Below are 41,412 nucleotides of genomic sequence, written 5' to 3' on the forward strand. Positions count from 1 at the left end.
GAGCCGGACAGCCTGGAACGGCTGGTGATGATCCTGCTGGACAACGCGGTGAAATACGCCGGGGAAGCGGGAAGGGTGGACGTGGACCTCTCCCGCCGGCAGGAGCGGGCGGTCCTCTCGGTGCGGAACACCGGCGAGCCCATCCCCCCGGAACACCTGGAGCACCTGTTTGAGCGGTTCTACCGGGTGGACGGCTCCCGCAGCCGGAAGGAGGGGGGCTACGGTCTGGGGCTGGCCATCGCCCACACCATCGCCCAGTCCCACCGGGGGCAGATCGAGGTCCGCAGCAGCCGGGAGGAGGGCACCGTCTTTACCGTCACCCTCCCCCACGGCCGGACGGAGGGCAAATTCCCTGTCTTTTAAATCCGCTTGAAACGCACAGGCCCCGCCCCACAGCGCGTCTCCGCGCGTGAGGCGGGGCCTCATTTTATTTTCAGTGTTTCAATGGATGGGTCATTTTCCCCGCTGCCGCACCAGCTCGATGGCCTCCTTGCCGGACAGGTGCTCCACTGTCATCTCCAGCATGCACAGGGGCGCCCACTCCCGGTCGATGGCCCCGTCCCGGTTCTCCCTGCTGCCGGCGGGGGCGTACTTCACCGCCAGCTTCTCGATGGCGGCGCGCTTCTCCCCGTCCTCCTCCAAAATTCGGACGGTGCCGAAGGCGATGACGCTGCGGAAGTAGGTGGTGTACTCCTCCGGGACAATGTGATCCTGGTCGATGACACAGAAGGAGGCCCTGGGGCAGCTCCGAATGGCGTCCACCTTGTGGCCCGATTTGGCGGAGTGGAAGTAGAGCTTCCCGTCCGCGTACACATAGCTGAGGGGGACGGCGTAGGGCCAGCCTCCGTCGCCGGTCAGGGCCAGCACCCCGGAGGTCCCCCGCTCCAGAACCGCCCGGCACTCCTCCGGGGACAGGGCCTGCTTGAAGCGGCGCATGGGACGAAACATAGAGATCGCTCCTCTCATCTCCCCGCTCCTGCCGGAGGCGGGGCGCTGGTTTCAAAATCACAGCGGACCGGCCGGGGGCCGGGGTCCGCCAAGGAAAGTGGGCGGCCGGAGCAGTTCCAGCCGCCCAGCTTTTTATGCTGCCGGGGCAAATTCACCCATTCACCTGAATCTGTCCCAGAATCTCCCCGATGGGTCCGGTGAGCACCAGATCGGCCCTCCGGTCATAGGGGGTGGGGGTCTTGTTGATGAGGACCAGCCGGTCCCCCCGGTAGTAGTTGATGAGCCCGGCGGCGGGGTAGACCACCAGGGAGGTCCCCCCGATGATGAGCAGGTCGGCCTGCCGCAGGTCGGCCACCGCCCCCTCCAGCACATGGGCGTCCAGGCTCTCCTCATAGAGGACCACCTCCGGCTTTACGATCCCGCCGCAGGCACACCGGGGCACCCCCTCACACTCCGCCAGGAACCGGGTGGGATAGGGCTTTCCGCACCTCATGCACCGGTTGCGCAGCACCGAGCCGTGGAGCTCCCACACCCGCCGGGACCCCGCCTCCTGGTGGAGGCCGTCGATGTTCTGGGTGATGACGCTGCGCAGCTTTCCCGCCGCCTCCAGCTCGGCCAGCTTCTTATGGGCGGCGTTGGGCTTGGCCCCGGGGTTGAGCATCTTGTCCCGGTAGAAACGGAAAAACTCCTCTGGGTGGGCGTCAAAGAAGCTGCGGCTGAGCATGGTCTCCGGGGGGAATTTGTAGTGCTGATTGTAGAGACCGTCGGGGCTCCGGAAATCCTTAATTCCTGATTCGGTGCTCACTCCCGCACCGCCGAAAAAGACAATGTTATGGCTCTGGTCAATCCAGCTCTGAAGGGTCTCCAGCTCGCTCATACGGGGACCGCCTCCCCTGTCTCCGCTTCGCTCTGGAGCTGTGCCCGGCTCTGGGCGGTGAGCAGGCGCTCCCGCTCCCAGTCCAGCTGTCCCTGTTTCTCCTCCAGATTCTCCCGCTCGTCCCGCAGGCGGACAATGAGCCGCTCCACCCGCTGGGTCACCGCCTCCACCTGCTCCTGGGCCTCCCGGATGCGGCTCTGAACAAACAGGTCGGCAAACAGACCGTCAAAGAAGTAGTCGGCAAAGACGGCAAAGTCCCCCAGTTCCACATCGGGCACCTGCTCCGAGGACACATCGGCCAGCTCCGTGCGGAAGCGGCTCAGGGCCCGGCGTGCCTCATATGCGGCGTCCTGGGCGTCGTCCAGGCAGCCGTGCTTGGCAAAGGTGGCCATGATGCCGCCCCCCACCATATCCCAGACGCCCCAATTTTCCGCGCCGCTCAGGTCGCCGCTCATCTCCTCCAGGGCCCGCTGGGCGGCCAGACCGGCCTGGATGGCCTCCTGGATCTCCCGCAGCTCCCCGGCGGTGCGCTCCTGCTCCTGGGCCAGCTGGCCCAGCCGTTGGGACTGGGCGCCCCCCTGGCTGCGCAGCACCGCCTCCTTTTCATCCAGCAGGGCCTGGTACTGTTTCTCCAGTCCCTGCAGGCTCTCCTTCTCCTGCGCAAAGTCCCGGAGCCGCCGGTCCAGATCCTCCAGGTCCCACTTGGCCGCGTCGTACCGGGCCTTGGCCATGGCGGCCTCCCGGCGCTCCTCCGCCTTCCGGCTCTCCAGATCCCCCTGGATTCTGGCCAGGAAGGACACCAGGGACATGCGCTCCAGCTCCTCCACGTCCCCCTGCTCCTTCTCCAGGACCGCCCGGGCCTCCTCCTCCGCCTGACGGCGGCGGACACTCTGCTCCTTCAGGTCCTGGAGAATCACATCCAGCTTCCGGGACCGCTCCATCTTCTGCCGGGCGCGCTCCAGCTCCCGGTCAATCTCCTGTATGCTCCGCATGTATTTTACCGCTCCTCTCACGTCTCTCTCCTGCTGATCTCGTGCCGTTTCCAGCGCTTTTCCATTTCTCCGCCCTTCATTATACCATCCGCTTTGTCTTTTTTCCACAAAAATTCTGCCCCAGCGGCATATTTTTCGCGGAGCGGGCCATACTGGTCCTATCGGTTTGGGAGGAGGTACGCCCATGAGCACAAAAAAGATCGGGCGGCAGACGGCGGCGCTGGCCGCGCCGCCCTCCATCCTCTGCGCCGCCAATGTGGTGGGGCGCATGGAGGGAGAGGGCCCTCTGGCCGCCTGCTTTGACGATATCGACCAGGACGACACCTTTGGGGAGGCCACCTGGGAGCAGTCCGAGCGGGCCATGCAGCAGAAGGCCCTGGCCCTTGCACTCCAAAAAGGGGGGCTCACCGCCCAGCAGCTGGACTATCTGTTCGCCGGCGACCTGCTCAACCAGTGCGTCAGCTCCTCCTACGCGGCCCGGGAGCAGAAAATCCCCTTCTTCGGTCTGTACGGGGCCTGCTCTACCTTCGGGGAGGGACTGATTTTGGCGGCCATGGCCCTGGACGGAGGCTTTGCTGAGCGGGCGGGGGTGGTGGTCTCCTCCCACTTCTGCACGGCGGAGCGCCAGTACCGCACCCCCCTGGAGTACGGCTGCCAGCGCACCCCCACCGCCCAGTGGACGGTGACGGGGGCGGGGGCGGTCATTCTCCAGCGGGGGGGAGACGGCCCCTGTATCACCCATGTCACGCCGGGAAAGATCGTGGACAAGGGGGTCACCGACACCAACAACATGGGGGCGGCTATGGCCCCCGCTGCCTATGACACCCTGTGCGCCCACTTTCAGGACACCGGCCGGGGGCCGGATTTCTACGACTGCATCGTCACCGGCGACCTGGGGGAGCTGGGGGGTGAGCTGCTGTGCGAGCTGTTCCGCCGGGATGGGGTGGACCTTTCCCCCAGCTACACCGACTGCGGCAGGCTGATATTCGACAGCCGGCGCCAGGACGTCCACTGCGGGGGCTCCGGCTGCGGCTGTTCCGCCGCGGTGTTCACCGGCTATCTCCTTCGGGAGCTGCGGGCGGGGCGGATCAAGCACCTGCTGTTCTGCCCCACCGGGGCCCTCCACTCCCCCACCACCGCCTTTCAGGGGGAGAGCATCCCCGGCATCTGCCACGCCGTGGCTGTCTCCGCCCGGCGGGACTCCTGACGGTCTGGGAAAGAAGGTTTTTGTATGGAGTATCTCAACGCCTTTCTCTGCGGCGGCGCGCTGTGCGCTCTGGGCCAGCTGCTCATTGACAAGACCAAGCTCACCCCCGCCAAGATTCTGGTGTGCTATGTCACCGCCGGGGTGATTCTGAGCGCGCTGGGGATCTACCAGTACGTGGCTGACTGGGGCGGGGCCGGGGCCGCCGTCCCCCTCACCGGCTTCGGCAACACTCTGGCCAAGGGGGTGCGGGAGGCTGTGGCCCAGCAGGGACTTTTGGGCGCCCTCACCGGGGGCATCACCGCCACCGCCGGCGGGATCGCCGCCGCCATCTTCTTCGGCTTTCTGGTGGCCCTGATTTTCAAGGCCAAGCCGAAGCGCTGACATAAAAATGCCGTTACTTTTGCGCCGCACAACGGCGCAAAAGTCCGCGCTTCGCTTGCCGGAATCCTTGCACAGCAAGGCTTCCGGGGCATTTGATTCCATTCGAGGCGGGCGGCTGCCCCCTCGAGCTCCCCCGCCAGCACTCGGGCGGATTCGTCTGAACAGAGGTTTTTCGACAAGCTGACGTGCGGGCGGTTTCCACCCGCCCGCACGTCTATCGCTCCGGCCAGCGTCCCTCCAGCCGCTTGGTCTGGAGGGCCAGCGCGTGGACCCGCTCTCTGGACAGTCCGGTCCAGCGGGCGATCTGCGCTGAGGGAATCAAGGTCTCTTTCAGCATTCGGACCGCGATCTCCTCCCGGACCCGCGTATCTTCTTCCATACACATATACATCTCTCCTTTATCTAACCGCTCTGCCTATTATTGGTGCATTCTTTTCCTATATTCCCTCTTCATCCCCGCTCTGCCGGTATTAAAGCATGTATAACTATCATAACTCATCTGCGTGTATTGCACAATATTTTTAAGTGCATTAAACACTGTTTTTGAAACTGACCATCTCTTATGCTGAGTGCATCAAACGCAGGAGGGTATGGGCATGCGACAGACCTATAAGCCAAGCAACGTGGAAATCGGCGCCCGAATCCGCGTCGCCCGGGAGGCCGCCGCTTTGACCAGGGAGCGCTTTGCCGAGCTGACGGGCATTTCCGCCCAATTTGCGGCAGACCTGGAGCGCGGGCGTACCGGGGCCTCTCTGGAGACCATCAGCCGAATCTGTCTGGCGCTGGGCGTCTCTGCGGACCAGCTCCTGCTGGGCGCGCTTCCCGGGCCCGGGGACGAGGCCCGTCAGATCCAGGCCATGCTGGAGGAGGTCGATCCCAAATACCGCCCCTATCTGATCTCCTCCCTCCGCAGCCAGATCGAGCTGATCCAGGCGCTGAAACAGCCGGACTGATGGGAGGTGTCCTTGATGGCGCGCACTTACACCCAGATGAATCGGGAATTGGGCTCCCGCATTCGAGCCAGACGGGAGGCCCTTGGGATCAGCCGGGAGGCGCTGGCGGAACGGTTGGACGTAACGCCCCACTATCTGGGCGAGGTGGAGCGTGGGAGTACCGGCCTGGCCCTGCCCACCTATAAGCGGGTATGCGAGGTGCTGGGCGTTCAGGACAGTTTCCTTCTGTTTGGAGAGCAGGTCCCCGCCCAGGCATCTGCGGAGGAGATTCGAAACTTTCTCTCCGGCGTCTCCCCCTGCCTCTATCCCCGCCTGATGGCCTCCCTCCGCAGTCAGATCGAGCTGATTGAAGCGGCGGAGCGCCTGGGCACAGAATCAGTATAATCCGCTCCCCCGTCGAAAACAGGCGAAACGCCGTCCCGGACTGCCGGGACGGCGTTTTTGGTCTTATCAGCTCCCAAAATGGCTGCAAACTTCCCCAAACTGTGCCGGGGGGTTGCCAAACCGGCCATTCTCAGCTATAATAGAAGTGCGTGGAAGGCATCAAAGGAGTTGTTATTTTGTTTTCCCTCATAAAGCCGAAGAAATGTGCCCTGGCCCTGCTGGGCAGCGCCATTCTTGCCTTCGGCCTGTACAATGTCCATGCCCTGTCCGGTGTGACCGAGGGCGGTGTGCTGGGCATGACCCTGTTCCTGCACCACTGGGTGGGACTCTCCCCGGCGGTAACGGGACTGGTGATGAACGCAATCTGTTATCTCATGGGCTGGAAGCTGCTGGGGAAGGAGTTTATCGCCTACTCCATTGTGGCGGGGGGCGGATTCTCCCTGTTCTATGCCATCGTGGAGCAGTTTGACCCCCTGTGGCCCCAGCTGGCGGACCATCCCCTGCTGGCGGCGGTGCTGGGCGCGCTGTTCGTGGGCTGCGGCGTGGGGTTGAGCGTCCGGGCCGGCGGCGCGCCGGGCGGAGACGACGCTCTGGCCATGAGCATCTCCAAGCTCACCCACTGGGACATCCAGTGGGCCTACCTCATCAGCGACCTGGTGGTGCTGGCCCTGTCCGCCACCTACATCGACCTGAGCCGGCTGGGCTGCTCCCTGCTGACGGTGATTCTGTCTGGTCAGATTATCGGCCTGGTACAGCGAGTGGGGCGACGAGAAGATACTCCAGTGAAGGCGGGAGCCGCCGTTGAAGAACAGCTGTAATTAATATCGCGCGGGGCGTGTAAAAACTTCCACGCCATGCTAGGTCTCGAATTTCCGCTTTGGGCGGACCCCGCGCAGGCAACCAGAAACACGCGGCCCCTTAAGGGGTCCGGAGGGGAGAAACATCCGCTTCGGACGGCCTTAAGGGGCCTTTTTTGATATTCTGTTATACAAACATGGCGGAGGACAGGTACCGGTCCCCGGAGTCGGGCAGGACCACCACGATGGTCTTTCCGGCGTACTCCGATTTCTTCGCCAGCTCGCCCGCTGCCCACAGGGCGGCTCCTGAAGAGATGCCCACCAAGATACCCTCGGTCCGGACGATCTCCCGGCCGGTGGCCAGGGCGTCCTCATCGGTGACCCGGATGACCTGATCGTAGATGGAGCGGTCCAGGGTGCCCGGAATGAAGTTGGCCCCGATGCCCTGGATCTGGTGGGGGCCCGCCTGCCCGCCGGAGAGGAGGGGGGATGCGTCGGGCTCCACCGCCGCTACCTGGAGGGCGGGGTTCTGCTCCTTCAAGTACCGGGCAGTGCCGGAAAGGGTGCCGCCGGTGCCCACCGCGGCCACAAACACATCCACCCTGCCGTCCGTATCCGCCCAGATCTCCGGGCCGGTGGTGCGGTAGTGGGCCTCTGGGTTGGCGGGATTGCCGAACTGATCGGGGATGAAGCTGCCAGGCAGCTCCCGAGCCAGTTCACGGGCCTTGTCCACCGCCCCCTGCATACCCTGGGCACCGGGAGTGAGGACCAGCTCCGCCCCGTAGGCGGCCAGCATGGCCCGGCGCTCGGCGCTCATGGTGTCGGGCATGGTGAGAATCACCCGGTAGCCGCGGGCGGCCGCCACGCTGGCCAGACCGATGCCCGTGTTGCCGGAGGTGGGCTCGATGATGACGCCGCCGGGCTTCAGAAGTCCCTTCTCCTCCGCGTCCAGAATCATGGACAGCCCTACCCGGTCCTTGGCCGAGCCGGCGGGATTCAAATATTCCAGTTTGGCCAGCACCCGGGCCTGGAACTGGTGCTTGGCGCCGTAGCGGCTCAGCTCCAGCAGGGGGGTGTGGCCGATCAGTTCTTCCAGATTGTGCGCAATGGCAGGCATAGCAGATCCCTCCTATGGAATGTCTGAACCGATCATACTACTGAAACAATGGGTTGTCAACGGTTCCCCCTTGCAAAGGCGGCGGGATTTCGTATAATAGTATCATGAAAGATACAGGGCGGTCAGAGGCCGCCTCTGCCAGGAAACAAGCAAGGAGGACCAGAGCATGAAAGTCGGACTGGTGCTGGAGGGCGGCGCCCTCCGAACCATCTTTTCCACCGGCGTCTTTGACGCCCTGCTGGAGAAGAATGTGATGGCAGACTATGTGGTGGGGGTGTCCGCCGGGATCGCCTACGGGGTGAGCTATGTCTCCAAACAGCCCAGGCGGAATCTGGAGATCCTGACCCGGTTTGTGAACGACCGGCGGTACATGGGTCTGAACAACCTGGTGGACCGGCACAACCGCAGCTATTTTGGCCTGGAGTTCTCTTACTGCACCATCCCCAACGAGCTGGTGCCCTTCGACTACCAGACCTTTGAGGCTTTCCCCGGCCACGTGGAGGCCGGAGTCACCAACCTGGAGACCGGTCTGGCCGAATACAAGGAGGTCACCACCGAGGACAAGCACTTTCGCCTCCTCCAGGCCACCTGCGCCATGCCCCTCATGTTCCCGGTGTTCCACCTGGACGGCAAACCCTATCTGGACGGGGGGGCGGCCGACGCGGTGCCCTACCGCCGGGCCTTTGAGCAGGGGTGCGACCGGGTGGTGGTCATCCTCACCAAGCCCCGGAGCTTCGTCCGGAAGCCGGAAAAGCTCCTCCCACTGATTCAGCGCCGCTACCGGGAGTATCCCAACTTCTGCCGCACCATGGAGGAGCGGCCGGAGCGGGACAACCAGAGCCGTGCGGAGCTGTTCCGGCTGGAGAAGGAGGGCAAGGCCCTGGTCATCGCCCCAAACACCCTCCACGGGGTGGGGCGGATCGAGCACAATGTGGACAAGCTGCGCATGCTGTGGGCCGAGGGCTATCAGCAGGGCATGGAGAACATGGAGCAGATCCGCTCCTTCATGGATCGATGACCGGCCCCTCCCCGGGGGCGTCCAGGGCGAAGTCGTCCAGCATCTCCCCCAACAGGGAGAAGAAGGCGGCCATCCGCTCCAGCTCCTCCCGGGAGCGCCCCTGTGCCAGCGCGGCGGCTGCGGCAGCCGCGCCGGAAATCAGTGGGCCGGAGGGCAGAGAAAAGGACATGGCAAACACCTCCCCGTGGAATCTATGCGGACAGGTCTATTCTTGATGCACGGTGCCCCGGCACAGAAAAAGAAATCAGAAATGAGCGGAGGGATATTTATATGGCAAAAATTGTGGTGATCGACGGCCAGGGCGGCCGGCTTGGAAAGCTGCTGGTGGAGGAAGTGAAGGCCCGCCTGCCCCAGGCGGAGCTGCTGGCCGTCGGCACCAACGGCATCGCCTCCTCCGCCATGCAGAAGGCGGGGGCCTCCCAGGTGGCCACGGGAGAAAACCCGGTGGTCCGGGGTGTCATGGATGCGGACGTGGTGCTGGGTCCCCTGGGCATTGTGGTGGCCCACGCCATTCTGGGCGAGGTGACCCCCAAGATGGCCGAGGCGGTGGGGGGCTGCCGGGCCAAGAAGTTTCTCGTCCCCATGAACAGCTGCGGCGTGGTGGTGGCCGGAGTGCAGGAGCTGAGCCTGTCCGCCCACGTGCGCCAGGCGGTAGACCGGGCGGTGGAGTTTTTGGAGGGCGCGTCATAAAAAAGGAAATCCCCTGTGGAATACCACAGGGGATTTAACTTGCCATATACCGATCACACAGCGCGGGTGACCTTACCGGAACGGAGGCATCTGGTGCAGACGTACACGTGAGTGGGAGTTCCCTTCACGATCGCCTTCACGCGCTTCACGTTGGGCTTCCAGGTGCGGTTGGAACGGCGGTGGGAGTGGGAGACCTGGATGCCGAAGGTGACGCCCTTGTCGCAGAATTCGCATTTGGCCATGTTGCTTACCTCCTCGCTATGAGAGTACGCTTTCCAATGAAGCATCGAATGATATATTACCAGATAATTTAGGGAAATGCAAGGATTTTTTTCAAAGGAGCCGAAATTTTTTTGCCGCATCCCGGGAGAAAGAACCGGCAGAAAACGCCGGGAGCCCTTGCGAAATGGAAGGAGATAGGATATACTAAGCAAAAGCGCCAAGTGACGAAGCGAAGGAGGACGATCCAATGGCAGAACATACGAAAAGCGTGAAGCTGGGGGAGATCATCCGGGAATTTGATCTGGAGATCCTCCACAAGGGGCCCGACTATGAGGACACCCCCCTGACCACCCTGGATGTAAACCGGCCCGGCCTGCCCCTGAGCGGTTTTTTTGAGCACTTTGACACCCGGCGGCTGCTGGTCATCGGCCTGACTGAGCACACCTTTCTGAACCAGATGACCCCGGAGGAGCGGCGGACCAGCTTTGACAAGCTGCTGGCCTATCCGGTGCCGGCCCTGATTCTCACCCGGGCTCTGGAGCCCTACCCCGAGTGCATGGAGATGGCCATCAAACACGACCGCACGGTGCTGCGCACGGCGGAGCACACCTCCGCCTTTATGAGCCGCCTCATCGGCAGCCTGTTCAACCACCTGGCCCCCCAGATCACCCGCTCCGGCGTGCTCATGGAGATCTACGGCGAAGGGGTGCTCATCCAGGGGGAGTCCGGCGTGGGCAAGAGCGAGGTGGCCATTGAGCTCATTCAGCGGGGCCACCGGATCATCGCCGACGACGCGGTGGAGATCAAGGTAACCAACCACAACACCCTCATGGGCAATGCTCCGGATCTGATCCGCCACTATATGGAGCTGCGGGGCATCGGCGTGGTGGATGTGCGCAGCCTGTTCGGCATGCGGGTCATCAAAATGGAGCAGGAGATCGACCTGGTGGTCACCCTGGAACCCTGGGACGATCATGCAGTGTACGACCGCTTCGGCCTGGAGGGAGCCACCACTGAGATTCTGGACGTAGAAGTCCCCGCAGTTACCATCCCGGTGAAGCCCGGCCGAAATCTGGCCAGCATCCTGGAGGTGGCAGCCATCAACAACCGCAGCCGGAAGCTGGGCCACAACGCCGCTCTGGAGCTGACGCAGCGGATGGACGAGCACTTCAAAAAGCTCATGGACGAGGAGGGCTGACCGTGTATATTGGAATTGATGTGGGAGGCACCAATCTGGTGGCCGGTCTGGTGGATCAGGAGGGGACTATTCTCCACAAGTCCGCCTGCCCTGTGAATCGGAACTGGTCCGCGGAGGAGCTGGTGTCCCAGCTGGCCCAGCTCTCCGTCCGTGTCGCTCAGGAGGGCGGCGTCTCTCTGGAGGACGTGGAGGGCGCAGGCGCAGGCATCCCCGGTCTGGTGGACAATGAGGCGGGCACCGTGGTGAAAACCCCCAACATGCCCTTTCGGGACACCCCCTTCCGGGAGCTGTTTCAGCGGGAACTGAACATTCCTGTCCACCTGGGCAACGACGCCGACTGCGCCGCCGCAGGGGAATACTGGGCGGGAGCCGCCAAGGGCTGCGACCCGGTGGTCATGGTCACCCTGGGTACCGGCATCGGAACCGGACTGGTGCGGGGCGGAAAGCTCTATACCGGCCTGGGGGGGGCTGGCATGGAGGCCGGTCATCTGATGACGCACCCCAACGGCCTGCCCTGCGGCTGCGGCGGCCTGGGCTGCTGGGAGCAGTACGGCTCGGCCACCGCTCTCATCCGCATGACCCGGTCGGCCATGGAGGCATCCCCCAAGAGCCTTCTCTGGGAGGTGTGCGGCGGCAGTCTGGACCGGGTCGAGGGCCGCACCCCCTTCCAGGCGGCCCGGGCCGGGGATGAGACCGCTCTCCAGGTGCTGGAGGAATATCAAAAGGAGCTCTCCTACGGGCTGATCAGCCTGAGCAATATTCTCTTCCCCGAAGTCATCTGCCTGGGCGGCGGAGTGAGCAGCGCGGACAGCGACCTGCTGCTGGACCCTGTGCGGGAGCTGGTTCATAGGGGCTGCTTCGATAAGGACCGCCTGCCCAAAGTAGTGCGGGCCAGCTTGGGCAATGACGCCGGCGTGGTGGGCGCCGCCATGCTGTGCCGGATGATATAACCTTTCCAAGCAAAACAGGTTCTCCGGCCGGCGGCGCCTTTGCTGGCCCCGGGCGTTTCAATACCGAAGGGGTTCGCCGCCCTTCAGGCAGCGGAATTTAAAACAAAAGGGTCTGTTGCAAAATGCAGTTTTCAGACCCGGAAAGAAAATTTTTGTTTTAAAAAAGTTAGCGACAACCGCCAGCCAGACGGTTCTCGCTAACTTTTTCTTTGGCCTGATTTTTCAAAATTCTATTTTGCAACAGGCCCTTTTGTTTTGGAAGGGACGGTTAAAATCGATATTTTGGATTGACGGGACCATTGCAGAAGAACGGCCCTTCTGAGCCGCGGCGCGAGTGCGCCGCACAAACGTTTTCACCGCAGGTGAAAATCTTGGCACAGGGGCGGCTCCGCCGCCCCGAGCATGGAAAACCCAAAGGGAGGAGCCGCCCTACGGGCGGCGGAACCCAAAATAAAAAGACATCTGCAAAGCAGATGTCCTTTTATTTTGGATGGGCCGGTTAAAATCGATATTTTGAAATCTCGAAAAGGTATAGGAGCACCACACAACCGGCCTTCCGGCCGGCGCCGCTTTTGCGGCGTACAAGCGTTTTCGCCAAAGGCGAAAACCTTGGCGGAGGCGGAATTCATTTCCGCCGAGCATTTGAATCACCGGAGGGTGGAGCGGGCCAACGGCCCGCGGAACCCAAAAAGAAAGACACGACATATGTCATATGTCGTGTCTTTCTTTTTGAAAGGGACGGTTAAAATCGATATTTTGGATTGACGGACCGTTGTAGGAGAATCTCCCGGCGGCCCTTCTGGGCCGCGGCGCGAGTGCGCCGTACAAGCGTTTTTGCCGCAGGCAAAAACCTTGGCGGAAGGGCGGCTCTGCCGCCCTGAGCATTCAAGTATCGAAGGGTGGAGGCCGCCTCCGGCGGCCGGAACCCAAAACAAAAGGCAACTGCGAAAGCAGTTGCCTTTTGTTTTGGTACGGCTGGAGGGATTCGAACCCGCGACCTTTTGGTTCGTAGCCAAACACTCTATCCAACTGAGCTACAGCCGCAACTCATTTCCACAGGAGGCTCTCCCCTGACGGCTTGATTAGTATAGCACAGAAGAGAATCTTTGGCAAGTGTTTTTTTAAAAAATTTTTTGTTTTTTTGAAATGCCGGGGAGAGGGGCCTCCCCGGCGCAAAAATCAGATCTGATCTGCCCAGCGGCACACCGCCTCGCAGAGGAAGCGGGCGCAGCCGGGGACCGTCCGGTCGTAGTAGGCGGTAAAGCGCTCGTCCTGGATGTAGAGCTGGGCCAGCCCCATGTGTTTGGCCGGGTCGCAGGTATTTCCGGTCAAGGTCAGCCAGCGCCTGTGGAGCTGTGTGATCTCCCGGCCCTCCAGGCTGTCGGGCGGGGTCTGGCGCTGAACCGCCTCCTCCAGACGGCGCAGGATCTCGTCCCCCAGGCCGGTCCACTCCCGGTACTGCTCCTGTGTCAGTGCTCGCACGGTATCCTGGGCCGCATCCACCTCCCGGTCTCCATATTTTTCCCGGGCCTCCCGGCCATAGGTCTCCTCGTGCCAGGCCACCGCCCGCTGCTTCAGGGCCTCAAATTTCTCCTGATCGTTCATAAGTTCCTTCCTTTCCTGTGCCGAAATGGTCTTGCGTACCGACCGAATCAGCGCCTCCAGCCGGGCCTGCTCCTGTTCCAGGGCGGTCAGGTGGCCGCGGAGGGCGGCGAGCCGGTCGAAGGAGGGATCGTCCAGGCAGTCCTTGATCTGGGCCAGCTCCACCCCGAGGGCCCGGTAGTACAAGACGTCCTGCAGCCGGTCCACCTGGGCCGGGCCGTAGTAGCGGTAGCCGTTCTCCGCCACCCGGCCCGGCTTGAGCAGACCGATCTGGTCGTACCAGCGCAGAGTGCGGGTGGTCACTCCGGACAGGTCCGCCAGCTCCCGGATCGTGTATTCCATCAAAATCCCTCCTCTGGTCCTATGGTACCAGTTGACGCACCGTCAAGGTCAAGGACTTTTTTCCTTGTTTTTTCCCACGAAAATATTATAATAAAACAGACGCCGGTTTTATATGGATCAATTCCCCAAAAGGAGGCCGCCATGCGGATCATCATTTCCCCCGCCAAGCAGATGCGGGAGGACCGAGACACCCTGCCGCCCCGGGGGCTGCCCGGGTTTCTGCCGGAGACCGGGCGGCTGCTCACCGCCCTGCGGAACCTCTCGCCTGCGGAGCTCCAGAAGCTGTGGAAGTGCAGCGACGCCATCGCCGCCCTCAATGTGGAGCGGCTGCGGACCATGGACCTGGAGCGGGGCCTCACCCCCGCCCTCCTGTCCTATGTGGGCATCCAGTACCAGACCATGGCCGCGCGGGTGTTCGAGACGGCCCAATACGAGTTCCTCCAGGAGCATCTGCGTATCCTGTCCGGCTTTTACGGCCTGCTCCGCCCCTTCGACGGGGTGACCCCCTACCGGCTGGAGATGGGGGCCAGGCTGGCGGTGGACGGCTGCCGGGACCTGTACGCCTTCTGGGGGGAGAAGCTGGCCCGGGCCCTGGCGGGGGAGAGCGGCTGGGTGCTGGACCTGGCCTCCAAGGAGTACAGCCGGGCGGTCCTTCCCCACCTGCCCCCCTCGTTGCGGGTGGTCTCCTGCGTATTCGGGGAACTGCGCCCCGACGGCAAGGTGGTGGAGAAGGGGACCCTGTGCAAAATGGCCCGGGGCGAGATGGTCCGGTGGCTGGCGGAGACGGGGACGGCCCACCCAGACGGCCTGCCCGCCTTTCAGGGGCTGGGGTACCGGTACGATCCGGACCGCTCCACCGGGGCGCGGATGGTTTTTTTGAAAACAGCTCAGTCAAGTGCTGTGTGAGAAGAAAGGACGGTTTCATATGCTGCGTTTTGAATGTGACTACGGCGAGGGGGCCCACCCCAAGATCCTGGAGCGGCTGCTGGAAACGAATTTGGAGCAGACCCCCGGCTATGGGAAGGACGAGCACTGCGAGCGTGCCAAGACCCTGATCCGCCAGGCCTGCGGCCTGCCCCAGTCCACCATTGAGTTTGTATCCGGCGGCACCCAGGCCAACCAGATCGTCATTGCCGCCATTTTAAAGCCCTATCAGGGGGTGGTCTGCGCCAGCACCGGCCATATCAACACCCATGAGACAGGGGCGATTGAGGCCACCGGGCACAAAGTGCTGGCCCTCCCCAGCAAAGACGGGAAGATCACCGCCCAGCAGATCGCCAAGCTGTGCGCCGCCCACTGGACCGACCCCAGCCACGAGCACACGGTCCAGCCCGGCCTGGTCTACCTCTCCCAGCCCACCGAGCTGGGCACCCTGTACACCAAGGCGGAGCTGAAGGCCATCCACCAGGTGTGCTGGCAGCGGCACATTCCCCTGTACATCGACGGGGCCCGGTGCGGCTACGGCCTGGCCGCCCCGGAGAACGACGTGACCCTGGCGGACCTGGCCCAGCTGTCCGACGTGTTCTACATCGGCGGCACCAAGGTGGGGGCCCTGCTGGGGGAGGCGGTGGTCATCCCCAACCTGGCCATCCAGCGGGACTTCCGGTATATGATCAAGCGCATGGGGGGCATGCTGGCCAAGGGACGGCTGCTGGGCATCCAGTTCGAGGTCCTCTTTGAGGACGGCCTCTACTTCCAGCTGGGCCGCCGGGCGGTGGAGCAGGCCCGGCGCATCCGGGACGCCTTCCAGGCCTGCGGGGTGGAGCTGGCCTTTGACTCCCCCACCAACCAGCAGTTCCCCGTCCTCACCCGGGAGCAGCGGGAGGCCCTGGCCCGGAAGTACAGCTTCAACCACTGGGCCGATCTGGAGGATGGGCGGTCTGTCGTCCGCTTCTGCACCAGCTGGGCCACCACGCCCCAGGCGGTGGAGGAGCTGTGCCGGGATATTCACGCCATCTGCGGACAGGCGTAGAAGCAGGCGGGCGGCCCGGTGTGCCGCCCCTGCGGAATGCCATAAGGCGGCGCGTACGGGAGGCCGCGCCCTATATACGTTCCCCCTTCGAAACCTGCCCCCTCATCCGTCTGGCCCTCGGCCAGACACCTTCCCCCTGGGGGGGAAGGCTGAGGACGGCCGCAAGGGCCGTCCCTACGGCGAATCTGGGAGCGGTTTCTTTTTTCGTAGGGGCCGGACACTGGTCGGCCCGCCGAGGAAGTTCTGCCATTCCAGAGCCCACCCTCATCCGCCTCGCTTCGCTCGGCACCTTCCCCCTGGAAGGGGGAAGGCTTTGCGGGAGGGGCAAATCCCTATCCCCTCTGTCTCGCTGCGCTCGACATCTCCCCTTGATAAGGGGAGTCGTCCCCTCCCCTACGGGTTTTAAGGACACCTTCCGAGTTTAGGCAGGGGAGGCCCTTGGGCCAATCCATGGAAATCGGGCGGCCCAGTGTGCCGCCCCTACGGTTTTGCACGGGTACATTCGAAACACTGGGCGGGTGGGTGAGGGCACCCGCCCCTACGGCGAATCCGGAAGCGGTTCCTTCTTTTTCGTAGGGGCCGGACACTGGCTGGCCCGCCGTATCTTGAAATACAATAAATCGAAACAGGGGCGGCCCGATGGGGCCGCCCCTGTTTTGCTTATGTAAAGAAACAATGCCGGCGTCAAATGTGCACGGTCCAGACTAGGCAGAGGCGAAGCGCAGCTTCGCAGGAAATTTCTTTGCCTACTTTCTTTTTCAAAGAAAGTAGGTCAGCCGCCCAGGTAGGCTTTTTTGATCTCGGGGCTCTCGATGAGCTCCTCGCCGGTGCCGGTGGTGACCACGCGGCCGGTCTCCAGCACGTAGCCCCGGTGGGCCACGGACAGGGCCATCTGGGCGTTCTGTTCCACCAGGAGGATGGTGGAGCCGTTCTTGTTCAGGTTCTGGATGATCTCAAAGATCTGTTCCACCAGGATGGGGGCCAGCCCCATGGAGGGCTCGTCCAGCATGAGCAGCTTGGGGTGGGACATGAGGGCCCGGCCCATGGCCAGCATCTGCTGCTCGCCGCCGGAGAGGGTGCCGGCCACCTGGCGGCGGCGCTCCTTCAGCCGGGGGAAGAGCTCGAACACCATCTCCAGGTCGGCGGGGACGCCGGAGGGGGACTGGGTATAGGCCCCCATCTCCAGATTCTCCTCCACCGACATCTGGAGGAACACCCGGCGGCCCTCGGGCACCTGGGCCAGGCCCCGGGCCACCAGCTTGTCCGCGCGCACATTGCTGATGTTCTGCCCCTCAAAGGTGATGCTCCCGGTCTTGGACCGGAGCAGGCCGGAGATGGTCTGTAAGGTGGTGGTCTTGCCCGCGCCGTTGGCGCCGATGAGGGTGACGATCTCCCCCTCATTCACGTGGAAGGAGATGTCCTTGATGGCGTGAATGGCCCCATAGTAGACGTTGATGCCCTCTACGTTCAGAAGTGTCTCCATCGGCCTTACGCCTCCTTTTTCTTGCCCAGGTAGGCCTCAATGACCACCGGGTCGTTTTTGATCTCGTCCGGGGTGCCCTTGGCGATGATCTGGCCGAAGTTCAGGACTGCGATGCCCTCGCAGATGCCCATGACCAGGCTCATGTCGTGCTCAATGAGCAGAATGGCGATGCCGAAGGTGTCCCGGATCTTCACGATGTTCTCCATGAGCTCGGCGGTCTCGGAGGGGTTCATGCCCGCCGCCGGCTCGTCCAGCAGGAGCAGGCTGGGGTTGGTGGCCAGGGCCCGGACGATCTCCAGCTTCCGCTGGGCGCCGTAGGGGAGGGAACCGGCCTTGTACTTGGCCAGATAGCCCATGTCAAAGATGGACAGCAGCTCCATGGCCCGCTCGTGGGCCACCTTCTCCTCCTTCCAGTAGCCGGGCAGGCGGAAGATGCCGCTCCAGAAGCCATAGCCGATGTGGTTGTGAAGGCCCAGCTTCACGTTGTCCTCCACCGTCAGGTTGTTGAACAGACGGATGTTCTGGAAGGTGCGGGCGATGCCCGCCTTGTTCACCTGGACGGTGTTCATGTTGTGTGTGTCCACCCCGTCCAGCAGGATGGTGCCCCGGGTGGGCTGATACACCTTGGTGAGCAGGTTGAAAACGGTGGTCTTGCCCGCGCCGTTGGGGCCGATGAGGCCGGCGATCTCGGTGCGGCCAATGGCCATGTTGAAGTCCTTGACGGCGGACAGGCCGCCGAAGTCGATGCCCAGATGCTGGCACTCCAGGATGGGGCTCTTGTCAATGTCCCGCTCGGGGATCTTGTTGGGGCTGGGGACGGTGACCAGCTTGACGGGCTCCTTGGGAATTCGGCTCATTGTTTGGCACCTTCTTTCTTCTCCTGGCGCTCCTCACGCACACGGGCGATGAAATTCCACAATGTGGGGTTGTTGGTGGCCAGCATGACCAGGATCAGCACGATGGCGTACACCAGCATCCGGTAGTCGGCGAACTGGCGCAGGGCCTCGGGCAGGATGGTCAGGGCGGCGGCGGCGATCACCGAGCCCCACATGTTGCCCAGGCCGCCCAGCACCACAAACACCAGGATCAGAATGGAGGTGTTGAAGTCGAACTTGGTGGCGGTAAAGGTGACCTGTCCGCAGCCGTACAGGGTGCCGGCGGCCCCCGCCAGGACGGCGGAGGTAACAAAGGCGATCATCTTGTACTTGGTGACGCTGATGCCCACGCTCTCGGCGGCGATCCGGTTGTCCCGGGCGGCCATGATGGCCCGGCCGGTGCGGCTGTTCACCAGATTGAAGATCACGAACAGGGCCACCAGCACCAGCACCACGCCGGCGGTAAAGGTGGCGATGCGGGCGGAGTTGGTGACGCCCACGGGGCCCCGGATGAGCTCCACACCGGTCTCGGAGAGATTGGTGTTGTCGCTCAGGAAGCTGAAGTGCAGGCCGTTCTCATCCACGCCCAGATAGACGTTGGTGACCAGACTCTTGATGATCTCGCCGAAGGCCAGGGTGACGATGGCCAGATAGTCGCCGTTGAGGCGGAGGACCGGCACGCCGATGAGAAAGCCGAAGATGCCGGCGATCACGCCGCCCAGCACCATGGCCAGGGCCAGACGGAGGGGCTCCATCTCCACGCTGTTCTGCAGGGCGGCGGCCACCGAGCAGCCGGCAAAGGCGCCGATGCTCATAAAGCCCGCGTGGCCCAGGGACAGCTCGCCGGAGACGCCCACCACCAGGTTGAGGGCCAGGGCCATGGTCACATAGGCGCAGATGGGGACCAGCTGCCCCTCCAGCACCGAGCCCACGCCGCCCTCCCGGAAGGAGCGCAGCAGCTGAATGATCAGGTAGGCCCCGATGACCAGTCCGTAGGTAAACAGGCTGGAGCGGGTGGATTTTTTCATTTGCAGAATTCGATTCATACTCTCCGCCCCCTTTACACTTTCTCCTGGACCATCTTGCCCAGCAGACCGGCGGGCTTCACCAGCAGCACCACGATGAGCACCGCGAAGACGATGGCGTTCTGGAGCTGGGTGGAGATGTAAGCGCCGGCGAAAATCTCGATCACGCCCAGCAGCAGGCCGCCCAGCATGGCCCCGGGAATGGAGCCGATGCCCCCGAACACAGCGGCGGTGAAGGCTTTGATGCCGGGCATGGAGCCGGTGGTGGGGGTCAGAGTGGGGTAGGCGGACATGTACAGCACCCCGGCGATGGCCGCCAGGGCGGAGCCGATGGCGAAGGTGAGAGAGATGGTGGCGTTCACGTTGATGCCCATGAGCTGGGCCGCCCCCTTGTCCTCAGACACGGCCCGCATGGCCTTGCCCAGCTTGGTGCGGCTGGTGAAGGCGGTGAGGACCACCATGATGATGATACAGGCCGCAATGGTGAGCAGCGTCACATAGCTGATGGACAGCGCTCCCACCTGCAGGCTGCCCCGGCCGGTGACCGGGGTGAACACCTTGGGGTTGGAGGACCACAGCAGCAGCGCCGCATTTTGTAAAAAGTAACTCACGCCGATGGCGGTGATGAGCACCGCCAGAGACGGTGCCTGCCGCAGCGGCTTATAGGCCAGCCGCTCGATGACAACGCCCAGCACGGTGCACACCGCCATGGCCAGCAGGGTCCCCGCCACGGCGGGCACCACGGTGGCGGCCACAGAGCCCTCGGCGAAGTTGCCGGACAGCCCGCTCATGGCGAAGAAGCAGACATAGCCGCCCACCATGATCACGTCGCCGTGGGCAAAGTTCAGCATCTTGGCGATGCCGTAGACCATGGTGTAGCCCAGGGCGATGATGGCGTACACGCTGCCCAGGCTCAATCCACGGATCAGATAATTCAGGATAATGGTAATATCCATATTGATTCCCCTTTTTTCCGGGGCGCACCGGAAAACAGCCGGAGCACAGCTTGTCGAAACGGTTGTTTCGACAAGCTGTGCAGCACTTTTCAGAATGTTAGAACATTCTGAAAAGTAGCCTGATTGCACGTGAAAGACAACCCTGACGGTTTCTCTTCGCACTAAGTGCCGCCGCTTTGCGGCGGTTGTGCTTCGATGCGCTCTGCGGAGCAGTCTTTCACACTATCTTTCCCTCCGAAATCTTAATCCGGAGAGTTCTCGACAGCCTGTGGAGCCCTCCGGCTCCTTTCCGATGCGTCCCCTCTCTCATTTACAACACCCCGCCCCGGACGGGGCCGCCCCAAAGGAGGCAGCCCGTCCGGAGAAGGGAAGTGGTTTGTCAGACGCCGGGAGCGGGGACCTTAGTCCATGCCCACGTAAGCGCCATTCTCGATGACCATGCCCTTGGGGGCCTTGGACACCGCGCCGGTGGAGTCCCAGGTGATGCCCTGGCCGTCGCCGGTGAGGCCGGTCAGAGTGATGGTGGGGAACGCCGCGATCAGGGCGTCGTTGATGGCCTCAGCGGTCATGTCGGGGGTGCAGCCGGCGGTCTCCAGAGCCAGCTTCAGGGCGTAGATGCAGTCGTAGGCGTCGGCGGCAAACTGGTTGGGGGTCTCGCCGTAGAGGCTCTCATACTCAGTGACGAAGGCCACGGTGGCGTCGTCGGTGGCGTCGGCGTTGAAGGGAGTCAGCAGCATAACGCCCTCGGCCAGGGAGGCGTCGAAGCCCTCCATGGTCAGGATGCCGTCCATGCCGTCCACGCCGAAGAACTTGGGCTCATAGCCCATGGAGTCGGCCTGGGTCAGGATCAGAGAGGCGGGCTGATAGTACATGGGCAGGAAGACCAGATCGGCGCCCTTCTGCTGGGCGTCGGTGAGCTGGACGGTAAAGTCATTGGAGGTGTCGGTGGTGAAGGTGGAGTTGCCCACGATGTTCAGACCCAGCTCCTCCGCCTCGGCTACAAACTGGTCCTTGATGCCGGTGGAGTACACATCGTCGTTCTTCCAGATGATGTACACGTTCTCGCCCAGGTTCTGCTCATAGATATACTGGGCGGAGGCCAGCCCCTGGTTGGGGTCGGAGAAGCACATCTGGAACACGTTGTCCTTGTTGGCGATGACGTTGGGGGAGGAGGCGGAGGGGGTCAGGGCGAAGATCCGGTCCTCGAAGTTGTACTGGGAGGTGGCGATGCCGGGCTGGGTGGTGACGGAGCCCAGGGAGATCTGCATGCCCCAGTCCTTCAGGTTGTTGAAGGCGTTGACGGCGGTCTCAGGCACGTTCTGGTCGTCCTGATAGTTCAGCTCGAACTGAATGTCGCCGCCCTCAGAGTTGATCTCGTTCACCGCGATCTGGGCACCCCGGTAGGCGGCTAGGCCGTAGATGGAGGCGTCGCCGGTGAGGGGGCCGGTGGCGCCGATCTTGAAGGCGGCGCCGGTGGGATCGACCACCTCTTTGACGGTGGTGCCGGCGGTGACGCCGCCGGTGGAGGTATCGCCGGTGGAGCCGCTGGCGCTGGAGCCGCCGCTGCTGCCGGCGCCGCCGCCATTGCCGCCGCAGGCGGCCAGGGACAGCGTCATGGCCGCGGCCATAGTGAAGGCAAGAAACTTTTTGCTGTTCATAACATTTATTCTCCTTTACAGCTTGACTCGCGTCCGGAGCCGGACACGGAATATAAAAAAGCGGCTCCGCTCCAAAGAACGAAGCCGCTTCTTTACCGAAACTTAAATGGTAAGCAGCCGTCTCTTTGGAGCTTCGGCCCGGATGATCCGGGCCAGCATAATCAGCAGTACCCCCGCCAGAAGCAGGAGCGCCGCCAGTACGCCGCCCACTACCCCCAGAATAGCAAAAATGGACACCATTACCATGGTGTCCAGAATCAGGGCAGTGTGGGAGGCGGAGTGGTTCCGACGGGCAGGGCAGCAGGAAACCGCCTCTGTTCCACAACCGGCAGAGGCATTCATCCACATAGAGGTCTCAGCATACGGATACATGGCGGCGGCTCCTTTCTGCAAAAATCAAACTTTAAGTTTGTTTTATTGTAAAACACCCCCCTCCATTCGTCAATGGACGTTTCCACCAGAATCCGGGGGGAGCGCTCCGGTTTTCATGTCCGTTCTGTACAGAATTTTGTCCGCCTGGGGCGGGCAGAAGGGGTGGGTTCTGTTTCACGGGGGAGTTTCGCCGCCTGCGGGCGGCGAGTGACTTTCTGGACGGCCAGAAAGTCACCAATGGCCCAGGCCACCCTCTCTTGCCCCTTTGGGGCAATTCACCTCGAGAACCGCTAGGGGGCGGGCGCAATCGGCAGAAGCGGCTGCGCCGCCCCTGCCTCCATGCCGCCCGTCCCCTAGGACCCCCATTACGAGGGACACATACCTGTAAGGTTAAGCAGAATTTCCGGCGCGCAAAATCTGAGTGGCCGGTCTAAATTCTTGCCGGGCCACTGGGCCCTGGGGGAGAGGAAAATTTCAGCGGTGCGGTTCCGCTTCTGCGCCTGGGTGTCCCAGCCGACGGTCCGGGGAGCGGTCGACGCCGGACTGGGGACATTGGCTCGGCGAACTGAGGCGCGGCAGTTGAAGTGTGAGACCTGAAATTTATGCATACTCAGGCCCCCAGTGGGGCCGGATGGAACCGCACCCAAGCACTCCTGATTTTGCGCGCCGGAAGGGTTGCACGATGTTCAAGGGGTAACCCCCGTAAATGGGGTCCGGGGAAAGCAGCCTATGGGCCTAGGCGGAGCGAAGCGGAGCCGTAGCCCATCGGATGCGTCCCCGGCGGCGTTTTGCCTACTTTGCCGCCGCGGGCAAAGTAGGTCGCCGCCCGCAGGCGGCGAAATCCCCCTGCGAAATAACTCAATGAGACTCCGCCCAGCTCTGTCCCGCGTGGGTCTCCGCCACCAGGGGGACGGACAGGGGGAATACCCCCTCCATCTCCTCCTGGAGGAGGGCGCACACCCGCTCCTGCTCCTCCTGGGGGCACTCCACGATGAGCTCGTCGTGGACCTGGAGGACCAGCTGTCCCCGGAGCCCCTCGGCTTTCAGACGGTCCCGCACCCGGAGCATGGCCAGCTTGATGATGTCGGCGGCGGTGCCCTGGATGGGCATGTTCAGGGCCACCCGCTCCCCAAAGGACCGGGTGTTGAAGTTGGAGGACTTCAGCTCGGGCAGCCAGCGGCGGCGGCCCATGAGGGTGGACACATAGCCGTCCGCCTTGGCCCGCTCCACCACATGGTCCATATAGGCCCGCACGCCGGGGTAGGTGGCAAAGTAACGGTCCATATAGGCCTTGGCCTCGGCCACGGTGACCCCGATGTCCTGGCTCAGAGAGAAGGCGGAGATGCCGTAGACGATGCCGAAGTTCACCGCCTTGGCGCTGCGGCGCATTTCATGGGTGACCTGCTCCGGCTCCACCCCGAACACCTGGGCGGCGGTGACCGTGTGGAAGTCCCGGCCGGAGCGGAAGGCCTCGATCATCTTCTCGTCCCCGGCCATGTGGGCCAGGAGCCGCAGCTCGATCTGGGAGTAGTCCGCGTCCACCAGGGTCATCCCCGGCCCGGCCACGAACATTTTCCGCAGCTCCGCCCCCAGGGGGGTGCGGATGGGGATGTTCTGGAGGTTGGGCTCGGCGGAGCTCAGCCGCCCGGTGGCGGTGACCGTATTCTGGAAGCAGGTGTGGATGCGTCCGTCGTCCCCGATCACCTTGCCCAGGCCGTCCACATAGGTGGACTTCAATTTGGTGAGCTGGCGGTAGTCCAGGATCTGCTCGATGATGGGATGCCTGCCCCGGAGCTTGTCCAGCACCTCCGCATTGGTGGAGTAGCCCGTCTTGGTCTTCTTCACCGGGGGCAGGCCCAGCTGGTCAAAGAGGATGCGGCCCAGCTGCTGGGTGGAGTTGATGTTGAACTCCTCCCCGGCCAGCTCATAAATCGCGGCCTGCACCTTGTCGATACCCTGGGAGAGCATCTCCCCGAACTCTACCAGGGCCCCCCGGTCCACCAGCACCCCGATCTCCTCCATCTCCGCCAGCACCGGGCACAGGGGGAGGTCCACCTCCTGATAGATTTTGTTCAGTCCCAGTTCCTCCAGCCGCTGGGAGAGGGTCTTTCGCAGAGCACCGATGAGGGCGGTGTGGGACAGCAGGGCGGCTGTGGGCCCCGCCGGGTCGGCCAGGGGACCGAAGGCCCCCTCCTCCAGATAGGCCTTGGCCTTGGGGAACTCCTGGTTGTAGTAGGTGATGCCCAGCTTCTCCAGGTCGTAGCTGCCGTCGGTGGGGGCCAGCAGATAGGCGGCCACCTCGGTGTCAAAGACGATGCCGCCGGGCTGAATGCCCTCGTCCAGCAGCCCCTTCCACAGCTCCTTGGAGCCGTGGACCACCTTTTTGATATCCGGGGCGAACAGGGTCCGGAGACCGTCGTTGTAGCACTCTAGCTTGTCCGCAAACAGCAGGGCGGCCCGGTGCTCTGTCTCCGTCTCCGCCCACTCCACGCAGATCACGTCCAGGGAGGGCAGGGCCAGTACGTTCACCTCATCAAGCCCACGCCAGAGGGCCAGCAACTCCTCCAGCCGCTCCCGGGTCTCCACCACCTCGCTGGCCGTGTTCACCTGGGCGGACGCCTCCTCCTGGACGGCTCCCTCCCCCTGGGGGGCGGTGAGGTGGAACTTGTCAATGAGCTTGGCAAACTCCAGGTCCAGAAACAGCTGGTACAGGGCGGGGCCGTTGGGCTCCTTGCGTAAATTGTTCTCCGGGGCGAAGTCGATGGGGGCGTCGGTGTGGATGGTGGCCAGGTCGTAGGACATGCGGGCCTGGTCCTCCCCCTCGGTGAGCTTTTTGATGACCCCGGGCTTGGCGGGGGCGCCGGGGGCCATCTCCACCTCCGGCAGGGCGGCGTACAGGTCGTCAATAGAGCCGTACCGCTGGACCAGGGCCATGGCGGTCTTTTCTCCCACCCCCTTCACCCCGGGGATGTTGTCGCTGGAGTCCCCCATGAGGGCCTTCAGGTCGATGATGTGGATGGGGTCGAAGCCGTACTCCTCCCGGAAGGCCTCCGGGGTCATGTCCCGGGTGGTGGTGCGGCCCATGCGGGTGGACACCAGCTTCACGGTGGTGGTGTCGGTCACCAGCTGGAGGGAGTCCTTGTCCCCGGTGACGATGACCGTCTCCCACCCGGCGGCGGTATCTTTTTGTGAGATGGTGCCGATGAGGTCGTCCGCCTCCCAGCCGTCCAGCTCGTACATGGGGATGTTCATGGCCGCCAGCACGTCCTTGAGCAGGGGGAGCTGGCTGGCCAGCTCGTCGGGCATCCCCTTCCGGGTGGCCTTGTAGCCCTCGTAGGCCAGGTGCCGGAAGGTGGGGGCCTTCCGGTCGAAGGTGACGCACAGGGCGTCGGGCTTCCCCTCGTCCAGCAGTTTCGTTAAAATGTTCAGAAAGCCGAAAATGGCGTTGGTGGGCTGTCCCGCCCGGGTGGTGAGGTTCTGGCTCACCCCGTAAAAGGCCCGGTTGACGATGGAGTTGCCGTCCAGGACCATCAATTTCTTCATAATGGGTCTCCTCCCAAAATTCGTCGTGCAGCAGCAGAATCTTGTACCTGGATAGTATATCAGGTTTCCCAAATCCGGACAAGAGAAACCCGTCCCTTTCTCTTGCTCTGCGGGATCGGATCTGGTATGATGGGGCCATAGAGGACCCCATTTGACATGGAAATAGGAGGCGCACCCCATGGAACGGACAAATTCTGTCATTCGCATCTCCCGGGGCCGGCTGGCCGCCCTGCTGGCGGCCACGGTGCTGGTCTCCATCGCGCTGTTTTCCCTGATTTTCTACCACTGGTGCCTGCACGCCAAGCGGACGGAGGCCCTCACCCAGGGGGACGGCCCACTGTGGGCCTTTGAGCAGGGAGAGCTGGAGGTGGTGGAGGAGGACCTGGACGGGACCACGGTCTACGGAGGAGCCGGATACCAGGTCCAGGTTCGGGACGGCTTTGTCACCTCGGTCCGGGACGACAACAAGGGATTCACCAAGCTCTATGAGCAGGGAGTCCTGACCTCCATCACCTTCGACAACCCCCTGGGCGAGGCGGTGGCGCTGTGCACCCCCTTCCAGGTGGACAGCTACCTGGAATATCCCGTCCGCACCACGGAGGAGGCCCGGACCATCAGGGAGAGCGTGGACGCAGAGGGGGCCGCCTCCCTCCGGGACCAGGGCCTGCGCTGCTGGGAGCTGGACAACGGCTATCTGGTGGTTGAAACCTGATCCCCTATTTTATGATTGGAAATTGAAACAGCCGCCAACATCGCTGGCGGCTGTGTTTTGCGTTTAGAGCTCCGCGGCCAATGCTGCGGCCCGCTCCTGTGCCTCCCGCAGAATGGCCTCCGGGTCGTTGCCCTGAATGTCCAGCTCCTGGGCGGACAGACACCGGGCGGAGGGGATGCCGAACATGGCGGCCAGCCCCTTGAGATAGTCAAAGCCGTAATTCTGCCCCTCCAGAGGGCCTCCGGCGGTGGTGATAAAGACCAGCTCCCCGGCACGGCTCATGCCCACCTGCTCCCCCTCCTGGGTGTAGCGGAAGGTGACGCCCAGCATGCTGGCCCACTCCAGATAGACCTTCAGGGCCGCTGGGAAGGTCAGGTCCCAGTAGGGGGCCCCGATCACCACCAGGTCGGCCTGGGCCACCTCATGGGCCGGGCCGAACATGGGGTCCCGGGGATCTTCGGAGAAGCGCTGGTGCCGCCGGTCGTCCAGCTCTGTGGTGAGTACCGGCAGGGGAGCGGCGGTCAGGTCCCGCTCCCGAATTTCCGCCTCCGGCCAGCGGTTTTTGCAGGCATTCAAAAAGGTCTGGCACAGCTTCCAGGTGCGGGAGCGCTCCGGCCCCCGCATGCAGGCGTTGACAAATAAAATCTGTTTCACGTTCTCCATTGTACGGAATCTCCCAATTTCGATGTTTTGTTGCGGTTTCCACCCCCTTCGGGGCGGAAAAGCGATACGTCCGGGTTTAAATCCCGCAGGGCGCACCGGGCGGTTTTGGCCAGGTACTCCATGGCCTCCAGGGGGTGGCGGCCCGCGGCGGTCTCGCCGGTGAGCATCAGGGCGCAGGAGCCGTCCAGCACCGCGTTGTAGATGTCGCTCACCTCCGCCCGGGTGGGCACCGCCCGCTCCTCCATGGACCACAGCAGCTGGGTCACCACAAAGAAGGGTTTTCCCGCCGCCCGGCATGTTCGGGCGATGCGCTTCTGGGCGGAGGGGAGCTCCCACAGGGGCATACTGTTCCCCAGATCCCCCCGGGCAATGCAGATCACGTCCGCCTCCTCCAAAATCTCGTCCAGCTTCTCCATTCCCCGCCGGTTTTCGATCTTGGCCATGATCTTCACCTGGTCCAGCCCCAGCTCCGCCAGGGCGGAGCGCAGAGTGAGAAGGTCCTCCCGCCCCCGCACGAAGGGCTGGAGGACGTGGGTCACCCCAAACCGGCCGGCCTGGGCCAGGTTGGCCCGGTCCTCCGCCGTCAGGGTGGGGGAGTCCACCTCCCGGCCCAGCAGGGCCAGGCTCTTGCGGCTCTTGAGCAGTCCGCCCCGCTCCACCCGGCAGGTCAGGCGGTCGGGGCCGGCCTCCTCCACCGTGAGCAGGAGGGCGCTGTCGTCCAGGGAGATCTGGTCCCCGGGCCGGGCGGCCTCCACCACGCTCCGGGGGACGGGGATGCCCCCGGCCCCCAGCAGGGCGGAGCTTCCCTCCCGGAGGGGAACCGGCTCCTCCAGCCGCCCCACCCGCAGCTCCGGGCCCTGGAGGTCCACGATCAGGCTGGCCTCCACCCCCGCCTGACGGGCGGCGGGCCAGAACTCATCCTCCAGCAGGGAGGCGCACTCCGGGAGGGTGGTGTGGGACAGGTTCAGCCGGGCACCGGTCATCCCCGCCTGAAACATGGCCGTCAAAATCTCCCGCCGGGCGCAGGAGGCGCCCAGCGTTCCGTATAAATCCACAGGTGATCCACCTTTCTTATTGAAGCCTTCGCCCCCTATTATGGCCCGGCCGCCCGCGTCCGTCAATGGGGAGGCGGGAATCTTTTGCGGGGCTTTCCCCCGCGGGGCCGGTTCAGGCGGAATTGTCCCCACTTTTCATTGACGGTCCCCGGCGGGAATGATATACTGTATTAGTTTTAATTTGTATGAGAGGTGGCTCCCATATGTGGCGTTCCGACCGCTGGAAGGACTATGAATTGATCGACTGCTCCCGGGGGGAGAAGCTGGAGCGGTGGGGGGACCAGCTGCTGGTCCGCCCCGACCCCCAGGCCATTTGGAATACCCCCCGCACCCACCGGGGCTGGAAGCACAACGCGGGGCGGTACGCCCGCTCCTCCAGCGGCGGGGGACAGTGGCAGAATAAATCCATGCCCGAGCGCTGGACCGTCTCCTACGGCAGCCTCACCTTCAACATCAAGCCCATGAACTTCAAGCACACCGGCCTGTTCCCCGAGCAGGCGGCCAACTGGGACTGGGCCCAGGAGCAGATCCGCTCCGCCGGCCGCCCCATCAACGTACTCAACCTGTTCGCCTACACCGGGGGGGCCACGGTGGCCTGCGCCGCCGCCGGGGCCAGCGTGTGCCATGTGGATGCCGCCCGGGGCATGGTGTCCTGGGCCAGGGAGAACGCCAGGTCCTCCCACCTGGAGGACGCCCCCATCCGCTGGATCGTGGACGACTGCGCCAAGTTCGTGGAGCGGGAGATCCGCCGGGGCCGCAAGTACGACGCCATCATCATGGACCCGCCCAGCTACGGCCGGGGGCCCTCCGGGGAGGTGTGGCGGCTGGAGGAGAACCTGTACCCCTTTGTGGAGCTGGTCTCCGGGGTGCTGTCCGAAGAGCCCCTGTTCATCATCCTGAACTCCTACACCACCGGCCTGGCCCCCTCGGTGCTCACCTACATCCTGGAGACCCTGATCTCCAAGAAATTCGGCGGGCACACCGTCTCCGACGAGCTGGGCCTGCCCGTCACCGAGAGCGGCCTGGTCCTCCCCTGCGGGGCCACCGGCCGCTGGACATGCCGGTAGGGGCGGCCTTTGGCCGCCCGCCCGATCACCATACTGTTACCACTGGCGGCCAAAGGCCGCCCCTACACAATGAGGGACTTTGATGGAAAAATCGATTATCAACGTGGAGGACGTGCGCTTCTCCTATATCACCGCCGAGGGGGTGGCCCCCATCGTGCTGGACGGCGTGACCCTGGACATTGAGGAGGGCTCCTTCGTGGCTGTTCTGGGCCACAACGGCAGCGGCAAGTCCACCCTGGCCAAGCACATGAACGCCATCCTGCTCCCCACCGGGGGCAAGGTGTATGTGGACGGCATGGACACCGCCGACGAGGACAAGCTGCTGGACATCCGCCGCACGGTGGGCATGGTGTTCCAGAACCCGGACAACCAGATCGTGGCCAACGTGGTGGAGGAGGACGTGGCCTTCGCCCCGGAGAACCTGGGGGTGCCCCCGGAGGAGATCCGCCGGCGGGTGGACGACGCCCTGAAGGCGGTGGGCATGTACCAGTACCGGGAGCACGCCCCCCACCTCCTCTCCGGCGGCCAGAAGCAGCGCATCGCCATCGCCGGGGTCATCGCCATGGAGCCCCGGTGCATCGTCCTGGACGAGCCCACCGCCATGCTGGATCCCATCGGCCGGGCCGACGTGCTGCGCACCATCAAGACCCTGAACCGGGAGCGGGGGGTCACCGTGGTCCTCATCACCCACCACATGGATGAGGCCGCCCAGGCCGACCGCCTGGTGGTCATGGCCAAGGGCAGGGTGGTGGCCGACGGCGCCCCCAAGGAGGTGTTCCAGGACGTGGAGGGCCTCAAGTCCGTGGGCCTCACCGTCCCCGACACCACCGAGCTCCTCTGGGAGCTGCGCCGGGAGGGGTTGGACGTGCCCCTGGACGCCCTCAGCGACGAGGAGTGCGCCCAGGCGCTGAAGGAACTTTTATGCAGAGTAAAGAGTAAAGAGTAAAGAGTGGAGATATTGTGTCCGGCGAAGCCGGACCATTTCAAATCATTCGCCTGCGGCGAATACCATATCTTCACTCTCCACTCTTAGCTCTTCACTCTCCAACGGGCGTGACCCCAAAAGGGCATGCACCACTTTAAAACAAAGGACGGAACACAACGGATGGAAGCAATACTGGAGACAAAAAAACTCTCCCATATTTACAGCGCCGGGACCCCCTTTGAGCGGGCCGCCCTGGCGGACGTGGACTTTGCCGCCTACCCCGGGGAGTACCTGGGCATCATCGGCCACACCGGCTCGGGCAAGTCCACCCTGATCCAGCACCTGAACGGCCTGCTCAAGCCCACCTCGGGCCAGGTCCTGTTCCAGGGGACGGATATCTGGACCGACCTGAAGACCACCCGCCGCACCCGGTTTCAGGTGGGGCTGGTGTTCCAGTACCCGGAATACCAGCTCTTTGAGGAGACGGTATACAAGGACATCTCCTTCGGCCCCAGGAACATGGGCCTGGACGAGAAGGAGGTGGACCGGCGGGTGCGCTCGGCGGCCTACTTTGTGGGCCTGCGGGACGACCAGCTCGGCCAGTCCCCCTTCGAGCTCTCCGGCGGCCAGAAGCGCCGGGTGGCCATCGCCGGGGTCATCGCCATGGAGCCCAAGGTGCTCATCCTGGACGAGCCCACCGCCGGACTGGACCCGGTGGGCACCGAGTCCATCCTGAGCAACATCCGGGCCTATCACAAGGCCCAGAACGCCACCATCATCATGGTCTCCCACTCCATGGAGGAGATGGCCCGGACGGTGGACCGGCTGGTTGTGGTCAACGACGGAACAATCGCCCTGGAGGGGGCGCCCAGCCAGGTGTTCCAGCACGGACAGGAGCTGGAGGACATGGGCCTGGGGATTCCCCAGATGACCCGGGTGTTCAACCGCCTGAAGGCCATGGGCGTGGACGTGGGCTCCTCTGTGTACACCGTGGAGCAGGCCAAGCGGGCCATTCTGGACGCAGTGGCCAAGAAGGGGGTGGGCTGAGATGGCACTGAAAGACATTACTCTGGGCCAGTATTTCCCCGGCCACTCCCTGGTCCACCGGCTGGACCCCCGCACCAAGATCCTGGCGGTGGTGATCTATATTGTGGCCCTGTTTCTGGCCAAGTCCTTTGTCACCTACGCCATCATGTTCGCCCTGCTGGCCCTGTCCGTGAAGGTCTCCACCGTGCCGGTGAAGTCTCTGGTCCGGGGCATGAAGCCGGTGGTGTTCATCCTGATCTTCACCGCCGTTTTGAACCTGTTCTACACCCCGGGGGAGCACGTGCTGTTCCAGGTGTGGATTCTCACCGTCACCCTGGAGGGGGTGCAGAACGCCTTCTTCATGGTCATCCGCATCCTGATGCTCATTGCGGGCACCTTCCTGCTCACCTACACCACCTCCCCCATCCTGCTCACCGACGGGCTGGAGTCCCTGCTGGGTCCCCTGAAGAAGATCAAGGTGCCGGTGCACGAGCTGGCCATGATGATGTCCATTGCCCTGCGGTTCATCCCCACCCTTATCGAGGAGACGGACAAGATCATGTCCGCCCAGCGGGCCCGGGGGGCCGACTTTGAGAGCGGCAACCTGGTCCAGCGGGCCAAGGCCCTGATCCCCCTGCTGGTGCCCCTGTTCATCTCCGCCTTCCGCCGGGCGGAGGAGCTGGCGGTGGCCATGGAGTGCCGCTGCTACCACGGCGGCGAGGGGCGCACCCGCCTGCGCCAGCTGAAATACGCGGGGAAGGACTGGGCGGTGCTGGTGTTCTTCCTGGTGATCGCGGTCCTGGTGGGCGTCCTGGGACATTTCGGGCTGTAAGCCCGCCCGGGTCAGATTTTCTCCAGGCAGGCGTCCGTCAGCTGCATCCCCAGCCGCAGGCCCTGGTAGAAGGACCAGAGCCCGTGCCCCTGGATGGGGCTGGACTGAAGGTGGTCCGGCCAGAGCCGCGGGTCCGGCTGGGTGACGAAGTAGCGGTAGAGCTCGTCCACAATGTTGGGGATCTCGTTTTCCATGGAAATTCCTCCTTTGTTTGGATCGAAAGAGCTGTGCGTATTTTAAGAAAAGCACCGGATTTAGGAGAGGAGCGGGGGCCGTGTTTTCAGAGCGGATTCGGATTCTGCGGAAAGAGGCCAAACTGACCCAGGCGCAGGCCGCGCGGAACGTGGGACTGTCTCCCCGCGGGTATCAAGATCTGGAATTGGGCGCGACTCCAAGGGGTGACACGCTGCTGTCGATTGCCGATTTTTATGGAGTGTCCATTGACTGGCTGATGGGCCGCACCGATAGGAGAGCGGTCAATGGGGGGAAGCGGGAAGCATGATATTCAATGACCGGCTGAAACTGCTGAGGATCGAGCGCTCCTATACTCAGGAGGCGGCGGCAAAGGCCATTGGTATTCCGCCCAGAAGCTATCAGAGATTGGAGCTGGACGGGAACAAGACGCATTACGACACGCTGATGAAGATTGCGGATTGCTATGGAGTTTCTGTGGATTGGCTGATGGGCCGCACCGACGTGCGGAGTATCTGCGGAAAAGAGTAAAACGATATTTTTATCGCCCTCATTATACACGATAAAAATATACGTGTCAATGGGAGAAGAACCATGATATTCAATGAGAGACTGAAAGAACTGCGGACAGAGAAGGGGCTTACCCAGGTGCAGGCGGCGGAGGCGATTTCCATTGCCTACCGCAACTATCAGCGGCTGGAGGCCGACGGAAATCTGCCGAACTTCTCGAATTTTGTGGCGATTGCCGACCTGTTTGAGGTTTCGCTGGATTATCTGGCCGGCCGCACCGACGTGCGGGAGGTCAACGGCGGCGCCCTCCCCGCGCCGGAGCACCAGATCATGCTGGAGGCCGAGGTGGAGGTCCCGGAGGGGACGGAGGACCTGCTCCGCCGGGTGATCTCCGCCGCCCTGGCGGCGGAGGGGGTGGACCTGCCCTGTGAGATCAACGTACTGCTCACCGACGACGAGGGCATCCACCAGGTGAACCGGGAGATGCGGCAGGTGGACCGCCCCACCGACGTGCTGTCCTTCCCCATGTTTGACCTCAAGCCGGGGGAGAAGCCGGAGGCGGGGGACGAGGACCCGGAGAGCGGCCTGGTCCCCCTGGGGGACATGTGCATCTCCCTGGAGCGGGCGGCGGCCCAGGCCGGGGAGTTCGGCCACAGCGTGGAGCGGGAGCTGAGCTATCTCACCGTCCACTCGGTGCTCCACCTGCTGGGCTATGACCACATGGACGAGGGGCCCATGAAGCGGCAGATGCGCGTGCATGAGGAGTTTATTCTGGACAAGCTGGGCATTACCCGGGAAATGGAGGAGGAAACGCCATGAGCACACCCCCCTATCTGCGTCTGGCCCCTCTGGAGGAGGAAGAAAAACCGGTGGAGGCGGAGCTGGAGATCAGCCCCAGGGATCTGGCCGTGATGGCCGCCTCGGTGTGCGCCGCGCTGGCCGCCTTCTGGTGGCTGTGGAAGAAGCTGGTGAAGTAAGCGGGGAGTTTCGCCGCCCCGGCGGCGAGTTTCTTTCTGGATGCCCAGAAAGAAACCAAAGAAGCACCAGGGCGCGGCTCAGGATGAGCGCTTCGCGCTCATATTCGCCGCCCCTGGACCCCATTTTGCGGGGGCCTCAATTAAGCGGCCTTGGCAGTCGTCGCAAAGGCGCAGGCGGTTCAGCTGACCAGTTTCCGTTCTATTACCGCTGCCGCTGAGGGTTTGGTAACCTTTCAGTTCTGTTCCTCCTGGCAGAAAGCGCGCCTTTTGGCGTGTTTGGGCTCAAGTGCGGCTCAGTGGAACGGTGGATACGAGAACTGCTGCGTTTTTGCAGGGCCCAATGTCCTCATCGGGTCGATCCCGGGCGGCCCGGTGTGCCGCCCCTACGGAATGGTCTGGGGCGGCGCGTCCGGGAGGCCGCGCCCTACATGGGATGGAATCTCGGGGACAGGTGGGGCTGGGACCCGCCCCTACAACGAATAACGGAGCGGATGCGTTCTTTTCGTAGGGGCCGGTCCCAGACTGGCCCGCGGGAGGGGCAAGCCCCTCCCCTACGGGTTTTAAGGAGAACTTCCGAGTTTGGATAGGGGAGGCCCTTGGGCCTCCCGCCGTCAACGGACCCGGTACCGTCTGCTCGGCAAACCCAGGCGCAGGAATGGAGCCGCGGAACCTGAAATTTTTGCTTACTAAGGCCCCAGTGGGTCGGCGGGAATTCAGACCAGCCGCTCAGATTTTGCGCGCCGGAAATGCTGTAAAATCCAGCAGGTACGCGTCCCCCGTAATGGGGGACCGGGGGTATGCCGTCATGGCGAACGAAGTTCGCCCCTGCCGCGTCCCCCGGCGGCGAAATCCCCCCCGACGAGCGAAGGAACTCCATCATCGCCCCCTCATCCGGCCCTTCGGGCCACCTTCCCCCCAGGGGGAAGGCTAGAGAAGAATAGATGGCGAAATTCCCCCAGCAAATTAAGTAAGAATGGGAAAACTGCTCGCCCCCAAACAAGAAAGTGAGGATCATCTGATGTCGATCAAAAAATCTGGAATTATTACCCTTTGCGGCCGCCCCAACGTGGGCAAATCCACCCTGACCAACGCCCTGGTGGGGGAGAAGGTGGCCATTGTCACCAACAAGCCCCAGACCACCCGCAACCGCATCTCGGCCATCCTGAACCGTGGGGAGTGCCAGTTCGTCTTTGTGGACACCCCGGGCCTGCACAAGGCCCGCACCCGCCTGGGGGACTACATGGTGAACGTGGTGAAGGAGAGCGTGGCCGACGTGGACGCGGTGCTCCTGCTGGTGGAGCCCATCCCCAACATCGGCGCCCCGGAGGCGGAGCTCATCGCCCGGATCAAGACCCTGGGCTGCCCCTCGGTGCTGGTCATCAACAAGGTGGACACCCTGGAGCACAAGGAGAAGCTGCTGGAGGTCATCCAGACCTACACCCAGGCCCACGACTTTACCGCCGTAATGCCCATCTCCGCCAAGAACGGCGAGGGGGTGGAGGAACTGCTGGGGGTGCTGGAGGGCTTCCTGCCCGAGGGGCCCCAGCTGTTCCCCGAGGACATGATCTCCGACCAGCCCGAGCGGCAGATGATGGCGGAAATTTTAAGAGAAAAGCTCCTTTTGTGCCTGGACAAGGAGATCCCCCACGGCACGGCGGTGGAGATCACCAAGTTCTCCGAGCGGGACGACGAGGTCATCGAGATCGACGCCACCATCTACTGTGAGAAGAACAGCCACAAGGGCATCATCATCGGCAAGGGGGGAGCCATGCTGAAAAAGATCTCCTCCCTGGCCCGGCAGGATATGGAGCGGTTCATGGGGACCAAGGTTTTCCTCCAGACCTGGGTGAAGGTGAAAGAGAACTGGAGAGATAACGTGAATTTGATCCGGAATTTTGGGTATCGGGACGAGTAAGATAGAGTGCAGGGGAGTTTCGCCGCCTGCACTCCTCTCTAGCCTTCCCCCTGGGGGGAAGGTGCCCCAGTGCGCACACTGGGGCGGATGAGGGGGCGGTATTTGCTCCCCGTTGACCGGGCGAATCGGGTAGGGCGGGACCGCGATGTTCTGAGAGCTTCAAGGGGGCAGAGGCGAAACGAAGTTTCGCAGGAAGTTCTTTTGCCGGATTTTCTTTCCGGAAAAGCCGGGGCAAATTTAGACAGCCGGAATGTTCCACACATAGGGTTCGACCATTTCTGCCACGCTAAGGGCACAGAAAGAGAGACGGGAGGGCACGAAATGGATCAAGCAGGGATGTGGAAGCTGTTTTTTGCCACCGGGCTGCCGGAGGCCTATCTGGCGGTCCGGTCCGAAGGGGAGAGGCAGGAGGCCGTGCTGCCGCCCATGCCGCCCCCCGGACTGCCCGGCTCGGTGGGGATGCCTCCGCCGGGGTGGAGCTCCGAGAAAAAGACGGAGACGTCCGCTGGCCCGCTCTGAACCGGAGCGGGCTCTTTACATGCTGGGAGCGTGAAGACATGCACATGCGCACCAAGGCGCTGGTCCTGCGGGAGACCGCCTATAAGGAATCGGACAAAATTTTGACCCTGCTCACCCAGGAGGCGGGCAAGCTCACCGCCTCCGGCCGGGGCTGCCGGAAGAAGGGGAGCCCCATCGCCGCCGGCTGTCAGCTGCTGGTGTGGTCGGACATGGTGCTCTATGAGCACCGGGGCCGCTGGGCGGTCCAGGAGGCGGCGGTGGAGCGGGAGTTCCGGGGGATGCGGGACGACCTTGTAAAGTTCGCTCTGGGCTGCTACGGGGCGGAGGTCACCGAGCTGCTGGCGGTGGAGGGGGTGCCCAACCCGGAGCTGCTCGCCCTGCTGCTCAACAGCCTCCACGCCCTGGACAAGCTGGACCGGCCCCCCGCCCTGGTGAAGGCCGCCTTTGAGCTGCGGTGCCTGTGCCTGGCGGGGTACGGCCCCCTGCTGGACGCCTGCGCCGTGTGCGGGAGGGAGCCGCCGGAGGACCCCCGCTTCCACCTGCGGGAGGGGGTGCTCCACTGCGCCGCCTGCCGGGGGGAGGTGGGGGACGGTATCTCCATGCCGGTGGACGGCGGCGTGCTGGCCGCCATGCGGCACATCGTCTACGGGGACCCCAAGCGGCTGTTCTCCTTCCAGCTGGGGGAGGAGGGCCTCAAGCAGCTGGGAGGAATTACAGAGGCCTATCTGCTCACCCAGCTGGAGCGGGGGTTCCGCACCCTGGACTTCTATAAGCAGATGGCCCTGTGAGCGGGGCAAAAAACGCCGCTGGCAAGGTACACTGCCAGCGGCGCTTTTTTGAACCCGGATGTGGATTTGCCAAGAGGCGAAACGCAGTTTCGCACAAAGTTCTTTTGCCTACTTTTCTTTCAAGAAAAGTAGGGGGCGTGCCCAGAGCCGTATTTTTCCTGGTGTTCCCGCCCCCCTGCGGGGGCGGGAACATATAAAAAATAGGATTTAAGAAAAGTCGGTCAGAGTTTCCATCTCGTCCAGCAGGGAATCGAACAGGTCCAGGGCCGACTGGATGGGCTGGGGGGAGGCCATGTCCACCCCGGCCCCCTTCAGCAGGTCGATGGGGTCCTTGCTGCACCCGCCGGAGAGGAACTCCAGATAGTCCTTCACGGCGGGCTCTCCCTCCTGCAAGATCCGCCGGGACAGGGCGATGGCGGCGGAGTAGCCGGTGGCGTACTGGAACACATAGTAGTTGTAGTAGAAGTGGGGGATGCGGGACCACTCCAGGGCGATCTGGCCGTCGGAGACCATGTCGGGGCCGAAGTAGGCCTCGTTGAGGGCCCTGTACTCCCGGCTGAGCAGGTCGGCGGTGAGGGCCTCCCCCTGGGCGGACAGCTCGCCCATGCGCAGCTCGAACTCGGCGAACATGGTCTGCCGGTACAGGGTGCCCTTGAACTGCTCCAGGAAGTGGTTGATGAGCCAGGCCCGGCGGCGCTTGTCCGTGGTGCTTTTCAGCAGATGCTCCATGAGCAGGGCCTCGTTGCAGGTGGAGGCCACCTCGGCCACGAAGATCACATAGTCCCGGTACACGGTGGGCTGCGTCTTGTTGGACAGATAGGAGTGGACCGCGTGGCCCAGCTCGTGGGCCAGGGTGAACATGCCGTCCAAATCGTCCTGGTAGTTTAAGAGGATATAGGGATGGACCATGGAGCCGGACATATAGCCCCCGGAGCGCTTGCCCACATTTTCGTACACGTCGATCCACCGGTTGTCCAGACCCTCCCGGATGATGGCCTGGTACTCCTTGCCCAGGGGGGCCACCGCCTGATAGACGGTCTCCTTGGCCTCCTCATAGGGGATCTTGGCGTCGACGCCGGACACCATGGGGGCGTACACGTCGTACATGTGCAGCTCGTCCACTCCCAGCAGCTTTTTCCGCAGGCGGACATACCGGTGCATCTTGTCCAGGTTGGCCCGGACGGTGGAGATCAGGTTGTGGTAGACCGCCTCCGGCACCCGGGTGCCATCCAGAGAGGCGGCCAGGGCGCTGGGGTACTTCCGGGCGGCGGCGAAGAACTGGAGCTGCTTCACCTGGGCGGAGAGGGTGGCGGCCATGGTGTTCTTCACGCCCCCGTAGACGGCGTACAGGTTCTCAAAGGCGGATTTGCGCAGGGCCCGGTCCTCGCTGGCCATGAGCAGGGTGTAGGAGCCGTTGGACAGGGGGTGCTTCTCCCCCTTCCCGTCCACCGCGTCGGGGAAGGTCAAATCCGCGTCGGCCAGCTTGGAGAAGATGTCGTCCGGAGCCTGGGCCAGCTCCCCTACGCCCGCCAACAGCTTCTCCTCGGAGTCGGACAGGGTGTGCTCCCGGCGGTCCTGGATGATAGTAAAATACCGGCGGTACAGCTCCAGCTCCGGCTTTTCCCCATAGAACCGCTCCAGGGTCTCGGTGGGAATGCGTAAAACCTCGGGGATCTCAAAGGACACCGCCTGGGAGAGGGCCACGTACTGGCTGGTGATCTTGCCCACCATGGCCTGGTACTCGGGGACCCGGGTGTCCTCGTCGCTTCTCCGCTGGGCGTAGTCCATCAGCTTCACCAGCAGCTCCCCGGCCTCCTGCTCCAGGGTGACGTACGCATACAGGGCGTCCGCGCTCTCCCCCAGGCGGCCGGCGCAGGCGGCCAGCTTGGGCACCATGGCCTGGAGGCGGGAGAAGTCCTCCTGCCAGGCCTGGTCGGTGGGGTAGAGGTCGGCGGTGTTCCAGGTGAACTCCGGGGCGATCTGGCTGCGCTCCGGGATGGCTTTGGCTTGAGACATGGAAAAACCTCCTGTTAGAAAAGTGGATGATACCAGTATGGTACCACGGGACAAAAAATATGGCAAGTGAGCAGAAAAAGGGAGGCGGCCAGCGGCCGCCCCCTCTTGTCAGCAGGAAATCAGAAAATCAGGTCCCGGGTGATCTCGGACAGGCTGTGGACCCCGCACATGGCCATGGTGTCCTCCAGCTCGCCCTTGAGCTTCTGGGTGAGCACCTGGACCCCCTCGGCCCCGCCGCCGTACACGGCGGTGACATAGGGACGGGCCAGCAGCACGCCGTCGGCCCCCAGGGCCAGCGCCTTCAGCACGTCCACGCCGGTGCGGATGCCGCCGTCCACCAGAATGGTCATCTGCCCCTTCACCGCGTCGGCGATGGCGGGGAGGACCTGGGCGGTGGCGGGGACGCCGTCCTGGACCCGGCCGCCGTGGTTGGACACCACGATGCCGGCGGCCCCGGCCTCCAGGGCCTTCTGCGCGCCCTTCACCGTCATGACGCCCTTGAGGATGAAGGGCACCTTGATGTACTCGATGATCTCCCGCAGCTCGGCCACCGTCTTGGACCCGGCGGGGGGCGTGAGCCCCTTCAGGAAGGGCAGCCCGGCGGCGTCGATGTCCATGGCGAACACCTTGGCGCCGGAGGCCTTGGCCGCGTCCAGCTTGGCGTACAGGGTGTCCCGGTCCCAGGGCTTCACGGTGGGGATGCCCTTGCCGCCCGCGGCCCCGATGGCGGCGGAGGCGGCGGTGAACACATCCGGGTTGGTGCCGTCGCCGGTGAAGGCGGCGATGCCCGCCTGGACGCAGGCGGGGACCAGAATGCTGTTGTACTCCAGATCGTTGTACTTGTCTCCGTAGTGGAGATTCACCGCCCCCACGGGACCGGCGAACACGGGCAGGGCGTAGGTCTCGCCGAAGAACCGGAACGTGGTGTCCACCGGCTTGTTTTCGCAGATGGTATCCATGTTCAAATCAATGTTCTGCCAGGCCTCATAGTTGCGGATGGCCACGGTGCCGGTGCCCTTGGCGCCGGGGCCGGGCATGGTGCTGCCGCAGGCGCGCCCGTTGCACACCGGGCAGGCCTTGCAGCTGGGGCCGCTGCAGGTGCGTGCGGCGGCCAGAACTTCCTGATAGGTCACAAAAAACCCCTCCTTATTGCTTCGGAAACATTGTAGCCAAAATGGGGAGGAGCGTCAAGAGGGCAGCTTGTCCTCCAGCCAGGCCAGCAGGTCCTCAAAGACCTCCCGCTGGCGGACCTCGTGGAACATCTCGTGGCGGCCGCCGGGGTAGAGCTTCAGGGTCACGTCGGTGCAGCCCGCGTCCAGGAACATCCGCAGGACCTTCCGCACCCCTCGGCCCATGCCGCCCACCGGGTCCCGGTCCCCGGAGAGAAAGAGCGCCGGGGTGTCCGCCCTCATGTTCCGCAGATTGTCCGGCTTGGCGATGAATTGCAGTCCCCCCATCATGTCCCGGAACATGGACACGGTGGGCTTGGGGCGGCAGAGAGGGTCGGCCAGATAGGCGTCCACCGCCGCCGGGTCGCTGGAGATCCAGTCGGCGCCGGTGCGGTTGGGGCGGAAGCGGCGGTTGTAGGCCCCCAGGGAGAGGGCGTCCACCAGGGGGCTCACCCCCTGGCTGCCCAGGCGGCGGCACTCCAGGGAGGCCAGAGCCCTGCCCAGGGCCACCAGGGGAGCGGGCTCCTGGCCGGTGCCCGAGAGGATCACCCCGTCCAGGGTGCCCGGGTACTGGATCAGGTAGGTGCGGGTCAGGAAGGAGCCCATGGAGTGACCCAGAAGGAAATAGGGCAGGGAGGGGTATTTCTCCCCCTCCAGCTCCCGCAGGCGGCGGACGTCCCGGACCACCAAATCCCAGCCGCCTTTGGGGGCGAAGAAGCCGTAAGAGCCGTCCTCCACCGTCTTTCCGTGGCCCAGGTGGTCCTCGCCGCACACCAGGAAGCCGTGGGCGGCGAGAAACCGGGATACCTCCTCATACCGGCCCATGTGCTCCGCCACTCCGTGGACGATCTGAATGACCGCCCGGGGCGGCGTGTCCGGGCACAGCTCCTGGGCGTAGATGGTGTGCCCGGAGCGGGCGGAGGAGTATCGGAATTCCAGCAGTTCCGGCATGGAGCAGACCTTCTTTCTTGCATGGTATCTGTTCTCCACTGTACCACAGATGGGCGGAAATGGCCAGCCAAACCTTACGGTATCTCCTCCAGAAGGGCGCGCAGGCGCTGGGCGTGGAACTCCGCGTCCTCCCCCAGGTCCTGAAACAGCTGCTGGAGGCAGGGGTCCCCCATCCCCTGAGCGGCGGCACGGGCCTGGGCGGCGCGCTGGTGGAGCTGCTGAAAGAGGGTGCGCAGGACCAGGGGCAGGGGGCCGGAGGGGGCGGCTCCGGCCTGGCTGGGGCTGTACCGCTCCCCGGTGATGAGAAAGTGGGCGGTGGACAGGCGGCGCTCCTCCCGGCGCAGGTCGCCGGCGATTCCGGACAGGACCCGGGCCGCCCGGCTGCCCGACCGGCGGGACAGGGCCTGGAGGGAGCGGAGAAAGCCCCGGGTCTGGTCCATCATGTCCCGGATGGCCTGGGTGTAGGGCCGGGAGCCCTCCCCCAGGCAGGTGAGGGGGACTTGGGGGGCCGTCTCCGGCGGCTGTTCCGGGGC

At 63.7% G+C, this 41,412-nt stretch carries 46 protein-coding genes and 1 tRNA gene (1 of these 47 cut by a window edge); 24 read left to right on the forward strand and 23 right to left on the reverse strand.

Annotation, left to right across the window (positions count from 1 at the left end; genetic code table 11):
• A protein-coding gene (locus tag B5F19_RS03460) for an ATP-binding protein (RefSeq protein WP_087288030.1) crosses the window boundary here: on the forward strand, window positions 1–363 show its 3' portion. It extends 903 nt beyond the left edge of the window; the window shows 363 of its 1,266 coding nt (coding positions 904–1,266); its start codon lies beyond the left edge, outside the window; it ends in the stop codon at window positions 361–363.
• Between the two features lie 90 nt (window positions 364–453).
• On the opposite strand, the gene B5F19_RS03465 is transcribed toward B5F19_RS03460, so the two are convergent.
• The 3 genes from B5F19_RS03465 to B5F19_RS03475 form a co-directional block, all read right to left on the reverse strand.
• A complete protein-coding gene (locus B5F19_RS03465) occupies window positions 454–948 on the reverse strand; it encodes a pyridoxamine 5'-phosphate oxidase family protein (protein WP_087288032.1) in 495 nt (164 codons plus the stop codon).
• Between the two features lie 151 nt (window positions 949–1,099).
• The gene (locus tag B5F19_RS03470; protein WP_087288034.1) at window positions 1,100–1,825 is read right to left on the reverse strand and encodes an NAD-dependent protein deacylase; all 726 of its coding nucleotides are present in this window, start codon (window positions 1,823–1,825) and stop codon (window positions 1,100–1,102) included.
• The gene (locus tag B5F19_RS03475) at window positions 1,822–2,817 is read right to left on the reverse strand and encodes a hypothetical protein (protein ID WP_087288036.1); all 996 of its coding nucleotides are present in this window, start codon (window positions 2,815–2,817) and stop codon (window positions 1,822–1,824) included. Before B5F19_RS03475 ends, B5F19_RS03470 begins: the two co-directional genes overlap by 4 nt.
• A gap of 184 nt (window positions 2,818–3,001) precedes the next feature.
• On the opposite strand from B5F19_RS03475, the gene spoVAD reads away from it, so the two are divergent.
• Both spoVAD and spoVAE read left to right on the forward strand, forming a co-directional pair.
• On the forward strand, window positions 3,002–4,024 hold the full coding sequence (gene spoVAD / locus B5F19_RS03480; RefSeq protein ID WP_087288037.1) for a stage V sporulation protein AD: 1,023 nt from the start codon (window positions 3,002–3,004) through the stop codon (window positions 4,022–4,024).
• A 24-nt stretch (window positions 4,025–4,048) separates the two neighbouring features.
• Entirely contained in the window at window positions 4,049–4,405 is a 357-nt protein-coding gene (spoVAE, locus tag B5F19_RS03485; protein WP_087288039.1) for a stage V sporulation protein AE, read from the forward strand.
• Between the two features lie 214 nt (window positions 4,406–4,619).
• Here spoVAE and B5F19_RS17390 read toward each other — a convergent pair whose 3' ends face one another.
• Window positions 4,620–4,790, reverse strand: a complete 171-nt coding sequence (locus tag B5F19_RS17390) for a hypothetical protein (protein ID WP_162612507.1) — start codon at window positions 4,788–4,790, stop codon at window positions 4,620–4,622.
• A 211-nt stretch (window positions 4,791–5,001) separates the two neighbouring features.
• On the opposite strand from B5F19_RS17390, the gene B5F19_RS03490 reads away from it, so the two are divergent.
• The 3 genes from B5F19_RS03490 to B5F19_RS03500 all read left to right on the forward strand — a co-directional run bounded on the left by B5F19_RS03490 (window position 5,002) and on the right by B5F19_RS03500 (window position 6,560).
• A complete protein-coding gene (locus B5F19_RS03490) occupies window positions 5,002–5,358 on the forward strand; it encodes a helix-turn-helix transcriptional regulator (RefSeq protein WP_162612508.1) in 357 nt (118 codons plus the stop codon).
• A gap of 15 nt (window positions 5,359–5,373) precedes the next feature.
• Window positions 5,374–5,742, forward strand: coding sequence for a helix-turn-helix transcriptional regulator (locus B5F19_RS03495; protein ID WP_087288042.1), 369 nt, complete (start codon window positions 5,374–5,376; stop codon window positions 5,740–5,742).
• A gap of 176 nt (window positions 5,743–5,918) precedes the next feature.
• Window positions 5,919–6,560 carry a YitT family protein gene (locus B5F19_RS03500; RefSeq protein WP_087288044.1) on the forward strand — a complete coding sequence of 214 codons (642 nt, stop codon included), beginning with the start codon at window positions 5,919–5,921 and terminating at the stop codon, window positions 6,558–6,560.
• A 166-nt stretch (window positions 6,561–6,726) separates the two neighbouring features.
• Here the strand turns inward: B5F19_RS03500 and cysK are convergent, their stop codons facing one another.
• Window positions 6,727–7,656: a cysteine synthase A gene (cysK, locus tag B5F19_RS03505; RefSeq protein WP_087288046.1), complete on the reverse strand. Its 930-nt coding sequence runs from the start codon at window positions 7,654–7,656 to the stop codon at window positions 6,727–6,729.
• Window positions 7,657–7,822: 166 nt separating this feature from the next.
• Here cysK and B5F19_RS03510 point away from each other — a divergent pair, with 166 nt between their 5' ends.
• Window positions 7,823–8,674, forward strand: a complete 852-nt coding sequence (locus B5F19_RS03510; RefSeq protein ID WP_087288048.1) for a patatin family protein — start codon at window positions 7,823–7,825, stop codon at window positions 8,672–8,674.
• Here the strand turns inward: B5F19_RS03510 and B5F19_RS03515 are convergent.
• Complete coding sequence (locus B5F19_RS03515; RefSeq protein WP_087288050.1) at window positions 8,661–8,843, reverse strand: hypothetical protein; 183 nt, start codon at window positions 8,841–8,843, stop codon at window positions 8,661–8,663. The two genes, B5F19_RS03510 and B5F19_RS03515, sit on opposite strands and share 14 nt — an antisense overlap.
• Before the next feature lie 101 nt (window positions 8,844–8,944).
• On the opposite strand from B5F19_RS03515, the gene B5F19_RS03520 reads away from it, so the two are divergent.
• Complete coding sequence (locus tag B5F19_RS03520; RefSeq protein ID WP_087288052.1) at window positions 8,945–9,364, forward strand: DUF3842 family protein; 420 nt, start codon at window positions 8,945–8,947, stop codon at window positions 9,362–9,364.
• Between the two features lie 53 nt (window positions 9,365–9,417).
• On the opposite strand, the gene rpmB is transcribed toward B5F19_RS03520, so the two are convergent.
• On the reverse strand, window positions 9,418–9,606 hold the full coding sequence (gene rpmB / locus B5F19_RS03525) for a 50S ribosomal protein L28 (protein WP_087288054.1): 189 nt from the start codon (window positions 9,604–9,606) through the stop codon (window positions 9,418–9,420).
• A gap of 227 nt (window positions 9,607–9,833) precedes the next feature.
• Between rpmB and hprK the strand changes: the two genes are divergently transcribed.
• Together hprK and B5F19_RS03535 are read left to right on the forward strand one after the other, a co-directional pair.
• Window positions 9,834–10,784 (forward strand): HPr(Ser) kinase/phosphatase, encoded by a 951-nt coding sequence (hprK, locus tag B5F19_RS03530; RefSeq protein ID WP_087288056.1) that lies wholly within the window; start codon window positions 9,834–9,836, stop codon window positions 10,782–10,784.
• Window positions 10,785–10,786: 2 nt separating this feature from the next.
• Complete coding sequence (locus B5F19_RS03535; RefSeq protein ID WP_087288058.1) at window positions 10,787–11,734, forward strand: ROK family protein; 948 nt, start codon at window positions 10,787–10,789, stop codon at window positions 11,732–11,734.
• A 967-nt stretch (window positions 11,735–12,701) separates the two neighbouring features.
• Here the strand turns inward: B5F19_RS03535 and B5F19_RS03540 are convergent.
• Both B5F19_RS03540 and B5F19_RS03545 read right to left on the reverse strand, forming a co-directional pair.
• A tRNA-Arg gene (locus B5F19_RS03540) sits at window positions 12,702–12,778 on the reverse strand.
• Between the two features lie 135 nt (window positions 12,779–12,913).
• A complete protein-coding gene (locus B5F19_RS03545) occupies window positions 12,914–13,678 on the reverse strand; it encodes a MerR family transcriptional regulator (protein ID WP_087288059.1) in 765 nt (254 codons plus the stop codon).
• Window positions 13,679–13,819: 141 nt separating this feature from the next.
• Here B5F19_RS03545 and yaaA point away from each other — a divergent pair, with 141 nt between their 5' ends.
• Window positions 13,820–14,584, forward strand: coding sequence for a peroxide stress protein YaaA (gene yaaA / locus B5F19_RS03550; protein WP_087288061.1), 765 nt, complete (start codon window positions 13,820–13,822; stop codon window positions 14,582–14,584).
• 19 nt (window positions 14,585–14,603) lie between these two features.
• Window positions 14,604–15,650 (forward strand): beta-eliminating lyase-related protein, encoded by a 1,047-nt coding sequence (locus B5F19_RS03555; RefSeq protein WP_087288063.1) that lies wholly within the window; start codon window positions 14,604–14,606, stop codon window positions 15,648–15,650.
• Between the two features lie 772 nt (window positions 15,651–16,422).
• Here B5F19_RS03555 and B5F19_RS03560 read toward each other — a convergent pair.
• The 7 genes from B5F19_RS03560 to polA all read right to left on the reverse strand — a co-directional run bounded on the left by B5F19_RS03560 (window position 16,423) and on the right by polA (window position 25,562).
• Window positions 16,423–17,133 carry an ABC transporter ATP-binding protein gene (locus B5F19_RS03560; protein ID WP_087288065.1) on the reverse strand — a complete coding sequence of 237 codons (711 nt, stop codon included), beginning with the start codon at window positions 17,131–17,133 and terminating at the stop codon, window positions 16,423–16,425.
• A 5-nt stretch (window positions 17,134–17,138) separates the two neighbouring features.
• A complete protein-coding gene (locus tag B5F19_RS03565) occupies window positions 17,139–17,990 on the reverse strand; it encodes an ABC transporter ATP-binding protein (RefSeq protein WP_087288067.1) in 852 nt (283 codons plus the stop codon).
• Complete coding sequence (locus B5F19_RS03570; protein ID WP_087288068.1) at window positions 17,987–19,054, reverse strand: branched-chain amino acid ABC transporter permease; 1,068 nt, start codon at window positions 19,052–19,054, stop codon at window positions 17,987–17,989. Before B5F19_RS03570 ends, B5F19_RS03565 begins: the two co-directional genes overlap by 4 nt.
• 14 nt (window positions 19,055–19,068) lie before the next feature.
• Entirely contained in the window at window positions 19,069–19,989 is a 921-nt protein-coding gene (locus B5F19_RS03575; protein ID WP_087288070.1) for a branched-chain amino acid ABC transporter permease, read from the reverse strand.
• A 401-nt stretch (window positions 19,990–20,390) separates the two neighbouring features.
• Window positions 20,391–21,647: an ABC transporter substrate-binding protein gene (locus tag B5F19_RS03580; protein WP_087288072.1), complete on the reverse strand. Its 1,257-nt coding sequence runs from the start codon at window positions 21,645–21,647 to the stop codon at window positions 20,391–20,393.
• A gap of 102 nt (window positions 21,648–21,749) precedes the next feature.
• Window positions 21,750–22,019: a hypothetical protein gene (locus B5F19_RS03585; RefSeq protein WP_087288074.1), complete on the reverse strand. Its 270-nt coding sequence runs from the start codon at window positions 22,017–22,019 to the stop codon at window positions 21,750–21,752.
• Between the two features lie 858 nt (window positions 22,020–22,877).
• Window positions 22,878–25,562 carry a DNA polymerase I gene (gene polA / locus B5F19_RS03590; RefSeq protein ID WP_087288076.1) on the reverse strand — a complete coding sequence of 895 codons (2,685 nt, stop codon included), beginning with the start codon at window positions 25,560–25,562 and terminating at the stop codon, window positions 22,878–22,880.
• Window positions 25,563–25,740: 178 nt separating this feature from the next.
• Here polA and B5F19_RS03595 point away from each other — a divergent pair, with 178 nt between their 5' ends.
• Window positions 25,741–26,274: a hypothetical protein gene (locus tag B5F19_RS03595; RefSeq protein WP_087288078.1), complete on the forward strand. Its 534-nt coding sequence runs from the start codon at window positions 25,741–25,743 to the stop codon at window positions 26,272–26,274.
• Window positions 26,275–26,337: 63 nt separating this feature from the next.
• On the opposite strand, the gene B5F19_RS03600 is transcribed toward B5F19_RS03595, so the two are convergent.
• Together B5F19_RS03600 and B5F19_RS03605 are read right to left on the reverse strand one after the other, a co-directional pair.
• Window positions 26,338–26,937, reverse strand: coding sequence for an NAD(P)H-dependent oxidoreductase (locus B5F19_RS03600; protein ID WP_087288080.1), 600 nt, complete (start codon window positions 26,935–26,937; stop codon window positions 26,338–26,340).
• Window positions 26,925–27,992: a pyruvate kinase gene (locus B5F19_RS03605; protein WP_087288082.1), complete on the reverse strand. Its 1,068-nt coding sequence runs from the start codon at window positions 27,990–27,992 to the stop codon at window positions 26,925–26,927. The genes B5F19_RS03600 and B5F19_RS03605 overlap by 13 nt, the downstream gene beginning before the upstream one ends.
• A 203-nt stretch (window positions 27,993–28,195) precedes the next feature.
• Between B5F19_RS03605 and B5F19_RS03610 the strand changes: the two genes are divergently transcribed.
• The 4 genes from B5F19_RS03610 (at window position 28,196) to B5F19_RS03625 (ending at window position 31,842) form a co-directional block, all read left to right on the forward strand.
• Complete coding sequence (locus B5F19_RS03610) at window positions 28,196–29,059, forward strand: class I SAM-dependent methyltransferase (RefSeq protein ID WP_087288084.1); 864 nt, start codon at window positions 28,196–28,198, stop codon at window positions 29,057–29,059.
• An 82-nt stretch (window positions 29,060–29,141) separates the two neighbouring features.
• A complete protein-coding gene (locus B5F19_RS03615; protein ID WP_087288086.1) occupies window positions 29,142–30,005 on the forward strand; it encodes an energy-coupling factor transporter ATPase in 864 nt (287 codons plus the stop codon).
• A 159-nt stretch (window positions 30,006–30,164) separates the two neighbouring features.
• The gene (locus B5F19_RS03620) at window positions 30,165–31,031 is read left to right on the forward strand and encodes an energy-coupling factor transporter ATPase (protein ID WP_087288088.1); all 867 of its coding nucleotides are present in this window, start codon (window positions 30,165–30,167) and stop codon (window positions 31,029–31,031) included.
• A 1-nt stretch (window position 31,032) separates the two neighbouring features.
• A complete protein-coding gene (locus tag B5F19_RS03625) occupies window positions 31,033–31,842 on the forward strand; it encodes an energy-coupling factor transporter transmembrane component T (RefSeq protein WP_087288090.1) in 810 nt (269 codons plus the stop codon).
• Between the two features lie 11 nt (window positions 31,843–31,853).
• Here B5F19_RS03625 and B5F19_RS03630 read toward each other — a convergent pair whose 3' ends face one another.
• Window positions 31,854–32,036 carry a hypothetical protein gene (locus B5F19_RS03630; protein ID WP_087288092.1) on the reverse strand — a complete coding sequence of 61 codons (183 nt, stop codon included), beginning with the start codon at window positions 32,034–32,036 and terminating at the stop codon, window positions 31,854–31,856.
• An 80-nt stretch (window positions 32,037–32,116) separates the two neighbouring features.
• On the opposite strand from B5F19_RS03630, the gene B5F19_RS03635 reads away from it, so the two are divergent.
• The 7 genes from B5F19_RS03635 (at window position 32,117) to recO (ending at window position 36,743) form a co-directional block, all read left to right on the forward strand.
• The gene (locus B5F19_RS03635; protein WP_087288094.1) at window positions 32,117–32,344 is read left to right on the forward strand and encodes a helix-turn-helix transcriptional regulator; all 228 of its coding nucleotides are present in this window, start codon (window positions 32,117–32,119) and stop codon (window positions 32,342–32,344) included.
• Window positions 32,341–32,565: a helix-turn-helix transcriptional regulator gene (locus B5F19_RS03640; RefSeq protein WP_087288096.1), complete on the forward strand. Its 225-nt coding sequence runs from the start codon at window positions 32,341–32,343 to the stop codon at window positions 32,563–32,565. The genes B5F19_RS03635 and B5F19_RS03640 overlap by 4 nt, the downstream gene beginning before the upstream one ends.
• 63 nt (window positions 32,566–32,628) lie before the next feature.
• Entirely contained in the window at window positions 32,629–33,363 is a 735-nt protein-coding gene (gene ybeY / locus B5F19_RS03645) for an rRNA maturation RNase YbeY (protein WP_087288098.1), read from the forward strand.
• Entirely contained in the window at window positions 33,360–33,521 is a 162-nt protein-coding gene (locus B5F19_RS17395; protein ID WP_162612509.1) for a hypothetical protein, read from the forward strand. Before ybeY ends, B5F19_RS17395 begins: the two co-directional genes overlap by 4 nt.
• Before the next feature lie 1,018 nt (window positions 33,522–34,539).
• Window positions 34,540–35,436, forward strand: coding sequence for a GTPase Era (era, locus tag B5F19_RS03650; protein WP_087288100.1), 897 nt, complete (start codon window positions 34,540–34,542; stop codon window positions 35,434–35,436).
• A 321-nt stretch (window positions 35,437–35,757) separates the two neighbouring features.
• Window positions 35,758–35,955 (forward strand): hypothetical protein, encoded by a 198-nt coding sequence (locus B5F19_RS03655; RefSeq protein ID WP_087288102.1) that lies wholly within the window; start codon window positions 35,758–35,760, stop codon window positions 35,953–35,955.
• A gap of 38 nt (window positions 35,956–35,993) precedes the next feature.
• Window positions 35,994–36,743 (forward strand): DNA repair protein RecO, encoded by a 750-nt coding sequence (gene recO / locus B5F19_RS03660; protein ID WP_087288104.1) that lies wholly within the window; start codon window positions 35,994–35,996, stop codon window positions 36,741–36,743.
• 207 nt (window positions 36,744–36,950) lie between these two features.
• On the opposite strand, the gene pepF is transcribed toward recO, so the two are convergent.
• The 4 genes from pepF to B5F19_RS17400 all read right to left on the reverse strand — a co-directional run.
• Window positions 36,951–38,759: an oligoendopeptidase F gene (pepF, locus tag B5F19_RS03665; protein ID WP_087288106.1), complete on the reverse strand. Its 1,809-nt coding sequence runs from the start codon at window positions 38,757–38,759 to the stop codon at window positions 36,951–36,953.
• 119 nt (window positions 38,760–38,878) lie between these two features.
• On the reverse strand, window positions 38,879–39,892 hold the full coding sequence (locus B5F19_RS03670; protein ID WP_087288108.1) for an alpha-hydroxy-acid oxidizing protein: 1,014 nt from the start codon (window positions 39,890–39,892) through the stop codon (window positions 38,879–38,881).
• A 54-nt stretch (window positions 39,893–39,946) separates the two neighbouring features.
• Complete coding sequence (locus tag B5F19_RS03675; RefSeq protein WP_087288110.1) at window positions 39,947–40,879, reverse strand: alpha/beta hydrolase; 933 nt, start codon at window positions 40,877–40,879, stop codon at window positions 39,947–39,949.
• Between the two features lie 74 nt (window positions 40,880–40,953).
• Window positions 40,954–41,412 (reverse strand): hypothetical protein (locus B5F19_RS17400; protein ID WP_087288112.1); only part of this gene is annotated, 459 nt, incomplete at its 5' end.

This window comes from Pseudoflavonifractor sp. An184, assembly GCF_002160305.1.
Classification (GTDB): Bacteria; Bacillota; Clostridia; order Oscillospirales; family Oscillospiraceae; genus Lawsonibacter; species Lawsonibacter pullicola.

Coding starts and splice junctions, on each gene's coding strand:
- B5F19_RS03655 (WP_087288102.1), top strand. CDS start 35,758: ATGGATCAAGCAGGGATGTGGAAGCTGTTTTTTGCCACCGGGCTGCCG.
- era (WP_087288100.1), top strand. CDS start 34,540: ATGTCGATCAAAAAATCTGGAATTATTACCCTTTGCGGCCGCCCCAAC.
- B5F19_RS03675 (WP_087288110.1), bottom strand. CDS start 40,879: ATGCCGGAACTGCTGGAATTCCGATACTCCTCCGCCCGCTCCGGGCAC.
- B5F19_RS03630 (WP_087288092.1), bottom strand. CDS start 32,036: ATGGAAAACGAGATCCCCAACATTGTGGACGAGCTCTACCGCTACTTC.
- B5F19_RS03560 (WP_087288065.1), bottom strand. CDS start 17,133: ATGGAGACACTTCTGAACGTAGAGGGCATCAACGTCTACTATGGGGCC.
- B5F19_RS03470 (WP_087288034.1), bottom strand. CDS start 1,825: ATGAGCGAGCTGGAGACCCTTCAGAGCTGGATTGACCAGAGCCATAAC.
- B5F19_RS03490 (WP_162612508.1), top strand. CDS start 5,002: ATGCGACAGACCTATAAGCCAAGCAACGTGGAAATCGGCGCCCGAATC.
- B5F19_RS03545 (WP_087288059.1), bottom strand. CDS start 13,678: ATGGAATACACGATCCGGGAGCTGGCGGACCTGTCCGGAGTGACCACC.
- ybeY (WP_087288098.1), top strand. CDS start 32,629: ATGATATTCAATGAGAGACTGAAAGAACTGCGGACAGAGAAGGGGCTT.
- B5F19_RS03510 (WP_087288048.1), top strand. CDS start 7,823: ATGAAAGTCGGACTGGTGCTGGAGGGCGGCGCCCTCCGAACCATCTTT.
- B5F19_RS17395 (WP_162612509.1), top strand. CDS start 33,360: ATGAGCACACCCCCCTATCTGCGTCTGGCCCCTCTGGAGGAGGAAGAA.
- B5F19_RS03620 (WP_087288088.1), top strand. CDS start 30,165: ATGGAAGCAATACTGGAGACAAAAAAACTCTCCCATATTTACAGCGCC.
- B5F19_RS03580 (WP_087288072.1), bottom strand. CDS start 21,647: ATGAACAGCAAAAAGTTTCTTGCCTTCACTATGGCCGCGGCCATGACG.
- B5F19_RS03575 (WP_087288070.1), bottom strand. CDS start 19,989: ATGGATATTACCATTATCCTGAATTATCTGATCCGTGGATTGAGCCTG.
- recO (WP_087288104.1), top strand. CDS start 35,994: ATGCACATGCGCACCAAGGCGCTGGTCCTGCGGGAGACCGCCTATAAG.
- B5F19_RS03615 (WP_087288086.1), top strand. CDS start 29,142: ATGGAAAAATCGATTATCAACGTGGAGGACGTGCGCTTCTCCTATATC.
- B5F19_RS03465 (WP_087288032.1), bottom strand. CDS start 948: ATGTTTCGTCCCATGCGCCGCTTCAAGCAGGCCCTGTCCCCGGAGGAG.
- cysK (WP_087288046.1), bottom strand. CDS start 7,656: ATGCCTGCCATTGCGCACAATCTGGAAGAACTGATCGGCCACACCCCC.
- B5F19_RS03585 (WP_087288074.1), bottom strand. CDS start 22,019: ATGTATCCGTATGCTGAGACCTCTATGTGGATGAATGCCTCTGCCGGT.
- B5F19_RS03555 (WP_087288063.1), top strand. CDS start 14,604: ATGCTGCGTTTTGAATGTGACTACGGCGAGGGGGCCCACCCCAAGATC.
- rpmB (WP_087288054.1), bottom strand. CDS start 9,606: ATGGCCAAATGCGAATTCTGCGACAAGGGCGTCACCTTCGGCATCCAG.
- B5F19_RS03595 (WP_087288078.1), top strand. CDS start 25,741: ATGGAACGGACAAATTCTGTCATTCGCATCTCCCGGGGCCGGCTGGCC.
- polA (WP_087288076.1), bottom strand. CDS start 25,562: ATGAAGAAATTGATGGTCCTGGACGGCAACTCCATCGTCAACCGGGCC.
- B5F19_RS03475 (WP_087288036.1), bottom strand. CDS start 2,817: ATGCGGAGCATACAGGAGATTGACCGGGAGCTGGAGCGCGCCCGGCAG.
- B5F19_RS03640 (WP_087288096.1), top strand. CDS start 32,341: ATGATATTCAATGACCGGCTGAAACTGCTGAGGATCGAGCGCTCCTAT.
- B5F19_RS03495 (WP_087288042.1), top strand. CDS start 5,374: ATGGCGCGCACTTACACCCAGATGAATCGGGAATTGGGCTCCCGCATT.
- pepF (WP_087288106.1), bottom strand. CDS start 38,759: ATGTCTCAAGCCAAAGCCATCCCGGAGCGCAGCCAGATCGCCCCGGAG.
- spoVAE (WP_087288039.1), top strand. CDS start 4,049: ATGGAGTATCTCAACGCCTTTCTCTGCGGCGGCGCGCTGTGCGCTCTG.
- B5F19_RS03625 (WP_087288090.1), top strand. CDS start 31,033: ATGGCACTGAAAGACATTACTCTGGGCCAGTATTTCCCCGGCCACTCC.
- B5F19_RS03610 (WP_087288084.1), top strand. CDS start 28,196: ATGTGGCGTTCCGACCGCTGGAAGGACTATGAATTGATCGACTGCTCC.
- B5F19_RS03515 (WP_087288050.1), bottom strand. CDS start 8,843: ATGTCCTTTTCTCTGCCCTCCGGCCCACTGATTTCCGGCGCGGCTGCC.
- B5F19_RS03600 (WP_087288080.1), bottom strand. CDS start 26,937: ATGGAGAACGTGAAACAGATTTTATTTGTCAACGCCTGCATGCGGGGG.
- B5F19_RS17390 (WP_162612507.1), bottom strand. CDS start 4,790: ATGTGTATGGAAGAAGATACGCGGGTCCGGGAGGAGATCGCGGTCCGA.
- yaaA (WP_087288061.1), top strand. CDS start 13,820: ATGCGGATCATCATTTCCCCCGCCAAGCAGATGCGGGAGGACCGAGAC.
- spoVAD (WP_087288037.1), top strand. CDS start 3,002: ATGAGCACAAAAAAGATCGGGCGGCAGACGGCGGCGCTGGCCGCGCCG.
- hprK (WP_087288056.1), top strand. CDS start 9,834: ATGGCAGAACATACGAAAAGCGTGAAGCTGGGGGAGATCATCCGGGAA.
- B5F19_RS03570 (WP_087288068.1), bottom strand. CDS start 19,054: ATGAATCGAATTCTGCAAATGAAAAAATCCACCCGCTCCAGCCTGTTT.
- B5F19_RS03520 (WP_087288052.1), top strand. CDS start 8,945: ATGGCAAAAATTGTGGTGATCGACGGCCAGGGCGGCCGGCTTGGAAAG.
- B5F19_RS03565 (WP_087288067.1), bottom strand. CDS start 17,990: ATGAGCCGAATTCCCAAGGAGCCCGTCAAGCTGGTCACCGTCCCCAGC.